Genomic DNA, 53951 nt, shown 5'->3' with positions numbered 1-53951 from the left:
CCTGGCTTATCCACATCCTGGCAAATGTCATGGGGGGGGCGGCTTGAAGACGATAGTCGCGGGGGGGGGGGCGGGTTTTCTCCAGCGCCAGCCGCAGCAACTCACGGTCATAGGTGACTCTGGAATCGTGCTCGCTCTCCGGACTCATGTAGGTGAACACTGTCGGGGCAGCTGCCAGCACGGGCAAGCTGAGAAACAGGGCAAGCAGCGGAATCCAGTGCACATGACCTCCTGTCGGAGAAAGAGACTCCCCTGAGTGTAGTGGCTGTGCCCTTTGCTAGGGGCCAGGGTTCACCTTATCCTGCTGCCCACGGATGCCGGTTTCTCCCGACCCGAAGGTGTGGCTGAGGGGGTCGTAGAGATAGGGCTGATAGTCAAAATCCATTTGCCTGAGCAAGGGGTTATCCAGCCGGAACAGCAGGCGCTGGTCCAGTCTGGCAAAATCCAGCGCCGGTTTGAATGTCTTGAGCCAGAGCGCCTGCAGCGAGCCATCTTGCCAAGCCAGTTGCAGGCCAGCCTGAATGCGACGCAGAGCGTGCTGGTTATCCTTGTGACTGTAGAAGAGGTGGATGAAGGGATAGTAGAGGGCCAGGTGCTGATCGACCGTCAGCTCAGGCAGGTCCCGGTGGGTTTCCAGTTCAGTAAACAGCTCATTGGCTCCCCGGCAGAACAGATCTATCCGGCCGCGAGCCACCAGCTTGAACAGTCGCTCGTATCCCTCCACCTCCTGCACCTTGAAGCCGGCACTGCGCAGTATGACTGCATCCTGCCAGCCACGGCCCTGACCATGGGTGAACTGCTGCAGATCGGCCAGGGTGCGAACCTGTGTCACTGCCTGCTGCCGCGTCGGACTGACGAAACAGATGCGATACCCCAGAATGCCGAGATCCACCGGGAAGCGAACATAGTCCAGATCATGAGGGCCTCCGGGGGGCGGGAAGCTGTCGATGGCAATCAGGTTGGGGTAGAGGTTGTATTGCAGCACCTGGCGCAGTCGTGTTCGGCTCATGGATGGGGCCGGGCGCAGCTCGTAATCGCCGAAGCTGTCGCGGGTCTTTTCCAGTGCCAGCTGCAGCAGCTGTTGACCGTAGAGCGTGCGCGGATCCCGATCGCTTTCCGGACTGGCGTGGGTCACTATGTCCACGGCTTGCAAGCAGGGGGAGAAGAGCAGGCTGCCAATCAGCAGCCCGAGGGTGATCACTCTGTGGTCCATCGTACGGCTCGCTACCATCACATTGAGTTCAGTGTAGCGGCTGATAGTGCTGATTTGTCGTCCTTGGCAGGAGGAAATTGAGAGCCATGGCGGCGAGCGGCGAGATTACCAGAACATCTGGCCGAGCAGGGGGGCGAGCAGCACAGTCACCATGCCGGCGATCATCATCACCATGCTGGAAACGACGCCCTCCTCGTTACCCATCTGGTACGCCTTGGCGGTGCCGGCACCATGGGCCGAGGCGCCGAAACCGGCCCCCTTGCCGAGACGGCTGCGGATGGCGAGCAGAGTGAGCACGCTCTCGCCCACCGCCATGCCGATCACCCCGGTCAGCACCACAAACAGGGCGGTGAGGTCGGTCTGGCCGCCGATGGCGCGGGTCGCCTCCACTGCAAACGGCGTGGTGATGGAGCGCATTGCCAGGCTGCGCTGCAGCAGGTCGGAGAGGTGTAGCCAGCGCGCCAGCAGCACTGTGCTGCCCACCGCCATGATGACGGAAGCGGTGACCCCGACCGAGAGGGAGAGCCAGTGGCGGCGGATCAGCTGGCGGTTCTCATAGACGGGCACGGCGAAGGCGACGGTGGCCGGGCCCAGCAACCAGAGCAGCCAGTGAGATTCGGCCATGTAATCCTGATAGGGGATGTGGAACAGCAGCACCACGGCTACCAGCAGGGTGGGTGCCAGCAGCAGCGGCATCAGGGGCAGTATGCGCTTGCGGCCATAGAGCCACTTGCTGGCGTAGTAGAACAGCAGGGTCAGGGCGAAGCAGAGCAGGCCGAGCAGGGTATCAGGCATGGCGGCGGCTCCGGCGAGCCAGCTTCAGCTCGAGGCGATAGACCCTGTCCACCACCAGCGCCGTGGTACCCAGCACCAGAGTCGTGCTGATCAGCAAGACCAGCATGATGCGCCACCCCTCCTGCAACAGCAGATCCTGATAGTTGACCACTGCTACGACGGCCGGCACAAAGAACAGCAGCATCTCGGCCAGCAGCCAGCGGGCGCCGGCGCTGAACCACTGGGTCTTGACCACGCCGAGCAGGATCAAAACCAGCAGTGCCAGCATGCCGGTCAGATTGGCAGGCAGCGGCAGATGGAAGGTGCGTACCGCCGCATCGGCCAGCAGCCAGATGGCGGCCAGCAGGGCGATTTGGAAGGGGGTCTGGAACCAGCGAATGCAGAGGGCTTTCATGATGAGTGTCTTTCTGTGAACTGGCTCACAGTATAGAGACAAGCAAAACCTGCAAAAAATGAATTTAAATTATCAAATTCATGCCAAAGAGGCATGATTAAGGCTTGCCGCCCGTGAGAGAGCACCATGGATATCCGAGCCCTGCGTTACTTTGTCGAACTGGTGCGGGAGCAGAGCTTCACCCGCGCCTCCGAGAAGCTGTTCGTCACCCAGCCCACCATCAGCAAGATGATCCGCAACATGGAGGAGGAGCTGGGTCAGCCGCTGCTCAACCGGGAGGGGCGCCGCTTCACCCTGACCGACAGCGGCCAGGTGCTGTTCAACCGGGCCCAGACCATATTGGCCGAGATGCAGCAGCTGGAGGCGGAACTCGCCGATCTGCAGAGCCTGCAATTTGGCCGGTTGGCCCTCGGCATCCCGCCCATGGTGGGCCACGTCTATGCGGATCTCATCCGCACCTATCGCAGCCGCTATCCCAGGGTGGAGCTCTCCATCGTCGAGTACGGCGGCCGGCGCATCGAGCAGGCGGTATTGGAAGGGGAGCTGGATCTCGCCATCACCATGCTGCCGACCAAAGAGGGGGGCGCCCTGAGCGCGCTGGAGCTGGATCAGTATCCCATCCAGGTGGTGTTGCCGGACTTGCCGCGCTGGCGCGCGCGTCGCGAGATCCGGCTGGAGGATCTGCGCGATGAGCCCTTCCTGCTCTACACCCAGGCCTTCACCCTGAGCGAGCGGCTGGAACAGGCGTGCCAGCAGGCGGGCTTCGTGCCCCAGGTGGCGGCCCGCAGCAGCCAGTGGGATTTTCTCACCGCCATGGTGCGCAGCGGCATGGGCGTCGCCTTTCTGCCCGAGCCCATCTGCCGCCGGCTGACCCCGGACGGGCTGGTGTTGCGGCCACTCCTGCCCGAGCTCAGTTGGCGACTCGGGGTGATCTGGCCGAGCGAACGCTATCTCTCCCGCACCGCCGAGGCCTGGCTGGCGCTTTGCCGTGAGCAGGGGAAAATGGGCGCTACCGGCTGACTGCCGGAGCCAGTGTTCAGCGGGTGGACATCAGGCTGCCCAGCTGGCGACAGAGCCGGCGCAGGGTCTGGTTGTCGAGGGCGCCAAAGCCGAGCAGCCAGCCCTCCAGACCCGGCTCGCCTAGATGGAACTGGCCGAGCGGGCGCAGGCCAATACCCATGTCATTGGCACTCTTGGTCCAGCGCGCCTCGCCGCCGGCGGGCAGCAGCACGGCGCACTGCAAACCGGCGCCGCTGTGAACCGGAGTGAGCCGCGGACAGTGATTGGCGAGCTCGCTCAGCAGCAGGTCGCGCCGGCTCTGGTAGATGAGCCGGCTCTGGCGCAGGTGGGTGGCGAAGTGACCGGCGCGGATGAAATCTGCGGTGACCGCCTGCTGCAGCTGGTTGCTGTGGCCATCGAAGGCTGCCCTGGCCCGGCAGAAGGCATCCATCAGCGGTCTCGGCAGCACCAGATAGGCGAGTCGAAGCGAGCCGAACAGCACCTTGCTGAAGGTACCCACATAGATGACCCGCCCCTGGCCATCCGCAGGGCGGGGAGCGGCCGCTGATCGTACTGATACTCACCGTCGTAATCGTCCTCCAGGATCCAGGCGCCGTGACGCTCGGCCTCGCTCAGCAGCGCCATCCGGCGAGGCAAGCTCATGGGCACGCCCAGGGGATACTGGTGGGCCGGCGTGGTGTAGATGAGGCGCGGCGCCGGATGTTGCCCCAGTGGATTGAGCCCTTCCTCATCCACGGGCACGGGGTGGACCCTGGCGCCGGCGCTCTCCATGGCGGTGCGGGCCCCAGGATAGCCGGGATCTTCCACCCAGACGGTGTCGCCGGCATCGATGAGCAGTTGGGTCGCCAGCAGTATCCCCTGCTGGGAGCTGGTGAGGATCAGGATCTGCTCCGGCTCGCACACCACGCCGCGGGACTGCACCAGATAGCTGCTGATGGCGCTGCGCAGCTCGGGCAACCCCTGCGGGTCGCCGTAGTTCATCCAGCGTTCCCCCTGCTGGCGCCACTGTTGCTGCATCAGCCGGCCCCAGAGCCCGTGGGGGAAGAGGCGGGGATCCGGCTGGCTGGAGGCAAAGGAGGCGCCGACGTGCGGCGTGTCGTGACAGGCGCCCCCCGCCGCCATCTCCTGGCCACGGCGGGAGAGTCCGGCCGCCGACTGGGGCGGACGTAGCGCCGGGCACACGGCCGCCAGCGCCACGAAGCTGCCGGCCCCCACCTTGCGCACCAGATAGTCCTCCGCCTCCAGCCGGCCATAGGCCAGCTCCACAGTGCTGCGGGAGATGCCGAGATCGCTGGCCAGCATGCGACTGGCGGGCAGCCGGCTGTGCTGGGGCAGATGGCCGGCCAGAATGGCGCCTCGCAACATGCGCACCAGTTGCTCGTGCAGCGGCAGCTCGCTGGGTTGCTGAGTGGCGAACAGGGTTGGCAGGGCGGGCATGGCTATTTCCAGGCAGGACAATTGGTCTGCCCATATTGGCAAAATTGGTCGGCGTGGCAAGGCCATTATGTCGCTACATTGAGGCTCAAGGTTCGGGTTCAACAGATATTGGCAATGAAAGGAGTCTGCATGTCGGAATACGGCGCCACCATCAGCTGGCAGTGCGGGGCCGGCGAGCCCTTCGTCGATCAGCGCTACAGTCGGGCCCACTGGTGGGAGTTTGATGGTGGCGTCAGGGTGCCCGCCTCCTCCTCCCCGCACGTGGTGCCCTTGCCTTGGTCGGTGGCCGAGCACGTCGATCCGGAGGAGGCCTTCGTCGCGGCCCTCTCCAGTTGCCACATGCTCACCTTCCTCTGGCTGGTGGCCAGGGCGGGTTATCGGGTGGAGAGCTACCGGGACGAGGCGGTGGGCATCATGGAGGCGGATGAAAGGGGTCGCCAGTCCATCACCCGGGTCACATTGCAGCCGCTGGTGCAGTTTGCCGGCGAGCGGCAACCCACCCTGGCCGAGTTGGAGCAACTGCACCATCAGGCCCATGAGGAGTGCTTCATCGCCAACTCGGTCAGGACCATAGTGATCACCAAGATAGTGCAGTGGTCACGGGAGGCTTAGCAATGAGCCATGTATTGGGTACCGGCTTGGTCAGTCCGGTCAACACAGTCGTCACCACCCGGACTCGGGTCTGGTCACAAGGAGGTTTATCATGAGTCAGGTATTGAGCAGCGGGCTGGCCAGTGCGGCAGAGGCCAGCGCCTTCTTCGAGGCCCAGCTGGCCTATCGCACCGACCCGGCCGATCTGGCTGCGGATCTGCTGGCGGGCGAGGCGCGCATCGTCGTCATCGACACCCGCTCCGCCGACCACTATGCCGAGGGACACATTCCCGGTGCCATCAGCTTCCCCCACGCCACCATGAACCCGGCGACCACGGCCGCATTGGCACGGGACAAGGTCTATGTCTGCTATTGCGATGGCATCGGCTGCAACGGCTCGACCCGCGGCGCTTACAAGCTGGCGGCGCTGGGGTTTCAGGTCAAGGAGCTGATCGGCGGCCTGCACTGGTGGCGCCAGGACGGCTTTGCCGTCGCCACCGGCAACGAGGCGGGCGTGCTGCAAACGGGAGGGATCGCCTGTGGCTGCTGATATCCATCTGAACGAGTTCGGCCAGCCGGTCGGTGCGCCGCTGCCCGATTGGCGGGGCGCCGAGTTTCCGCCCCGTCGCCCTCTCAGCGGCTGGGGCTGCCGGCTGGAACCGCTGGATCCCGAGCGTCACGGCTCGGGTCTCTGGCAGGCTTTCAGCGCCGACAGCGGGGCCATGTGGACCTACCTCACCAGCGGGCCCTTTGCCGATGAGGCGGCCATGGGGAGCTGGTTGCGAGCGTGCGCCGCCAAGGCGGATCCCCAGTTTTACATCATCATGGATGCCAAGAGCGGTCAGGCGCTGGGGCTCGCCAGCTACCTGCGCATCGATCCCCTGGCGGGCAGCATTGAGGTGGGCTGGCTGCACTTCTCGCCGGCCCTGCAACAATCGCGGCTGGCGACGGCGGCCATGGTGCTGATGATGGCCAATGCCTTTGCCCTCGGCTACCGACGCTACGAGTGGAAGTGCAATGCGCTCAACCAGTCCTCCTGGCGGGCGGCACTGCGGCTCGGTTTCAGTTACGAGGGAACCTTTCGCCAGAACCGGGTGGACAAGGGGCGGGCACGGGATACCGCCTGGTTCTCGGTGATCGACGGCGAGTGGCCAGCGTTGAAGGACTGCTTTGAGCGCTGGCTGGCCGAGGAGAACTTCGATGAGGCTGGCAGGCAGCGGTTGCGGTTATCCGAACTCACTACCTCCGTACGCGGCCAGTAAAAACCACAAGGGTGGCCTGATGCCGCCCTTGTGGTTTCTGCGCAGCTTGTTTTACTGCATCTGTGGTAACCCTGAAGTTCCCTGCCCCGTACAGATGACCAACAGAGTCGTGCCCCGTCTCATCGGCTTCACATCATTCGACTTGCGTTAACTTTCTTTTAATATATTTTACATGTGAAGTTGTTTTTATTTTCGAATGAAAGTGAGGGGCATGCATAATGACAACTACTTTTTCCTGCGACACTCTGCCGGCTGACCACAAAGCGGCGATCTGTCAGATGAAGCGTGTATTGCGTGCGCAACTCGGTGATGTGCATGCGATGTTTAACCGTTTGAGTCAGCACATGGAGGCTCGTCTTGCCGAAATAGAGCGGCTGAAAGCACAGGGGGACCCGGTGTGGCCCGTGCTTGACTATCGCGAAGTGGCGGCTGGCGGTGTGGCGGATGCGGTGCGCGATCAGATCAAGCGCCGAGGCTGTGTAGTCATGAAAGGTCATTTTGCACGTGAGCAGGCGCTGGCGTGGGATCAATCGATGCTGGAATACCTGGATCTCAACCGCTTTGACGAGATGTATCGAGGCCCTGGTGACACCTTCTTCGGATCCCTGGATGCCTCGCGTCCGGAAATCTATCCCATCTACTGGTCACAGGCCCAGATGCAGGCGCGCCAGAGCGACGAGATGGCGACGGTACAGTCATTCCTCAATCGCTTGTGGAGATCCGAACAGGATGGCAAACAGTGGTTCAATCCTGACATTAGCGTGATTTATCCCGATCGCATTCGCCGCCGTATTCCTGGCACAACATCGAAAGGTTTGGGAGCCCACACGGATTCGGGGGCTTTGGAACGCTGGCTGTTGCCGGCCTACCAGCAGGTGTTCGCCAATATCTTCAATGGCCAGTTCGAGCGCTACGATCCCTGGAATGCTGCTCACCGGACCGAGGTGGAAGAGTATACGGTCGACAACACGACCAAGTGCTCGGTCTTTCGCACCTTCCAGGGCTGGACCGCCCTCTCTGACATGCTCCCCGATCAAGGTTTGCTCCACGTTGTCCCCATTCCGGAAGCGATGGCGTACATCCTGCTGCGCCCGCTGCTGGATGATGTGCCGGAAGATGAGTTGTGCGGAGTGGCACCCGGCAAGGTCCTGCCCATTTCCGAAAGGTGGCATCCTTTGCTTATCAGGGCCTTGACGTCGATCCCTGCGCTGGAGGCGGGGGATTCCGTGTGGTGGCATTGTGATCTTGTCCACTCGGTTGCTCCCGTCGAAAACCAGCAGGGTTGGGGGAACGTGATGTATATACCGGCGGCACCGATGTGCGATAAAAACCGGGCCTATGCGCACAAGGTAAGGACGGCGCTGAAGCAGGGGATATCGCCGGGAGATTTCCCGCGTGAAGACTATGAAGCCAATTGGCAGCAACGTTTCACGCTCGCCGATCTGAATCTGCATGGTCGGCGTGCGTTGGCGATGGAAGAGTCATGATCAGACGCTGCCATTGGCGTATCCGTTTGCCTACTCGCCAATGGCAGCGATAAGCCAACCCATCTTTTCTTGCATCTCGCGGGGCGACACCCCGACCGAGAGGCCGCGCTTGCCGCCGCTCACCAGTATCTCGTCAAACTGCATGGCCGAGTCGTCGAGGACGGTAGGCAAGAGCTTCTTCTGGGCCAGCGGGCTGATGCCGCCCACCTTGTAGCCGGTCAGCTTCTCGGCCTCTGCCGGTTTCATCATCTCCACCTTCTTCAAACCGGCAGCCTTGGCCAGATGTTTGAGGCTGCACATCCCCGATGAGGGCACTATGGCGACCACCGCCTGCTTGTCGTGATGGGCGACCAGGGTTTTGAATACCTGTGCCTCTGGCAGACCGAGCTGGGTCGCGGCATGCTTGCCGAAATCGTCGTGAGCTTCGCACTCGTAGGGGTAGAGCTTGTAGGGGATCTTCAGCTTTTTCAGGAGATTGATGGCAGGAGTCATGATAGGTGCCTTGAATTGAATCAAACAAAAAACAAGGCAAAACAGTCTGCACCTGCAAGGCAGGGGATGCAAGCCGGTTGCAGCAGCAGGAAGGTAGGCGGGTCTGAAATGACACATAGGCGCCGACTCGGGAGCCTTGTTGACCGCCATGTGCATCGTCACTTCCCGGCTTTCAGGCGGAGAGGGATATAAAAAAGCCCGGGTCAGTGACCCGGGCTGTTTGCTGCTGTGCGTATCAGGAGAAACAGGCTTGCAGCACGTAGAAGATGGCGATGGCCAGAATGGCACCTGCGGGCAAGGTGATGATCCAGGAGACCACGATATTGCGCAGTACGCCCAGATTCAGGGCGGCAATGCCACGGGCCAGACCGACGCCCATCACGGCACCCACCAGAGTCTGGGTGGTGGAGATGGGCAGACCGGTACCGGAGGCAATCACCACGGTCGCGGCCGTGGCCAGCTGGGCGGCGAAGCCACGGCTCGGGGTCAGGTGAGTGATGCCGGTACCGACGGTAGCCATCACCTTCTCGCCCATGGTCGCGAGGCCGATGACGATGCCGATGCCGCCGAGCGGCAGGATCCACCAGGCAATATGGGAACTGCCGCCGATCTCGCCGCCAGCCGCGACGATGGACGCCACGGCAGAGAGCGGGCCTATGGCGTTGGCCACGTCATTGGAGCCGTGGGCGAAGGCCATGGCGCAGGCGGTGATGATCATCAGGATGCCGAACACCTTCTCCACGTTGGCGAAGTGCATCTTGCTGTCATCCTGCGGGTTGTATTGCTGTCCACGGATATAGAGCCAGCCAGCGAATGCCACTGCGATGGAGATGGCGATGGAGAGCATGATCCCTTCGCCGTCGGTCAGGTGCAGGCCGACGTGGGTCAGCCCCTTCTTGATGGTCACCAGACAGATCACCAGCGCGGTCAGGAACATATAGAAGGGCACGTAGCGCTTGGCGTTGTTGAGGGGATCATCGGTGTTGAAGATGAGCTTCTGCACGCTGATGAACATGAAGTAGGCGATCACGCCAGAGATGGCCGGAGTGATGATCCAGGATCCGACGATGCCGCCGAACTTGCTCCACTGCACCGCTTCCGGGCCAATGCTCACCACGGCGAAGCCGACGATGGCGCCGATAATGGAATGGGTAGTGGAGACGGGCCAGCCGAAGTAGGAGGCCAGGATCAACCAGGCGCCGGCGGCCAGCAGGGAGGCTATCATGCCGAGCACCAGCAGATCCGGCTTGTCGGCAAAGGCGTTGCTGTCGATGATGCCGTTGCGGATGGTGGCGGTGACTTCACCGCCGGCCAGATAGGCACCGGCAAATTCGAAGATCATGGCGATGATGATCGCCTGACGGATGGTCAGGGATTTGGTGCCGACCGATGTGCCCATGGCGTTTGCCACGTCATTCGCGCCAATGCCCCAGGCCATCAAAAAGCCGAACAAGGCCGCCACGAGCACCAGAGTAGTGCCGTAATTCGCGATAATGTCCATTGTATAGTGTTTACCCAGTCAGTCGATTACGAACGAGCCAGCATCAGTTCCAGACGGGCGCCAACGCGCTCGGCCTGATCTGCCAGGTCACCTACCCATTCGAGGATCTTGTAGAGGAACATAACGTCGATCGGGTTGTACTTCTGCTCAACCGCTTGCAGCTGTTGGCGCAGCCCGATCTGCATGGTGTCAGTATCGTCCTCGATAAGATCCAGCTGATGGATCATCTCGGCAACCATTTCAACTTCACGTCCTTTGAAGCCGGTTTCGAGCAGCTCATCGAGTTCTCCGATGGCTTTTTCGGCTTGGGCGGTCGCATCGATACAACGTTTGAGATAGGCCATGAAGTCGGCCCGCATCTCGGCAGGGAATTCCATTCGACGACCAAGCATGCGGCCGGAAATATCCTTGGCACGGTTGGCTATCTTGTCTTGCTGGGTCAACAGCTCTAGCAGGTCGGTACGGGCAACCGGCAGGAACAGGCCGCGAGGCAGTTTCAGACGAATTTCACGCTTGAGGATGTCCGCCTCTTTTTCCAGTTGGGCGATCTGCAGCCGGATCTTCTCGGCATCTTCCCAACGGTCTTCGGCAACGGCATCAAAGAAGGGAATGAGCTGCTCGCAGCACACGTGAACCTTGACGATATGCTTCTGCAGCGGCTTGATGGGGGACTTGGCAAAAAGCCCCAAAATAGTATTTACTGGCATGGACAAACCTGTGTCGGTGAAAAAACACTCGATACGATTTTATGAGGGGCGCATGGTAACCGAACTGCGCCATCAATAAAACCGTGAATTAATCTTGATGTATCGCAGGCATTATATCCTCGCGCTTCGCATCATGTCCCCCAAAGTTGCCTGCCAGCCCGGAATGACTATGCAAACTGAGATCGAGATAAAGTTTTTTGTCTCACAAGATATTCAACAACCGTTATCCAAACTTCTGAATTCGCTAGAAATTATATCAAATTCCCAGGTCGAGCTCGGCAATGTCTATTTTGATACGCCAACCTTGGCGTTACGTCAGCTGGAAATGGGATTGCGTATTCGTCGCAGCGATGATTTCGCCGAGCAGACGATTAAATGCCGGGGTCAGGTGGTGGGGGGATTGCACGCCCGTCCTGAATACAATACCCCCGTAGAGGGCGACTTTCCCCGGCTTGCCGCTTTTCCAGTCGAGCTTTGGCCAAGTCTGACGGCGCGTGACGAGATCCAGGGCAAGCTGGTTGCCCAGTTCAGGACCGACTTTTTGCGGCGCCACTGGTTGGTCGCTTTCGAAGGTGCCGAGATCGAGCTGGCTTGGGATCAGGGCGAGATCGTCGGTTCACTGGGCAAAACCTGCATCGATGAGCTGGAGCTGGAGCTCAAGTCCGGCGATGCACGGGCCCTGTTCGGGTTGGCAGGACAGCTGGCCGGGCTCGGCGGGATCAGGCTGGGGGCACAATCCAAGGCGCAGCGCGGCTATCGGCTGGCGGGACTCGGCAAGCCGTTGACGCTGCAATCTTTGCCTGTGGCCATTGGGGCCGATGCCGCGATGCGCATCACGTCGGGTCTGCAACACTGGCAACATCACGAGCAGTATTGGTTGGAGCAGGCGGACCCCGAGCAGCGACGCTTGGCGTTGTGCGAGATCCGGCAAGGTGTTGGGCTCATCATCGACGCAGCCGGTGCGTGCGCGCCAGCCTGGCTGGCGGCGCTGACCGACTTGTCGGCTTCTCTGGCGTTGTTGGCTCAGGATCCGGGCGACGTCGGGTTGCAAGCTGCCTTGTCGACGCAGTTCCATCACGCCGACTATGTGCGGCTGCAATTGGCCATCGCTGCCTGGTTGCACGCGGGGACATGATGTCCTGCGACGGCGGTGACGCAAAATTGCCAACATGAAAAAGGTGAGCCTTGGCTCACCTTTTTCATGTTGGCTGTACCAGCCTGGCTGGGCAGTGCTCAGACCTGGGTGTAGACCAGCCCCGTGCTGCGGACCATGTCCTCCCCCTGGCAGATCTGCGTCAGCTCGCGGGTATCGCAGGGTTGGTCGTTATGCTCGATACAGAATTCGAACCGGGTCTGGGACTTGACGGGGAGATGGCGTGGATTGGCTGCGGTTGCCTGCCATTGCCACTGCTGCAGCGTCTCTATGGCTGCCTCGCTGAATGCCTCGTCACTGCTGGCCAGAACGCGGATCTGCTCGGCCAGGCCCGCTTTATTGATCACGTATTCGAGCGAGGTGCACCCCATTTTCTCGGCCAGTATGGCCTCCTTGGGGTAACGGGATGCGTTCCTGCTGATAGGGCTCCACTGGGCATTCACATCCGTGATACCGCTCAGGGGGAGAGAGGTGAGGTGCACGCTCTGGGTCTGGTGACTGCAACCTGTCAATGTGCACAAGGCGCCCAGTAAAAGAGTGGCTTTCATGTTCGCTTCCCTTCGTTCGTTTTATTGTCTCTGGCGAGAGCTGGCCCGCCGCTCGGCAGGGTCATTAATAAAATATTCAGCCACGAATGAAAACCCTTTACGGACAGCTGGCCAGAAAAAACCGCCTCGCGGCGGTTTTTTCATCCCTTTATGACTCAGTAGTAACCTGCATCATCTGGATTGGGCCGGGTCTTGAAGCGGCGATGCAGCCACATGTATTGCTCGGGGGCCTTGCGAACCGCCGCCTCTATCTCCTTGTTGGCGCGGGTGGCGTCGGCCACGTCGTCACCACTGGGGTAGTCGGCGAGCGGTGGCCCTATATGCAAGACGTAGCCCTCCTGGGTGCGGATGTTGTAGCAGGGCAGGGTGACGGTATTTTTTACCCGGGCCAGGGTCGCGGTGCCAGAGATGGTGGCTGCCTGCTCCACTGCAAAGTAGGGCACGAACACGCTGGCATGAGCGCCGTAGTCGTGATCCGGCGCGTACCAGAGTGCATCGCCGTTACGCAGCGCCTTGATCATCCCCTTCACATCCATGCGATCCACCAGATACTTGTTGGAGGCGCAGCGGCCGTGGTATTGGGCATATTCCAATACCGGGTTGGTATTGGGACGATAGACGCCGACTCCGGGCCGTACCAGGCCGAAGCAGCGGGCATTGAGCTCCAGCGTCAGGAAGTGACAGGAGAGCAGCAGCATGCCTTGGCCCTTCTCCATGGCGGCGATAACGTGCTCCTCCCCTTCCACCTTCATCAGGTTACGCATCCGCCAATCCGGCCAGAACCAGGCCATGCCCACCTCGAAGATGGCACAACCCACGCTCTCGAAGTTGGCCTTGAGCAGCTTCTCCCGCTCATCCTTGGTCAGCTCGGGCATCGTCAATTCCAGATTGCGGCGAGCAATTTTGACGCGGGATTTCAGCAGGTTGCGGGCGAGGTTGCCCAATCTGCGTCCCAGCCACATCTGGCTGCGCCAGGGCAGCAATACCAGCAGCCACAGCAGGCTGAGGCCGAGCCAGCTGCCCCAGTAACGGGGGTGGAACAGATGGGGTTCGAGTCGGGGTGCATTATCGTGGGCCATGAAAAGTCTCTTGTTCGCAATCGCCATGATCCGCAGGCGTCCAGCCGAAAAGGGAGGCGATAAAGGCACGTGGATATCCTGATCGGACAGTTTTACTCGTATCTGGGGGATTCTAGCCGAAAAGCGGGCTCGGGTGCGAATGGCCTCTTCCCTGATCCGAGCTGCCATGAACTGTCACCAGAGTGGGAAGGGGGGCGCGCTTTTTTCACACCCTGTAAAAGAGTGTGATAAAATCGGCGACTGATTTTTCAGGTTTTGAGAGTCGATACAGATGAAGATCACCCTGCCCGAGTTTGAAAAAGCCCGCGTTCTGGTCGTTGGCGATGTCATGTTGGACCGTTATTGGCATGGCCCCACCGGCCGGATATCACCCGAAGCGCCGGTGCCCGTGGTCAAGGTTGAACACATTGAAGAGCGCCCGGGTGGCGCCGCCAACGTGGCACTCAACTCCGCCGCACTGGGTGCCCACGCCGTGTTGCTGGGCCTGACCGGTCAGGATGAGGCCGCCGATGCTCTGGCTGGCCAGATGGCTGGCGTCAAGGTCGCCTGTGATTTCGTTCGTCTGGCCGACTATCCGACCATCACCAAGCTGCGGGTGTTGTCCCGCAACCAGCAACTGCTGCGTCTCGACTTCGAAGAGGCGTTCCACGATGTCGATTCCACCCTGCTGATGGGCAAGGTCGAGCAGGCCCTGCCAAACAGTGACGTGATGATCCTCTCCGACTACGGCAAGGGTGCCCTCAACGATGTACCCGGCATGATCCGGCGTGCCCGTGCTGCCGGCATTCCTGTGCTGGTCGACCCGAAAGGGACCGAGTTTGAGAAGTATCGCGGTGCCACCCTGCTGACCCCCAACATGTCCGAGTTCGAGGCCGTGGTGGGCAAGGTGAAGAGTGAAGAGGATCTGGTTGCCAAGGGACTGGAACTGGTCAAGCGTTTCGAGCTGGAGGCCCTGTTGGTCACCCGTTCCGAAAATGGCATGACCCTGATCCGTGAAGGTCAACCAGAGCTGCACCTGCCGGCCCAGGCCCACGAGGTCTACGACGTGACCGGTGCCGGTGATACCGTCATCTCTACCCTGGCCACCTCGCTGGCCGCCGGTATGAGCCTGGGCGAGGCGTGTGCCCTGGCCAACACGGCCGCCGGCATCGTGGTCGGCAAGCTGGGTACCTCTACCGTCAGCCCGGTCGAGCTCGCCAACGCCATCTACAGCGAGCAGGAGACAGGTTTTGGCGTCATGTCCGAAACTCAGCTCAAGATTGCCGTTCAGGCTGCCCGCCTGCGTGGTGAGAAAGTGGTGATGACCAACGGTTGCTTCGACATACTGCACGCCGGTCACGTCTCCTACCTCGCCAATGCTGGCAAGCTGGGGGATCGCCTGATAGTGGCGGTCAATACCGATGACTCCGTTCGTCGCCTGAAAGGGCCGGGTCGCCCGGTCAACCCGACCGACCGTCGTATGGCTGTATTGGCCGCACTGGGCGCGGTGGATTGGGTCGTCCCCTTTGCCGAAGACACGCCACAGCGTTTAATCGCCGAAGTCCTGCCTGATCTGCTGGTCAAGGGCGGTGACTACCAGCCAGAAGAGATTGCCGGCTACGCGGAAGTGACCGCCAATGGCGGCGAGGTGCGCGTACTCAATTTCGAAGATGGCTGCTCCACCTCCGACATCATCAAGACCATTCGCGAGCGTGGCTGACGATTGAGGCAGTTCACAACCTTGGGGGCAGTACGCTCAACGAGTGAAGAACGGATAACAAAAAGGCGACCTTGAGGTCGCCTTTTTCATGCCGGGTATTATCGGTTATCAGGATTTGGCTTTTGCCGTGGCGGGCATCAGTCCCTGGTTCACGTCTTCCAGGTCCTTCTGTTCCAGAATGCCGGCGGCCTGTTTGAGTGAGAGGATGCTGAGGATGTAGTTGTAGCGAGCTTCGGAGAGCTTCTGCTTGGCCTGATACAGCTTGCGGGTAGAGTCCAGCACGTCGACTATGGTACGGGTGCCGACTTCGTAACCTGCCTCGGTCGCCTTCAGGGCGCTGTCGGCGGAGATAACGGACTGGCCATAGGCACGCACCGAGCCGATGTTGGCGTTCACGTTGTTGTAGGAAGAGCGAACCGTACTTTGTACCGTGCGGAAGCTGCGCTCCAGCTGCTCGCTGGCGGCCACGTAGTTGAACTGTGACTGCTTGACCTGAGAAGTGGTCGCACCACCGGTGTAGAGCGGCAGCTTGAAGTTCAGGCCTATGTTGCCCTGATTGCCGTTGCTCTCGGGGTTGCGGATCTCGTCCTTGTAGTCGTTGTAGTTGGCGGAGAGACCGGCGCCCAGATCTACGGTCGGTTCGTGACCTGTCTTGGCCAGATCGATCTGTTCCTTGGCGATGTCCTTGCCGATGCGGGCACTGTGCAGTTGCAGGTTTTTGTCCAGCGCCAGTTCCAGCCACTTGTCGGAGTTGAACGGGGTTTTTTGCGTGGTGAAGCGCTCGGTGTTGAGGATGTCCAGCTGACGGTGATCGATACCGGTCAGCTCGCGCAGGCTCTCGTAACTGTTGTCCAGGGTGTTCTCGGCGTTGATCTCGTCTGCCAGCGCCTGGTCGCGCTCGGCCTCGGCTTCATGCACGTCAGTGATGGCGGTCAGGCCCACTTCAAAGCGCTGTTGGGTCTGTTCCAGCTGGCGTTCTACTGCGGCCTTGTTGGCACGAACAAACTCCAGGGTGTCCATCGCCTTGAGCACGTCGAAATAGGCCTGGGCGGTACGCAGCATCAGGTTCTGGATTTCGAGGTTGTAGGCCACGTCGGACTGGGTAGCGCTCTTCTCGGTCAGATCTAGGTTGACCCAGTTGCTGCGACGGTAGATGGATTGATCCAGCGACAGGGAGCCGGTGGCGTTGCTGTTGGTCTGGGTGTCACCCTTGTTCTGCAGGTAGTTCAGACCGGCGCCCAGATTGATCTGTGGCAAGAGGGCTGCGCGGGATTCGTTGATCTTCTCGAAGGCCTGATCACGCTTGGCTTTGGATTCCAGCAGCTGGGTGTCCTTGATCTGGGCCTGTTGGTAGATATCGAGCAGGTTTTCGGCATGGGCGCCGGCGCTGACGCCCAGCAACACCATGGCTGACAAGAGTGTTCTTTTCATAGATCGTTTTAACCTTATGTATTAACCCAAAGCTGTCGCTGGATGAAGGAGGGGTATTGTCACTGAGCAAGCTTGATTTCAGCTTAATCACTCTACTATAAGCAAAATTTTATGCTAACTGTCTCTTTTCCAGCGACAGGAACGTCAAGCACGAGGGTGAGTTTTCTCCCCCTCGTGCCTAGCCAAATGCCCTGTGGCTGCTAAAATCCATCCCTCATCTCCGGCGGGAGCGAGTGAATGAATGTTCATTCATGTTCCCGGATTTTATGGTCTAACCAAGCCAAGTCAAGCTGGCGGGAGTCTCGTATGTCGCAGCAAGCCTTGCCCCAAGCCCGTCACTATTCTGCTGATGATGTAAAAATTATCGATAAATCAGCTGGATATAGCGGTTTCTTCAAAGTGAATATCTATCGCCTGCAGCACAGGTTATTTGCAGGAGGCTGGAACGAGCCCATCGTCCGCGAGCTGTTCGAGCGCGGTCATGCCGCCGCCCTGCTGCCCTATGATCCGGTGCGCGATCAGATAGTGCTGGTGGAGCAGTTTCGTATCGGCGCCATCGAGACCAGCACTACCCCCTGGCTGCTGGAGCTGGTGGCCGGCATCATAGATGAAGGGGAGACCGCCGAAGCCGTAGTGCGGCGCGAAGCGGTGGAAGAGGCGGGCATCGAGGTGGGTCGCTGCGAGCACGCCATCAGCTATCTGGTGAGTCCGGGCGGCAGTACAGAACGCATCGAGGTCTTTGTCGGCGAGGTGGATGCCAGCAAGGCCGAGGGGATCCACGGTCTGGCGGAGGAAGGGGAAGATATCCGGGTGCACGTGGTGAGCCGCGAGCAGGCCTATGCCTGGCTCAAAGAGGGGCGCATCGACAACGCGGCCTCCGTCATCGCCTTGCAGTGGCTGGCCCTCAATCACGGTGAGCTGCGGGCTCGCTGGCTGGCGGGACGCTAAGATGGCGCTCGCCCAGTTGCAGGCCAAACGCTATGTGCCTGATTTGATGTCCTTGCAGCGGACCTGCGAGGTGAATTATATGGCCTTGATGAAACTGTTGCCGCCGGGCGGCACAGTCGGGGCCGAGCGCCGCTATCAGGTCGGCAACGGCCTGCAGTTCCAGCTTACCGTCAGCGAGGAGAGCCGCTTTACCAGCCAGGTGATCCTGGCTCAGCACAACCCGGAATTGCCGAGCTACTTGCAGGCTCGCATCGAGATTCGTTTGTATCATGATGTGCGGATGGCGGAAGTGTGTGCGGCACAACAGATTTCGAGGTTGCAACCACGTTATGATTATCCCAATAAAAAAATGCACCAGCGGGATGAAAAGGAGCAGGTAAATCTGTTCCTGGCCGATTGGCTAAGATTTTGTCTCAGACATGGCACCAGCCTGATCAACATCCTCTAGTTGAACTTATAAATAAAGAAGCGTGATTTTGGAAACAGAGCTACCCCAGGCGCAGGACGGCAGTGTGCGCCTGTTACAAATTACCGACACCCACCTCTTCGCGAGTGCCGAGGGGCGTCTATTGGCTGTGCGCACCGCAGAGAGCCTGGCTGCCGTGCTGGAGCGGGTGCAGGCCAATGATCATCCGTTTGATCTCATCCTGGCGACCGGCGATCTGTCGCAGGATCACAGTCCGGAATCCTACCAGCGCTTTGCCAGCATGATGGCCCCGCTGGCCCGTCCTATCTACTGGCTGCCCGGCAACCATGATGACGGCCCTCTGATGACCGAATACCTGCATGCGGCCGGGATCAGCGAGGCCAAGCAGCTGGTGGGCGAACACTGGCAGGTGATACTGCTGGATACCCAGGTACGCGGCAAGCCTCACGGCGTGCTTGGTGACCATCAGCTGGCAGCGCTGGATCTGGCCCTGCGTCAGCACCCCGAGCGTCATGCCCTGATCGCCCTGCATCATCAGGCCGTGCCTGTGGGGTGCGCCTGGCTCGATCAGCACAATCTCAAAAATGCCGATGACCTGTTCGCCGTGCTGGCCCGTCATCCCCAGCAGAAAACCATCTTGTTCGGCCATGTGCATCAGGAGTTTGACGAGATGCATCGCGGGGTGCGGCTGATCGCCAGTCCCTCCACCTGCATCCAGTTCAAGCCGCTCAGCGACGGTTTCGCGCTGGACGAGTCAGGTCCGGGCTGGCGCTATCTCACCTTGCATCCGGATGGCCGTGTCGCGAGTCAGGTGTGGCGTTTGCCGGTGGGGCAGTTTGTGCCCGACCCCGATGCCACCGGTTATTGAGGAGGCCGATAGCATGAAGTCGGTTCTCCTTTATCTGCACGGTTTCAACTCCTCTCCCGGCTCTGCCAAGGCGCAGCAGATGGCGGCCTGGGTCGCGGCGCACAGACCCGACATCGAGGTGATCATCCCGGCTCAGCCCAATACACCGGCGGCGGCCTGGACGGCCATAGCGCAGACCATTGCAGAGGCTGTCGCCCGTCATGGGGACAACCTTAAACTTGGTGCCGTAGGCAGCTCCCTCGGCGGATTTATGGCAACCCGGGTGAGTGAGCAGTACGGCTGCCGCGCAGCCCTGATCAACCCGGCGGTGCGACCTCACGAGCTGCTCTGCGACTACCTGGGCCCCCAGGTCAATCCCTATACCGACGAGCAGTACGAGCTGCTGCCGGCGCACATGGACGAGCTGCGGGCGCTGGCGGTGCCGGTAACGGCCCCCGAACGGCTCTGGATCCTGCAACAGCAGGAGGATGAGGTGCTCGACTATCGCAAGGCGCTGACGGAATACCGCTTTGCCCGCCTCTCGCTGGAGTGCGGTGGCAATCACGCCTTCACCGGGTTCGAGCGCTACCCCGCCCAGATCATTCGTTTCCTCGGGCTCTAGCCATGCAACCGCCGTTGGCCGCCTTTCTGGAACAGGTGCTGGCCACGGCGCAGGCCGGTCTCACCTATTCCAAGGATCCCTTTGATATCGAGCGTTTCGAGGCACTCAGAGCGGCCACGGTCACCCTTATTGCCAGTCAGAGCGAGCTGGATCCCGCCGCAATCTCAGCGTGGATCGCCCTCGATCGCGGCTATCCCACCCCCAAGCTGGATGTGCGGGCCCTGATCCTGAATGACGCGGGTCGCATCCTGCTGGTACAGGAGCGCAGCGACGGCTGCTGGACCCTGCCGGGCGGCTGGTGCGACATAGGCGACTCGCCGGCCGGTGCCGTGGTGCGCGAGGTGAGTGAAGAGACTGGTCTCGCCTGCCGGGCCGTGCAACTGCTGGCGCTGTTCGACAAGCTCAAGCACCCCCATCCGCCGCAACTGCCCCATGCCCACAAGGCCTTCTTCCTGTGCGAGGTGACGGGGGGCCAGCTGCTCACCGAGACCGACGAGACCCTGGGCGCTGCCTATTTCTCCCTCAATGCCCTGCCTGCGCTCTCCCTGCACAGGGTGGTGGCATCCCAACTGCGCACCCTGCATGCTCATCTGCAACAGGGGCGGCGCGAGACGCTGTTCGATTGATTCAGTCAGGGCGAAGAGCCCGGTAGCAAGGAGGCTGCATGATAAAACAGATCGGCAATACCCCCATTGACGAGAAGCACAAGGCCAGCTGCCACTGCGGGGCAGTGGTGCTGGAACTCACCTTGCCGGATGGCGTGGTGGATCCGCGGCGCTGCGACTGTTCTCTCTGCCGGCGACGCGGTGCCATCGTCGCCTCGGTGCCGCTCTCGGGCATCCGCATCCTGCAAGGGAAGGATGCGCTGCGCTGCTATCAGTTCAACACCCGCACCGCGAAACATTACTTCTGCAGTATTTGTGGCATCTACACCCATCACCAGCGTCGCTCCAACCCGGCCGAGTATGGCTACAACCTCGCCTGTCTCGAGGGGATCAACCCCTTCGAGCTGGGCGAGGTACCGACTCGAGACGGGGTGCATCACCCGGCTGACCGAGTGGTCTGACCACAAGGGCGCCATCTGTTCCTGTAGCGCTGGAAATGGCTGTGTTAACCTTGGCAGGTCTGCCCTGGAGCAGACTCTGGCCGATTTCCTCTGCCTTTCTCTGCCAATAGGGAGCCTGCTTGTGACGACCTCTTCAGCGCTGCCGGACCTGATACTGGGCGCCTCTCTCTACTTTCCTCCCCTGTTCAAGGCCGTGCTGTTCGGCCTGCTGGGCTGGCTGCCTGTGCATCATCTGCTGCGTGACTGGCTCTATGGCGGGGATGTCTGGCATCCCCTGCTGATGGATCTCTCCCTGTTTATTCTCGCCGTCAGCGGTGCTTTATGGATCTTGTTACATGGCTAAATCACCTCTCGCAACCCTCAAATACTTCTCCACCCTGCTGGTGTGTGCCCTGGCGCTGGCGGCGGGCTGGTGGCTGTGGAATTACTACATGCAGGGGCCCTGGACCCGGGATGGCAAGGTGCGGGCCGAGCTGGTCAGCATCACTCCCGAGGTGTCGGGCAAGATCATCAAGATCTGGACCAGAGACAACCAACTGGTGAAGGTGGGGGACGTCCTGTTCACTCTGGATCCCGCTCCCTATCGCATTGCCCTCGACAACGCCCAGGCAGCGCTCGCCAAGGCTAAATCGGATCTCGACAAGGCCGAACACGAGGCGAGTCGGCGTCAGAGTCTCTCCCGCACCGTCATCTCGGCCGAGGCGGTGGATGAGGCTCGGCTCAATGCCCAGGCGATGCTGGCGGCCTATCAGGTGGCGCAGGCCAATCTGGCGCAGGCGAAGTGGTCGCTCGCCAAGACCGAGGTACACGCCTCCAGCGATGGTTACATCACCAACCTGCAGACCCGGGTTGGCAATTATGCCAGCGCAGGGGTGCCTCTGGTGGCACTGGTGGATATCCACTCCTTCTATGTGCAGGGCTATTTCGAAGAGACCAAACTCAGGCACATAGCGCCGGGCAAGCCAGCGGAGGTGGTGCTCTATAGCGGAGAGCAGCGGCTGCGCGGCGAGGTGGAGAGCATAGGGCGTGCCATTCACGATCAGAGCCTGGAGGGGAGTGACGGTCTGCTGCTCGACGTCAAGCCAAACGTGCCCTGGGTGCGGCTGGCACAGCGGGTGCCGGTGCGGATCCGCCTGCTGGATGTGCCGCCCGGGCTAGCCCTGATTGCAGGCACCACCTGCACCATCACCATAGGGGAGTAGGGTGAGCGACTCGCTCTGGCGCCAGACCCCCTGGGGCAAGGCCAACGGCGGTCAGTGGCGTTATGCCCTGCGCAACAGTCTGGCCATGTGCCTGTCCCTCTGGCTGGCGTTCGTGTTGCAACTCGACTCCCCCTATTGGGCCATGACGTCGGCCGCGGTGGTGAGTTTTCCCACCGTCGGCGGGGTCATCAGCAAGAGTCTGGGGCGGGTGGTGGGCAGCTTGGTCGGTGCCATGGCGGCCGTGGTGATCACCGGCCTTGGCATCAGCGACCCCTGGCTGTTCAGTTTCCTTATCGCGCTCTGGCTGGGCTTGTGCACCTACATCTCCAACCACTATCAGAACAACGTCTCTTACGCCTTTGCCCTGGCGGGCTACACGGCCGCCATCATCGCCTTCTCCTGCGTCAACGTGGACGATCCGCAACGCATCTTCGACATCGCCCAGGCGCGGGTGAGCGAGGTGATCATCGGCATTCTCTGCGGTGGTCTGATGATGATGATCCTGCCCAGCACCTCTGACAGCGAGACCCTGCTCCAGTCCCTGCGCAAGACCCAGACCCGCTTGCTGGAGCATGCCCAGCTGCTCTGGCTGGGGGATGCCAATCCCGATGTGCGCAGCGCCCACGAGGGGTTGATCGGCCAGATCCTCACCATGAACGTGCTGCGCATTCAGGCGGTCTGGAGTCACCACCGCCTGCGCCGCCAGAACAAGCTGCTCAACTTCCTGCTGCACCGCCAGTTGCGGCTCATCAGCCTGATCTCCAGCCAGCGGCGGATGCTGCACAGCTTTCGAGAACAGGCCGCCGGGCAGCAGGAACTGCTGGCCAGCCTGCTGACCGAGCTGGGCAAGCCGGCGTGCGACAAGCTCAGTATCGCCCGCCTGCTGGCCCCGTTTGTGCCGACCGAGGGGTGCGATTATCGCTATCGCACCTTCTGGCTGCGGTTGCGCCACTTCTGCTGGAGCTATCTGGAGTGCCAGCGCTGGCTGCACCGGCTGGATCAGTACGACGATCAGGAGTGGCCGGCCCCACCGCGCCACAGCGTCCTCACCAGCCATATCGACAGCCTTGAGGCGGCTTACAACGGTGGACGCACCTTCCTCTGCGTGCTGCTGGGTTGCGCCTTCTGGATCAACAGCCAGTGGGATGACGGGGGCTCGGCGCTGACCCTGCTCTCCATCTGCTGCGTGCTCTACTCTGCAACACCGACCCCGACGAAGGGGGTCAACACCATGCTGCAGGCTGTTTTGTTGCTGAGTCTTGTCTGTTTCGCGGTCAAGTTCGGCCTGATGATCCGCATCGACGACTTCTGGCTATTCTGCGCCCTGCTGTTTCCTGCGCTCATCACCATGCAACTGATCAAGTTGCAGCGTCCCTCGTCGGCGGCGCTCTGGGGACAGCTCATCGTGCTGCTGGGCTCCTTCCTCGCGATCACCAATCCGCCGAGCTACGACTATCAAGCCTTCGTCAACGACAGTATCGGCAAGGTGCTGGGGGTGGTGGTGGCCGGGCTGGCATTCCAGATCCTGCGGCCGAGTTCGGATCGGCGCAAGAGTCACCGCATCATGCGTACCCTGCGCCACGACTTCATGGATCAGTTGGCGCTGACTCCCCACCAGAGCGAGAGCCAGTTCGAATCACGCATCTATTACGGCATCAGCCAGCTCAGCCAGAGCCAGGATCAGGCTGCCCGGCTCTGGGTGCTGCGCTGGGGTGTGGTGCTGCTCAACTGCAGCCACATCGTCTGGCAGTTGCGCCAGTGGCAGGGGCGGGATCAGCCGCTTTATCTGGTGCGAGACGCCTGCATCCGCTGTCTGCGAGGGATCCTCACCGAGCGGGGGGTGCAGCATGACTCCCTCGAACGGACGCTGACCGAGCTGCGACGCATCAGCCAGGGGCTGGCTCGTCATCGGGATCCGGCGGCGCTGGATCTGGCGGGCATGGTGTGGCGGCTGCACAGCGCCCTCTCCCAGCTGCAGCAGGCGCTGCCGGTGGCGTCAGTCGCGACCTGAGTCCGGACTGGGGACTGGTTGGCCCCTGTCTGGATCACCCTTTCCCTCAGTCGGGTTTGTCCAAGACCCTCCCAACGAGTAAGATTCTCCCCAAACGTCAATTCGCAAGGCCCTCCATGTCCACTCAATACAATGCGGATGCCATTGAGGTCCTCAATGGCCTCGAACCGGTGCGTCGTCGCCCCGGCATGTACACAGACACCACCCGGCCCAATCACCTCGGCCAGGAGGTCATCGACAACAGCGTCGACGAGGCGCTGGCGGGCCACGCCCGTACCTTGGAGGTGACCCTGTATGAAGACCAGTCCCTCGAGGTGATCGATGACGGCCGTGGCATGCCGGTCGACATTCACCCGGAGGAGGGGGTATCCGGCGTGGAGCTGATCCTTTGCAAGCTGCACGCGGGGGGAAAGTTTTCCAACAAGAACTACCAGTTCTCCGGCGGTCTGCACGGGGTGGGCATTTCGGTGGTGAACGCCCTCTCCGATCGGGTCGAGGTGACGGTGCGCCGCGATGGCCAGGTCTATGACATCGCCTTCGAGCGCGGCGACAAGGTGCAGGAGCTGACTATCACGGGCACCTGCGGGCGCCGCAACACCGGCACCCGGGTGCGCTTCTGGCCGCAGGCGAGCTATTTCGACTCGCCCCGCTTCTCGGTCACCAAGCTGGAGCACCTGCTCAAGGCCAAGGCCGTGCTCTGCCCCGGCCTCACCATCAGGTTCCTCGACAAGAACACCGGCATCAAGCTGGAGTGGTGCTACGAAGATGGCCTCAAGGATTACCTGATCGATGCAGTCAAGCAGTTCACCTGCCTGCCGGAGCAGCCCTTCGTCGGCGCCTTCAGCACCGAGCAGTCCGCCGTGGACTGGGCGCTCTGCTGGTTGCCGGAGGGGGGCGAGTGCCTCGCCGAATCCTATGTGAACCTGATCCCGACGCCGCAGGGCGGTACTCACGTCAACGGCCTGCGCCAGGGGCTGCTCGATGCCATGCGCGAGTTCTGCGAGTTCCGCAACCTGTTGCCGCGCGGGGTCAAGCTGACCCCGGAAGACATCTGGGATCGCTGCGCCTACATCCTCTCCATCAAGATGCAGGATCCCCAGTTCGCCGGCCAGACCAAGGAACGGCTGTCGTCGCGCCAGAGCTCGGCCTTCGTGTCGGGGGTGGTGAAGGATGCCTTCAGCCTGTTCCTCAACAGCAACACCGAGCTGGCGGAGCAGATCGCCGAGATCTGCATCTCCAGCGCCCAGCGCCGGCTGCGCGCCGCCAAGACGGTGGTGCGCAAGAAAATCACCCAGGGCCCAGCCCTGCCCGGCAAGCTGACCGACTGCAACTGCGCCGATCCCATGCAAGGCGAATTGTTCCTGGTGGAGGGTGACTCCGCAGGCGGCAGCGCCAAGCAGGCGCGGGATCGCGAATTTCAGGCCATCATGCCCCTGCGCGGCAAGATCCTGAACACCTGGGAAGTGGAGGCCGGTCAAGTGCTTGCCTCGCAAGAAGTGCACGACATCTCGGTGGCCATCGGCCTGGATCCGGACTCGGAGGATCTCTCCGGCCTGCGCTACGGCAAGGTATGCATCCTCGCGGATGCGGACTCGGACGGTCTGCACATCGCCACCCTGCTCTGCGCGCTCTTCGTGAAGCATTTCCGCACTCTGGTCAACAAGGGCCACGTCTATGTGGCCATGCCGCCGCTCTACCGGATCGACATCGGCAAGGAGGTCTACTACGCCCTCGACGAGGACGAGAAGAACGGCGTGCTGCAGCGGGTCGAGGCCGAGAAGAAGAAGGGCAAGGTGATGGTGACCCGATTCAAGGGTCTGGGTGAAATGAACCCGAAGCAGCTGCGGGAAACCACCATGGATCCCAATACCCGCCGCCTGGTGCAGCTCACCATGGGCGAGATGGAAGAGGGGGACGAAACCCTGCAACTGATGGACATGCTGCTGGCCAAGAAGCGTGCCCCGGATCGTCGCGAGTGGCTGGAAGAGAAGGGCAACCTTGCGATCATCTAAGCCAGTGGCGTCTGTCGCCAGTCGACCCGAATTTCAGGCGCACCACCCGGTGGCGCGCCCCAGCAAGAGAACAACCTTATGAGTGATGCTATCGAGCTCAGTCTGGACGGGGTAGAGCGCCAGCCAATGCGCACCTTTACCGAACAGGCTTACTTGAACTACTCCATGTACGTCATCATGGACCGGGCCCTGCCGCATATCGGTGATGGCCTCAAACCCGTACAGCGGCGCATCATCTACGCCATGAGCGAGCTGGGTCTGTCGGCCCTCTCCAAGCACAAGAAATCCGCCCGTACCGTGGGTGACGTGCTGGGTAAGTACCATCCCCACGGCGACAGCGCCTGTTATGAAGCCATGGTGTTGATGGCCCAGCCCTTCTCCTACCGCTACCCGCTGGTGGACGGTCAGGGCAACTGGGGTGCGCCGGACGATCCCAAATCCTTCGCCGCCATGCGTTATACCGAGGCGCGCCTGTCACGCTTCTCCGAACTGCTGCTCTCCGAGCTTGGTCAGGGGACTGTGGAGTGGACGCCGAACTTCGACGGCACCATGAAAGAGCCGGTGGTACTGCCCGCCCGCCTGCCGCACATACTGCTCAACGGCATCACCGGCATAGCCGTGGGCATGGCGACCGACATTCCGCCCCACAACGCGCGGGAAGTGGCCTACGCCTGCGCCGAGCTGCTCGACAACCCCGATGCGGGGCTGGACGTGCTGATGTCGCACATTCAGGGGCCGGACTACCCGACCAGCGCCGAGATCATCACGCCGCGCGATGACATCCGCAAAATCTACGAGACCGGCAAGGGTTCCATCAAGCAGCGGGCGGTGTGGAGCGAGGAAGATGGCGACATCGTCATCACCGCGCTGCCCCATCAGGCCTCCGGCGCCAAGATCATGGAGCAGATTGCCGCCCAGATGGTGGCCAAGAAGCTGCCCATGGTCACCGACCTGCGGGACGAATCGGACCACGAAAACCCGACCCGTCTGGTGATCATCCCCCGCTCCAACCGGGTGGACATGGAGGCGCTGATGGCCCACCTGTTCGCCACCACGGATCTGGAGAAGAACTACCGGGTCAACCTCAACATCCTGGGTCTGGACAACCGTCCCCAGGTGAAGACCCTCAAGATGATCCTCTCCGAGTGGATCATTTTCCGCCGCGAGACGGTGCGCCGTCGCCTGCAGTATCGCCTCGACAAGGTGCTGGCTCGCCTGCACATCCTCGAAGGCTTGCTGGTGGCTTATCTCAACATCGACGAGGTGATCGAGATCATCCGCACCGAGGATGAGCCGGGCAAGGTGATGGTGGAGCGTTTCAACATCAGTGAGACCCAGGCCGAGGCTATCCTCGAGCTCAAACTGCGCCATCTGGCCAAGCTGGAAGAGTTCAAGCTGCGCGCCGAGCAGGATGAACTGGCCATAGAGCGCGACAAGCTCGAACTGCTGCTGGGCTCGGAGCGCCGCCTCAACACCCTGCTCAAGAAAGAGCTGCTGGCGGATGCCGAGAAGTACGGCGACGATCGCCGCACCCCGCTGGTGGAGCGCGCCAGCGCGGTCGCTCTGACCGAGAAAGAGCTGACCCCGAGCGAGCCGGTCACTGTCATCCTCTCTGACAAGGGTTGGGTGCGGGCCGCCAAGGGCCACGATGTGGACGTGGAAGGCCTCTCATACAAGGCGGGGGATGGCTATCTCGCCCACGCCTGCGGTCGCAGCAACCAGCAGGCGGTGTTCCTCTCGACCCTGGGACGCACCTATGCGCTGGAGGCCCACACGCTGCCATCGGCCCGCAGTCAGGGCGAGCCGCTCACCGGCCGCTTTGCGCTGGGTCCAGGCGAAGAGGTGCGCCATCTGGTGATGGGTAACGAAGGCGAGCCGTATCTCATCTGCTCTGACGCCGGTTACGGCTTCGTCTGCACCTATGACGACCTCATCGGCAAGAACAAGAATGGCAAGGCGCTGCTCACCGTGCCGGAAGGTGGCCAGGTGATGGCACCCCAGAAGATTGGCTCGCCGGAAACGGATCTCTGCATGGCCATCTCCAACGAAGGGCGCATGTTGCTATTCCCGCTTAACACCCTGCCGGTACTCGGCAAGGGCAAGGGCAACAAGCTGATCAGCATACCGTCGGCTCGCGTGAAAGCGCGGGAAGAGTTTATGGTGATGGCCGCCATTATCCCGCAGGGGCAATATGTCACCCTGTTTGCCGGCAAGCGCAAGCTGACCCTCAAACCCTCTGATCTCGACTACTACCGCGGCGAACGCGGCCGCCGTGGCGCCAAGCTGCCCCGTGGTTTACAGCGAGTCGATCGCATCGAGATAGAACCCGCCGCCGGTGTCGAGCCGGTAGCGGAGGAAAATCAGGAAGGGTAGTCAACGGATCTATACAAAATGGGAGCGAATTATTCGCTCCCATTTTTTTGTTAAAAATGACTCCTCATGGCGATAGTGGTAGCGTGTCGTCCCAATGTCGATTGGATCAGAAAGGATATCTGATGAGGCTTTTTTTCCGTTATTTTTTACTTTGTGCAATATGTACGTGCAGTGCCTTGTCATCCTTCGTCGTATCGGCTGAATATACAGGGTTTAAGCGTCTCATAGTGACAGATCCTGTAGGCGGAAAGCCGATGGATGCCGTATATTTCTACCCCGGTGTGGCTGCAGAAAACACACCAACTACGATAGGCCCTTATCAAATAGCGGCAAAAAAGGCGCTGGATATAGTACCAGGCCGCTATCCAGTCATAGTTATCTCACATGGCAACGCCGGTAGTTTGTGGAGTCATCATGACCTTGCCACAACTCTGGCTCGGCAGGGCAATATTGTTGTTACCCTCACTCACCCTGGTGACAACTACAAGGATCAGACTGGGGCGGGGGCCATTAGTTCATGGTATGGCCGCCCATTACAAATTTCTGCCGCCATTACAGCAGTAACTAATAATGCAGAGCTAGCTGCATATGTTGATGTAGATAAAATAGCATTTATTGGTTTCTCTGCCGGTGGTGCAACAGGATTGTTGTTAAGAGGAGGGGAAATTGATTCAGGACGCTATGAAAATTATTGTCGTAAGTATGAAATGAAAGCCATATGCTCGACCAAAGGGAAAATCATCAATGATCAGCCTGGTTTAGTTGCCCTCCCAGACTCGAGAATAAAAGCATGGATTTTCATGGCTCCGGTGAGCATAGCATTTTCTCCCGGTTCACTAAGAAGAGTGATTGAACCTACCCTTATTTTTACTGGTGATCAGGATGAAGAGCTTTCTTGGGAGGGAAACTCGAGGGAGCTGGCCAAAATGTTGGCTGCAGAAAATGAATTTCAGGTCATACACAATGCCGGTCATTTTGTTTTTCTCTCACCGTGCTCTGCTCAATTAAATAAAATGGCCCCGGCTATTTGTAATGATGCACCAGGAATGAACAGAGAGCATATACATGCGGTAATTAACGGTAAAATTTCTGAATTTCTCAGCCGAGTGTGGCTTAAATTTAAATGACAACATGTCTGATGGCGAAGCATAATCAGCGTTCGAAAACGAGAGCAGCCGGATTTTGGTATCTTGAGAAGTCAACTCATCTGTTGAGGCTTTATCGGATTTAGTTACTGATAATTCATAATGTTTTGCCGTATAAAATCAATAAATACGCGCGTTTTAGCCGGTAGATATTGACGGTTTGCATAAACAGCAAACAACTGCAATGGGGCGGCGGGTAACTCAAGTTCAATCTCAACCAGGCTGCCATCATCAATAAACTCCTGGCAAGACACCTTGGCAAGAATGGCAAACCCGACTCCGGCGAGAGCGGCTTTTAGCGCCAGTTCACCACTATTGACCCGGTAATGTTCATTGACCTGAACGGTGGAAAATTCAGCGCTGGGTAGGGTGAACTGCCAAGGCATTCCTTTCAGGGCGCTAACCGTAGTAATGCAGGGTAGATCTTTTAGTTGTGCCGTGTGGTTGGGAAGCCCACATCGCCGAATAAGAGAAGGGGAGCCAACAACAGTGCAGGGAATGGTGGTCAGATGGCTGGCAATATAATCGCTATCGTCCAGCTTGCCTCTGTGAATGATGATTGCCATGTCCAGATCCTCTCTTAATGATTCAAGTCCGGACAGGTTGGTAATGCAGCTGATCTTTATTTCTGGATGTTGACAGGCAAAGTCAGCGATGGTTGTACCGAGCAGTTTTGGCCCGGCTTCATTGGGGATACAGATGCGCAGTGGCCCTTTCAGCTGAATCTGTTGTGATGTCAATTCAGCCTCGGTTTGCTCCAGTGACTCCAGCAATGGTTTCACCTTGGTATAGAGCAGTTGCCCCGCCTGTGTGAGCTTCATATGGCGGGTAGTGCGCTCAATCAGTTGAAGGTTCAAGGCTTCTTCCAATTGAGAGATACTGCGGCTCACATTTGACGTGGGTATTTGAAGGGTTTTAGATGCGCCGACAAAACTGCCTTGTTCAACCACGGCAATAAAGATTCTTGATGAATTAAAGTCCAAACCTGTGCGCATCGATTATCCCTAATATGATAACAGTCTGTGCCATTCTAAAGGATAAAAATAAATGATGGTAGTGGGTATGCTGTCTGCCTCTAAAGATTGAGCGTAAACACTATGATGTCAGATCAAAACAAGGTAGATAAGAAACCTCATTTTAATGGTGCGGTGATGGATGTGGGTAGCGTCTGGCTGGCGGCCTTTATCCAATTGGTGAGTACACTGGACTTTATGATGATTATGCCGCTTGGGCCTGATTTATCTCGTGCGCTCGATATCAGCCCAACCTATATAGGATATTTGGGGGGAGGATATGCACTGGCCGCCGCCTTATCATCTTTATTATGTGCCAGATATATTGATCAATTTGATAGAAAACACGTGGCATTGCTCTCATTGCTGGGCGTCACGCTATCCACCTGGGCCTGCACTTTGGCGTGGAATATGGAAAGCCTGTTCTTTACCCGTTTGTTGGCAGGCATATTTGCCGGTCCGGCAACGTCGATAGCAATGGCGATCGTCGTGGATGCCACGCCAGTACCACAACGTGGTCGAGCGATGGCGATAGTGATGGGGGCTTTCTCGTTGTCAGCCATTGCCGGTGTGCCCTTGGGATTGGAGCTGGCCATGTTGAAAGGGTGGAGTGCACCTTTTTATGTCGTCGGGGGATTGGGCTTGTGCGTCAGCGTGATGGTATCTATGAGGCTGCCAAATATGACTTCCCACTTGGGGCAACACCAAAAGGTTTTTTCAATCACGGGTATGTTGAAACGCGCTGTGGTGTGGCATGCATTTATGGCAATCGGGTTGGCTATTTTCAGTACCTTCCTTATTGTTCCGAACATGGCAGCCTATTTTCAGTTTAATCTCGGTGTGCCTCGCAGCGATATGAGTCAGTACTATGTCATGGGCGGTGTTCTCAGCGTGATCACGATGCAGTTGGGTGGCTATTTGATGGACCGTGTTGGCGCAATGAGCATCACGTTGTGGGCAGGGGGATTGATTATCGCCATTGTCTTGGATGGTTTTTTGGGTTCCCCCTTGTTGCCAAGCATGATCATTTTTACCTTGTTCATGGTGGTGACATCGACACGGACTATCACTGCTGCTGCTGTTAATAGCCAGGTCGCAGAGCCCGGGGAACGAGCAGGGTTTATGTCATTGCAGAATGTGTTCCAGCATATATTCAGCGGTTCGGCCGCCGTCGTCTCTTCGATGCTGTTGACGGATGTCGATGGTCATCTGGGCAATATGGCTACCGTGGCCTGGCTGGCCATAGCGCTGACGCTTATTCAACCCATCTTTCTCTATCAGTTACTTAAACGTTTATGTGTGGTGACCGATTAACGTAATGCTCTATTAATGATGAGGCAGCAGGGCCGCAGGTTTGATTGGTGAGGCCTGAGCAGATGAGCGCGAAGGCCGGTTGCCGTAATGTGGTTGGTGATTCCCTTTTTCCCCTATCCCCAACCCTTCTCCAGCAAGGGGAGAAGGGAGCTCAGGTTGTAGCTCTTCAGGATGACGGCGGCTTGTGGGCTGATGGTAACTATCGAGGATGATGGCGAGCGGCTATTTGGAATAATCGCCGAGGTATGGAGTGGCTGTCATGGCTTGAGGCTGGCGGGCTAAAGTCCCCTCTCCCTTTGGGAGAGGGCTAGGGTGAGGGGAGCTGGTTTATCGGATGCACTCAACAAGCTGTATTGCACCGTTGAACCCTCAGTTATTGAAATTCCAAGCGATGGGCAGCTCAAGGTCGAAGACAAGCTCATCCCCTTCCAGGCGAAAGGGCACGCTGGTTTGGTGCTGGTCGTATTCGTTGATGATGAGGCAACTCTCGGCGAAATTGGACTCGTAGTTGAGGTGGGCCTGGCCCTGGGAGCCATCGTTATCGAGCTCGATTCTGAGCACTTGCAGCGGGTTCTCCTGGCTGAGGTTGACCCGGGTGTCCCCTACATCCACCAGCCGCTCCAGCAGGGGGAAGAAGTCCCGTTTGTGAGCCTCGATGCTCCGGGCGATGGCCTGCTTCAACTCGGCCTGAGTGGCAAAGGGGCCGCCGAGGGGGTAGCGGGTCTGGATCCTTTCCTGAGTCATGACGTTTTCTCCTGAAATAAGATGTGAGAACGGTTTGGCCCCTCCAGAGGGCCTCTCATCATAGACCCGAGACCAGCCTATTTTATTGCAAACCATAGTCTGCACATTATCCAGTCAGGGAATTCCTCGTCCTGGCAGATGAAAAGATCTGAAAAATGTTAGTCATGCAGTTTTTTATCGAGGCATCAGGCGGGGATCCGGCCATTCTTCACCAGCGCCCGGCGGATGTTCTTGCACATCTTGCCGAAGCGGTTGAGCTCGTCGAAGGTGGGCGGGAAGCCGCGATCGATCTGATATTGCCAGTAGCAGAGATCCGTATCCACCAGCTCCATCAGCTTCTTGGGGCAGCCGATGCAGGTGTTGTCTGGCCCGCATTTGAAGGTATCTGGTTGATAGAGCGGGAATTCCTGCTTCACGGCATCGATGATCTGCTGCATCGCTGTGATGCGGTCGGGTTTTCTGCTCACGGCTCGTTCCCCTGTGGCTGATATGGGAGAATCATTATATCCCTGCCCAAAACGGGGCCAATGACGCTTACGGGGTAGTCCGGCCAGGATGGCCGCTGGGCAGATAGCACAACGCCCGGCAGGCCGGGCGTTGTGGGGATGGGCGGCGGATGCCGTCCTGCAAGGGGGCATGACCCCCTAGAAGTCGTGGTAGAGCGGCCAGCCGAGCAGGGGGTGCTTGAGACCGGCGCGCATCTCGAAATTGTCGAGCTTCTCCGGCTCGGCGTTCTCTTGTTGCAGCAGCTGGTACTGGCGCACAAAACCCAGGGTATGCAGCAGGTTGGCGACAAACCCCTTGCTGAGATCCTGACGCAGACCGGCGATCAGCTCGCCCGGCAGCTCTGCCAGCAGCAACTCAAGCTGGGCGGCCAGATAGTCGGTGTCGTACCACGCCTCGTTGAGCTCAATCTCCCGCGCAAGTTTGCGCTTGAGATCCTGCTTCACTTTCAGTTTGGCGGCGCCGCTGCCATTGCCGCAGAGAATGCGGTAAAGCAGGGCCTCGGCCAGCTTGTCTTCCATGGTGGGGTGGTCGTTCTCGCAGGCGAAGAAGTGCTGATCGATCAGGCTCATCAGGCGGGCCTTGTTGTGCTCCACCAGCGCCTTCTCGTACTCCTGCCAGCCTTGCCACTCCTCCACATCCGGCGGGCTGGAGATCTTGTCCAAGAGCCGCGCATCCACATCGCCATAGAGGCTGTTGCCACCGGGCTGCTTGGCGCTGACCGAGATCAGCATGGACCAGCCCTTCTGGAACGGCTTGATGGGCCCCTCCGGCGCCTGCAGCAGGGCGAGCGCCTTGGCGGTATCCCGTTGCGACAGCTCCAGCAAGCCAAGGCTGACCACGCCGATGACGTCGTGGGCCGCCTGTTCCAGCAGATGCATCTTGTACTTGTTGTAGTACTTGTCGGCGAACTTCAGGCTCATCAGCACCGCCTTGCCCTTGATCTGGCCAAGCTGCTGATCGCTCAAGTGTTCGCTCTCGCGGCCAAAGCGCAGCACCTGGGTGAGAAAGGGGCCCTGATTGGCATCGCGTATGGCTAGTTGCATGACGGGGCTCCTCAATCCAGGAAGCTGAACATGTCGTCGACTTCGGCGTACTCGTCGGAGGCGTCGTTCTTCTCTTTGGCCTGCATCACCAGCTCGCTGGCGAACTTGCTGATGATCCCCTCCCAGCTGGAGTGCTCATTGCGCAGCAGTGCCTTGATGGCTTTCTCCACCTCGGGGGTCAGCTCGCGGATCAGCATCAAGAGGCTGCGCGGGTCATCCAGCGGGTAGTCGTGGGCATTTTCACTCTGCTGGCGGTCGCTGTAGGAGAGTGCCTCTTCCAGATCTTCCTCTTCGGCGTGCAGCGTGTCGTGGAAGCCCTCGTCATCGTCGAAGCGCTCACCGCGATAGAACTCGATGAAGGGGATGGCGAGGTAGAAGAGACCGGCCGGATCCTCGGCGATGCACTCCAGGATCTCCGCCTGCTTGGCGTCGCTGTCCTGAGTGCGGATCAGGTAGTTGAGGAAGTCGAAGGTGTGCTGCTGCAGCTCTTCGGCGTTGTTCTTGATCGCCTCTTCCCAGTAAAGGGGCTGCTGGCAGACGATGTCGCGGATCCGCTCCGGGGTCATCAGCTCGGAGATGATGGACGGGAACGACATGTCGTGCTGGCCGTTGATCTGGGTCAGGGTGACGATATCAATCTGTTCAATGACTTCGGCCAACTGGTCGTCAGACATTGTCTTGGCGATCAGCTCGAACTTTTCGCTGGCCTGTTTCGGCTCGATCACGGCCAGCTCTTTGATCTCGATGGCGGTAATTTCTATCAGACTGTGCATGCTTTGCCCCAAGTTAGAAACGTACTTCGTCGTACATGTCTTGATCGCCGTCGTCGTCACCATCACCGTTGTAGTCGGCGTCAGCGTTTTCCCCGTCTTCCTCGTCGTCGTCGCGAAGCTCGTAGTCATCGTCGGCACGGCGACCACCGCGCGGCAGCGGGTTGTCCAGCTGGAACAGCACGGCGCAGGCTTCGATCAGCTGATCTTCGCTCTGGGCCCGCACCGCTTTCACCAGCGGCAGATCGGCATTGTTGAACGCCACCGACACCTTGAATTCGTCCCATGAGGGTTGTACGCCGCTGCCGAGCCATTTGTTCCACTCGGGCTTGGCTTTGGGCGGGAATTGCACCCGGCCGTAGAGGGCCAGCGGCAGGTATTCGGGCATGAATTCCAGCATGCTCATGTCAGCCAGCAGCAGTGTCTTCATCTTGCCGGTGAACTGCTCCAGCGCCTTGGGGTCGTCCTGATCCCGGTAGGATTCGATGTTCTCACTGGCATCACTCATCAGCGCTTTGATCCGCGCCTGGTCCCATTTTTTCTGCATAGCGCCTCAGGGGTAAAATTGGTCCCACATCTCCTGCATGGCAGAAGCGGGATCGGTCACGATGACGTTGTTGAAATCCTTGATGAAAGCGGCCCGCTGTTTCGGGTCTGACAACACTTCATAGGCCTGCTTTACCTGATGCAGCTTGATGGCTGCCAGCTCTCGTTCTTCTTCGCTCGCCCCTAACAGCTTATCGGGATGGTACTGGTTCGACAGCCGTCGATAGGCTTTTTTGATGTCATTTTCGTTGGCGTTGGACTTGACGCCCAGCACCCGAAAGTAGTTGTTCATGGCAGATCCTGCATCACTGGCATCTTGGAATTCACAATGCGGGCGCCTGATGGTGGAGCTTGAGAAACCAGGCACGGCAAAAACCCGTCATTTTAACGGAAACAGACCAGCTCCGCCATGAATAGGAGGCGATATGGCAAGCAAGTTGCCAATGCGAGAAAGGCTCCTATTGCGCCACTTTGGCAAGAAGAGGGTGGGCATGTGTGATGGCGGTTGAAAAAACGCCCGGCAGGCCGGGCGTTGTCACTGAGGTTATTGGAAGCTGGCCCAGGCCAGGCGCAGCTTGAGCCCAAGACCCGAGCTCCAGCCTGTGGTGGTACTCACCACCTTGCCATCCTTGACGATGAGAAAACTGGGGGTAACGCTCACCTGCCAGCGGGCGGCGAGATCTCCTCGCTCATCGTTATGGGTCGGGAAGGTCAGCCCTTTCTTGCTCATCCCCTTGCTCAGCTGCTGCGCGTTGCCGGAGCGCAGTGCCACCGTCAGCACGTTTTCACCGTCCTGCCAGAGCTGCTCCACTGTCGGTGTGGTGAAGCGGCAGACAGCGCACCAGCTGGCCCAGTAGTAGACCAGCAGCGGCTTGTCCCGGCTCATGGCCTGCAAGTCGGCGGTGGTGCCGTCTTGCAGGGTGAGCGCTGGCAGCGGGCTGCCTTCTGGCAGTGCCGGGCTGCGCCAGAGGTCCAGCGCCGTCGAGATGATCACGCCAAACAGCAGCAGCCAGAGTGCTTCCTTGCCCCAACGCCGCAGACGAGGTGTGAGGGATGATTTGGCTTCCATGGTTACCCCTTCCTGGCCAGCTCGGCTTTGACGATTTGCTCAAGCTCCTCATAGGGGATGGCGCCCGACACCAGCTGATTGCCGATAAGGGTCGCCGGTGTGCCCTGCACGCCAAGCAAGGTGCCGATGCGAAGGCTGTTGCGCAGCTCCTCGGTGGCTTTGGCTTCGGGTTTGAGCGCCGTGTTGCCGGTGGCTGCCAGCGCCTTGTTGATGTCCGCCTCGGTCAGCATGCCCTGTTTGCTCATCAGCTTGTCGTGCAGGGCGAGGAAGCGGGCCGGATCCTGCTGCCACAGGGTCAGGCTGTACTGAGCTGCCTTGGCGGAGGTCTGCCCCTTGAACGGCAACAGCTTGATCACCAGCCCGACATCATTTGGATAGGCTTTCAGCAGCTTGGCCAGATGAGGATCGAACTGCTTGCAGTAGGGGCAGTTGTAGTCGGTGAATGACACCAGGGTCAGCTTGGGGTTTTTGGCACCCAGGCGCGGGCTGGTAGGGCTGTTGAACAGCACATCCTGGTTGCCCTTGATGAAGTCGCCGAGCTGTGCCTGCTGGGCCGCCGCATTCTGCTTCTCCCAGGATTCGGCTGCCTCGTCGAGGATCTTGGGGTTGGCCACCAGGGTTTCGCGGATCAGCTCCTTGATGCGTGCTTCCTGCTCCGGGGTAAAGGGGGCCGCGTGCAGGGCCGGGGCCAGCAGGGCGGCAGAGAGGGAGGCCAGCAGGGTCAGGGTGCGCAGGGTCGGTTTCATTTGGTGTCTCCTTGAGAAGTGGCAATGCCTGCTTGCGCCAGGGTGGCAAGCAGGGTCGAGCGGTCCAGCAGGGGGGAGAGGATCTCGCCATCCTGCAGGCCGGGCCCGTAGATCTGGTTGAAGGGAATGGCCACGCTGCCGCGCTGGCGCAAGAAGTCAGCGATGCTGGTAGAGGGACGGCTCCAGTCCCCGCGCAGGGCCACCACATCGGGGGCGCTCAGCGCTTTTTGCACATCATCTCGCAGCAGCACGTTGAATTTGTTGGCTTTACAGGTAATGCACCAGTCGGCGGTGACATCGACAAAGACCCGTTTGTTCTGTGCCAGCGCGTCTTGGATGGCTTGCTCCGAGAGCGGCTGCCAGTTGACGCTATCTTGTTGAGGTTTGCCTTCCAGCGTGAAGGCGCCGCCCAGCAACAGGGCCCCGCCCAGCAAGCAGCCCAGCGCCAGCGCCAGAGTCACGCCCCGAATGCCATGACGCCACACGACGGCCAACAGCAAGGCGGCCAGCATCAGCGCCATCAGGATCAGCATCCAGAATTGACCAATATGGTTGGTGAGCAGGCTGAGCAGCCAGAGGCTGGATCCCAGCATCATCAGACCGAGCAGTATGCGCAGGCGTCCCATCCAGCGGCCCGGTTTCGGCAGCCAGAGCGCAAGGCGGGGGAAGGCGGCGATCAGCAGCCAGGGCAGGCTCATGCCGATGCCCAGTGCGGTGAAGATGAGCCAGAGCTGACCCAGCGGTGCCCCGAGTGCAAAGGCGACCGCTGTGCCGAGGAAGGGCGCCGAGCAGGGGGTTGCCAGCAGGGTGGCAAAGCAGCCTTGCAGGAAGTGACCGCCCAGGCCGTTGCCACCTGTGGTGGCGAGACGGGTAGTGAGGTTGCTCGGCAGCCTGATCTCGAACAGCCCCAGCAGGTTGGCACAGAACAGCGCCGTCACCACCACCATGAAGCCGATAAACCAGACACTCTGGAACTGAATGCCCCAGCCAACCGCGCCCTGAGTGGCACGCAGCAACGTGCTCATGAGTGCCAGTGCCCAGAAGGAGACCAAAATGCCGGTACTGGCTGCCAGAAATTGCAGGCGAACCGGGCGGCGCTCACGGGTTTCCATTTGCAGTACCGACCCCAGCTTGAGCGCCAGCACCGGCAGCACGCAGGGCATCAGGTTGAGGATAAGGCCGCCAAGGAGGGCGGCGCCCAGCAGCCAGATCAGCGAGTGGCCCTGACTCGGCAGGGCCAGCGGGTCACCAATGCTGACCTCGCTCTGCCAGGCCTGTTCACCGTTGGCCAGCACGAACCCGAGTTGCTGGGTTCGGATGTCGGGCGCGTCTCCCTGCCAGCCATCACTGACGGGAATGCGGGCGATCAGGGTATTGTCTTGCACCTCCAGGCTGGGTTTGCCAAATTCAGCGCCCTCCAGCCGCTGGAGGAAAATCTGTGGATCCTGCCAGCCCTGCGGGTTGTCGGCGGTCAGCTGCAGCTGGTTTTGCCGGTAGCCGGCCTTGAGGGTGATTGTACCCGGCATGGCTTGTGGCAGCTTGCTCATCGCCTGGGCGTAGGCAAAGTCGAACCCTTCCGGCGCAGTGCCATCCAGCACCAGGGTAAAGGGATAGTCGGTCAGTATGCAGACGTTGCTGCAGGTTGAAAGACGCAGCGTACCGGTCAGCGCTTCGCGGCGGCTGTGGGTCAGGCTGATGGGGAGGCTGACGGCTTTTTGATAGCCCTGGGTCGAGATGCCGCTGACGTCAAACCGCTCCGGTACGGGCCAGTGCCACTGCTGCGCAGCTTGAGGGTCATCCCAGAATATTTCAGGGGCAATGCCGCCTTCGCCCGGGTTCTGCCAATAGGTCTTCCAGCCGGACTCGAGCTCCAGGCTCAGCAGCACGCGAGTTTGGGCGGGATCACGGGCGTCGGCTTGCAGCCGCACTTTTGCGTGATCGTTCTGGGGACTGGCAAGCCAGCCGGTATCGCTGGCCAACCCGATGGATTGCCACAGCAGGCCGCCCATCAACAGGGCAGTCTTGATGATTTTTGACATTTTTCTATCTCTTGAAAATGAAAGTTAGGGTGGTGTGGACCGCGGCTAACTCATTCTCGCCAGACACATAAAGTGAGGTGCAGTCGCCGTTTGGGCGAAGAGATGTTTCTGGACGGGGGGGGCACGGGCGAGCGACGCGACAGCGGCGCCAGCAGGGCAATCACGAAGGCAATGGCAAAGAAGATCTGTTCAACGCAGAGCAGGGTAGTAGCACTCAACCATTTGCCATTGAGCTGGCAGCTGCTTGGCTGAGGCGTCGTTGGCTGCACATCGTCGGCATCGACACTGGACGAGGGGAGAGGCAGAACCTGGCAACTGAGAGCCTGATCGAGCTGAGCCAGTCGTGCCAGCGGCTGGGCCGCACAGTTGAGCACCAGAATGCAGACCAGCAGCAGGAGTCTTGTCGCTACGCGTTGTCGCAAAATCGTGCTCACCCTATCTTGTGGAATGGTGCATATCCTATCGATCAATAATGACAGGAGCAAGTCAGCCGGATTCGATACGACCATGTGTGCAGATGGGGAGGACGGTTCTGTTTGGCGAACGCTTGTTCGCTAAAAGGGGGACCAGTATACTGCGCCGAGTCAAAATCCGAGGTGTTCGATGCTCAAACTTGCCCGTGTGCTGCTGCTTACTCTGCTGCTCGTTTTCTGGTTCGTGTTTGGTCTGTTGCTCTGTCTGGTACGTCCGCGTCATCCCAACAACGTCTTTGTCTTCGCTCGCATGTACCATGCGATCTGTCCGTTGCTCGGCCTCAAGGTCAAGGTCATCATACCGGACGAGATAAAGTCGGTCGGCCCGGCAGTTTACGTCTGCAACCATCAGAGCAATTTCGACATCTTCACCGTAACAGGCGCCGTCATGCCCGGTGTGGTGGCGGTCGGCAAGAAGAGCCTGCTGTGGCTGCCCTTCTTCGGCCTTCTCTTCTGGCTTTCCGGCAACGTGCTGATCGACCGCTCCAATCGCTCCCGCGCCATCGGCACCATAGGCCAGGTGGTGGATCGCATCAAGAATCACGGCACCTCTATCTGGATGTTCCCGGAAGGCACCCGCTCCAAGGGACGTGGCTTGCTGCCATTCAAGGCTGGTGCCTTTCACACTGCCGTGCAGGCCGAGGTGCCGGTAGTGCCCATTGTCTGCTCCAGTTATTTCGGTCAGATCGACCTGAACCGCTGGGATAACGGTGAAGTGCTGCTGGAAGTGTTGCCGCCCGTATGCAGCAAGGAGCACGGTGCCGCCGGTATTCGCGAGCTGTCTGACAACTGTCGCGCCCGGATGGAAGCCAAGCTGGTCGAACTGGACAGCAAGCTTGGCCACAACCGCGCCGCCTGACAGGGCCGACGCTTGTGTTGACGAGGGAGCCAGTGGCTCCCTTTTTTGTTGGTTAAAATCACCAATAATATGGTGATTTTAACCAGCAAGTTCTGGTTGTATCTTGCCGCATAATCCCCATCTATATGTAAAACAACAATAAACTATCTTGGCACGGCTCTTGTAACGCTATGGGAAGAGATAGCCATCCCTATGAGCAAAGGAGCCAGACCATGAGCGTATTTAGCCGCCTGACCGATGTGATCAATGCCAACCTGCACAGCCTGCTCGACAAGAGCGAAGAGCCGGAGAAGATGCTGCGGCTGATGATCGAAGAGATGGAGCAGGTACAAGTCGAGATGAGAACCCAGGCCGCCCGGGTTATTGCCGAGCAGAAGCAGCTGGAACGCCACCAGCAGGCGCTGCAACACCAGATTCTGGAGTGGTCGGCAAAGGCCGAGCTTGCCATCCAGAAGGGGCGTGAGGACCTGGCTCGTGCCGCTCTCACCGAGAAGCTGGCCGAGACCAAAAAATGTGACCAGCTGGAGCAGGACAAGGCCCGGGTAGCCGAAGTGCTGGCTCAGCTCACCGCCGACAGCGAGCGACTGGCTGCCAAGCTGACCGAGGCCCGCGAGAAGCAAAATATGCTGACTCTGCGCGAGCAGACCGCCCACAGCCGCATCCGTGCCCGCGCCCAGGTCGACAACCAGCGCATGCATGAGCTGATGGCCCGTTTCGATGGTTTTCAGGGCCGGGTCGATCAGCTGGAAGCCCAGCTGGAGGCGGCTACCCTGGGACAGAACCCCTCGCTGGAGGCCCAGTTCCGCGAGCTGGAGCTGAACGATGAGATTGAGCGTGAACTGGCCCGGCTGAAGGGTCAGAAGGTGGAGGCATAAGCATGACGCCCTGGCCGAAGGATCTTGCCCATCGCAAGTTGACCGGGGTCTGCGCCGGCATTGCCAGCAGGCTGGGGCTCTCCAGAGTGACGGTACGGATAGTGGCGCTGCTCGCCCTGATCCTGATGCCGCCACTTGCCCTGGTTGCCTATCTGCTGGCGGTGCTGATCATGCCGCCCCGTCGTGAATTGAAGCGCTGGCTGGATTGACTCCTGGGTCAATCAGCCGGCAAGAGAAGCCTGTGAGGAGCAAAATATGCTGGAATTCATCATCTTGATGCTGGTGTTGGTGGCCATGGCGCTGGCGGGGTTTACTGTGCTGGCCATGTTGCTGGTGAGTGGCCTCTTCGTGCTGTTTGGTGCCCTGGCCGGCATGTTTGCTCTGATCATCAAGCTGGCGCCCTGGTTGCTGGTGCTGCTGGTGGTGTGCTGGCTTATCAGCAACCGGCGCAAGCAATCCAACACCTACCGTTAAGCCTCCCTGCTATCGGATCCTTCCTTGGCCACTGCTCGCAGCGGCCTTTTTTGTGTCCGGATGGCAGTCAGCCATGACTGGCTGCAGGCAAGCCAGCGCCCCGGCTGCTCAATCAACTGCTCCTTGAGGCTCTTGCTCTGTTGTTTGAGGCGGTATTCGAGTCGCAGCGCCGTTCCTTTTTCACCGACCTCCTGCTGCCACGCCAGGGTCAACGGTCCCTTGCCACGCAGGGCTCGGGCACCCTTGCCACTCTGGTGCTGGTGGAGTCGTCTGACAGGATCCGTGCTGATCCCGGTGTAGAGCAGGCCGCTGGCGGTGCGCACCATGTAGATGAACCACTGGCTGTTTCTGTTTTGCGGCCGGGCTGCCGGTTCGGTGCCCGTGGCAGATTTTCTCATTCGATCTCTCTGTGCCACACTCAAAAGCAGCGCAAGGAGATGCGATGCGAGTGTGGTGGTGGTTGTGGTTTTTGCTGTCAATACCGGCTCATAGCGAGACGCTGCGTCTCTATGATTATCACCAGCACCCCCCCTTCATGACTGGTGCGCAGACGGGCATGAGCCGGGATCTGGTCAAGTATCTCAATGAAAAGCTTGGTGGAGAACCCAGGCTGGAGCTCTGGCTGGTGAATCGGGCCAGACTGGCGCTGGAGATGTCGGATCCTGGCTTCGACGGTCTGGTGGCCTGGGTCAATCCCGCCTGGGTGGGCGATTCCCAGCGCGAGTTGTACCTGTGGACCTTTCCCATCATGCGCGATACCAACGAGCTTATCTCCAGCGCCACCAACCCCGTGACCTATCGCGGCCCGGATTCACTCAAGGGACTGACCTTCGGTGGTATAGAAGGCTATCGCTATCAGGGGATCGACGAGGCGGCGGCCAGAGGCGATTTGGTGAGGCTGGATGCCAAGAAGGTCAAAACCAACTTCAGCCTGCTGGTGCGCGGTCGCATCGATGTGACTCTGGTGCCGGGCTCTGCCTTGCCCTTCTTCAACCATGATCCTGCCTTCGAGGGCAAGCTATTCGTCTCGCCCTTTGCCCAGTCCAGCTATACCCGCCATATCCTGTTGCCCAAATCCCGCAGCGACCTGCATGCCAGATTGAATGATATTGCCGAGCAGATGGATCGGGATCCCAAATGGCATGCGATTCTGGAGTCCTATCGCGGCAGATCCTGAGCATCGGCATCGCGGAACAGGTTGCGCCTGAGCCGGTGCAGTGGCAACAGGCTCACCAGCAGACCCGCCCAGACGAAGGCGAATCCCACCGATTTCACCGGATCCGTCGTCTCGCCAAACCAGAAAATGGCGAGCAGGAAGGCGAGGCTCGGCTCGATATATTGCAGCAGCCCCACTGTGCTCATGCGGGTGCGCGCCACGGCGTAGCAGAACAACCCCACCGGCAGCAGGGTGGCGGGGGCGCTGCCCATCAGCAGTAGCCGATCTGTCCAGTTACCGACCATAAACTGGCTGGTGCCGTGGAGGGCCAGAGCGCCGATGATCAGCAGGGCGATGGGCAGCTGGACCAGGGCCTCGAGATAGAGGCTGACGCCGGCATCGTAGTGCACCTTCTTCTTGAGCAGGCCATAGAGGGCGAAGTTGGCACCCATGACGAGGGAGAACCATGGCAGTTGACCGTAGGAGAACAGCATGTAGGCGAGCCCCGCCAGTGCCAGGGCGACCGCCAGGTGTTTTTGCGGGGTGAGCCGCTCTTTGAGGAAGAGGACAGCTAACACGATATTGAACAGCGGTGTCATGAAGAAGGCGAGGCTGGTGGCCAGGACCTGGCCCGTGGTCAGGCACCAGGTGAACATGCACCAGCTGATGGACATGACGGGGCCGGCCAGCAGGATGAGGCCAAGCTGGCGGGGTTCACTGCGCAGCCGCGCCCAGGGAACCAGATAGCCGAGCAGGGCGAAAAGGCCACCCAACAATACCGCCGACCAGAGGACTCGGTGGGAAAGCAGCTCCCACATGTTGACCTCTGGCATGAACTGGTAATAGAGCGGCAGCATGCCCCACAGCACGAATGAGAGGGCCGCACTGCCGGTGCCCATCCAGTTCTTCATCTTTATCCGTTTATTAAATTAAACATTTGTGGCCGCATGATAAGTATCCGCAGGTTCTTTCACAAGCAGAGTAGAGGGAAAAACTCTGGTACTATCGGGCCCATGAACCGACTCGATACGCTGTTTGAACAGATCCGGGCCTGCCGGTTATGCGAGGCTCATTTGCCGCTGGGGCCACGCCCTGTGATCCGTGGCGCCGAGAGCGCCCGCTTGCTGATCATCGGCCAGGCGCCAGGTACCCGCGTTCATGCCAGCGGCATCCCTTGGGATGACCCGTCCGGCGATCGCTTGCGCCAGTGGCTCGGTGTGGATAAACCCACCTTCTATGACGAGTCCCGCATCGCCATCATGCCGATGGGGCTCTGCTACCCCGGCAAGGGCAAGTCGGGAGATCTGCCTCCTCGCCCTGAATGTGCCCCCACCTGGCACGACAAGGTGTTGATGCTGCTGCCCAATATCGAGCTGACCCTGCTCATCGGCCAGTATTCCCAACAGTACTATCTGGGCAAGGCCGGCAAAGGCTCGCTCACCGAGACGGTGCGCAGCTGGGCCGACTATGGTCCTGCCTGGCTGCCGTTGCCGCACCCATCCCCGCGCAACACCTTCTGGCTCAAGAAGAACCCCTGGTTCGAGCAGGACATGCTTCCCCACCTGCAGCAAAGGGTCGCCCCCTTGCTGCTTTGATTCAAACCGCCGGTTCTGCCAGCGGTTTTGGCTTGCTGCGCGCCATGGCAAGCAGCGGGATTATGATGCACAGGCACCCCAGCAGCAGCGGCAGGCCCGGCTGCTCGTCAAACAGCCAGACCCCGATGGCGACCGCCATCAAGAGCCCCGTGTATTCCGCCGAGGCAATCTTGCTCGCTTCGGCCTTGCGATAGGCCACCACGCACAACCCGGCATACACCATGATCAGCGCCGATGAGCCGAAGGCGGGCCACCACATCTGCCACTGCCAGTTTCCCCCTTCCCACCAGGCCAGCGCCAGTATGAAGGGCATGCTCAGCACATTGGTGAAGAACAGGGTCTGGGCGATGGGTTGCTTGAGCGGGATCCGCTTGATCAGCAAGTTGTTGAGCGCCATGGAGAGCGCCACCCCGAGCGCCGCCAGCGCGGCCCAGTTCACCTCCGTCGGTCGCAGCACGATCAGTACCCCGATAAAACCGATGAGCGCGGTCAGCACTTTCTGGCGGGAGATGGCTTCTCCCGCCATCCACACCGCCAGCGGTACCATCATCAGCGGGGCCGCATAAAAAAGGGCGTTGGCGGTGGCCAGCGGCAAGCGGGTGAGGGCAATGACCATCAGACAGACGCCGACCGCCCAGATGTGGGCCCGCAGCAGATGCCACTTGAGCGCCACCGGCGGATTGCGACGCCACGACCAGAGCAGCCAGGGCGTCAGCAAGAGGGCGGCGGAGAGCTGGCGAAAAAAGACAAACTGGAAGATGGGCTGGCTCGGCTCCAGCACCTTGACCAGTGCATCGGAAAAGACCGCCACCATGTTGCCCAGCACCAGATAAAGGATGCCGATCCCGACTGCGTTCATACCACCTCCCACTTCAGATGAGGGGAGGGTAGCGCGGTGGCCGTTATCCAGTAAAATGATAAAAAATGACCACTCATGAGATATTTAGATAATGAAGCTGCCTCCCCTGCGTGCCGTGCAATATTTTGAAGTGGTCGCCCGCCTGCTCAGCTTTTCCCGCGCCGCCCTTGAATTGAACGTCAGCCAGAGTGCGGTCAGCCACCAGATCCGCCTGCTGGAGGATTTTCTGGGTGAGCGCTTGCTGCTGCGCCAGGGGCGGCTGCTGTCACTGACCACCCAGGGGGAGAGCTACTTTGAGGGGATTGCGGCCGGGCTCGGCCAGATTGCCCAGAGCAGCGAGCAGCTGCGCGGGGGCGGCGAGATGCGGCTGCGGCTCGCGGTCTACAGCTCGTTCGCGGTGAAGTGGCTGATCCCGCGTCTGGCGGGGCTGCGTCAGCTCTATCCCGAGCTGGATTTGAGTCTGGAAATGGTGGCGGAAGATCCCGAGCTCTCCGATCGGGTGGCGGACTGTTTCATCACTGTCTCACCCCACGGCCGCGGTTATTGCCACGATCTTATCTATCAGGAGCGGCTGTTCCCGGTCTGCAGCCGACGCCTGTTGCAACAGCTGGAGGGGGAGTGGCCCGAGGCCATCTGGCAACTGCCGCTGCTGTCGGTGCAGTCCATCTACAAGGCGCGGGGGGAGGATTGGCAGCGCTGGGCCAAGGCGGGCGGGTTGGTTATCCCGGATGAGGCGCGGATGCACCACTTCAGTCATGTGCTGCTGGCGATGGAGGCGGCGGCCTGGGATCAGGGGGTGGCGTTCGTGAACGACTACATGCTGCGGCCGGATGATCCCCAACTGGTGGCCTTGCCGGTACACCAGCTGGAGACGGGGGATGCCTTCTACTTTACCTGCAAGCGATCCCGGGCCCATGAGCCCGCCATCAGCCGGTTGCGGCAGTGGCTGATGATGGAGACGCGCCAGAGCATGCCGCTATAACTGCTTGGGCTATCAGGCTTTCTTGAACTGGCTCAGAATAAACAGGCTGGTGGTACAGACGACCACCGAAGGGCCGAGATGTGGAGTGGCCTGATAGCTGGGATCAGGCCACCCGAGACTCAAGCTTTCTTGAACTGGCTCAGGATAAACAGGCTGGTGGCACAGACCACGACCGATGGGCCAGCCGGCGTGTCTTGATACCACGAGAGTGTCAGCCCGCCGAGTACGGCGAGACAGCCGATCAGCGCAGCAAAACCGGCCATCTGCTCCGGCGTCTGGCTGAAGCGGCGGGCAGTGGCGGCGGGAATGATCAGCAAGGAGGTGATGATCAGCGCCCCGACAAACTTCATCGCCACGGCGATCACCAGCCCGATCAGCAGCATCAGCACGCAGCGCAGCACATCAACCCGGATCCCCTCCACCCGCGCCAGCTCTTCCGAGATGGTCATGGAGAGCAGGGGATCCCACAGCCGCCACAGGGTGAGCAGCACCAGAGCGCCGCCGCCGTAGATCCAGAGCAGATCCACCGGCTGTACCGAGAGCAAGTCACCGAACAGGTAGGCCATCAGATCCACCCGCACATTATCCATAAAACTCAAGGTGACCAGGCCAAGCGACAGGGCGCTGTGGGCCAAGATGCCGAGCAGGGTATCGGTCGCCACCTGCTGGTTGCGGCTCATGATCACCAACAGCATGGCCATGGCGAGGCAGCAGACCACCACCGCCAGGGTGAGATCCACCTGCAGCAGTATGCCGAGCGCGATGCCGAACAGGCAGGCGTGGGAGAGGGTGTCGCCAAAATAGGCCATCTTGCGCCACACCACGAAGCTGCCGAGGGGCCCGGCCAGCAGGGCGATGCCGAGGCCGGCCGCGAGGGCATATAACAGAAAGCTGTCCACTTGAATGTCCTTAGCTGCGCTTATTGATTGCGAGACGGCAGGCGGATGACGGGGGCCTGCTCATCGTGATGATGGTGTTCGCCGTCGCAGTGATGATGGTGGGTATAGACCGCCAGCACCTCCTGTTCAGGACGCCCGAACAGGCGGGCAAATTCGGGATGGCGTGCCACGCTTTCCGGCTCGCCGTGACAGCAGACGTGACGATTGAGGCAGATCACCTCGTGGGTGCTGGCCATCACCAGGTGCAGATCGTGGGAGACCATCAGCACGGCGCAGTTGAACTCGGCCGCCAGTTTGCCGATGAGGGCATAGAGCTCGATCTGGCCGTTGATGTCCACCCCCTGTACCGGCTCGTCCAGTACCAGCAGCTCGGGCTTGACCAGCAGGGCGCGGGCCAGCAGCACTCGCTGCATCTCGCCACCAGAGAGCTTCTGCATCCGGTTGTCCAGCAGTCCCTGGGCGCCGACCCGGTTGAGCGCCTCCTCGATGGATAGACGGCCATTCTTGCCAAGCTGCAGGAAGCGGCGCACCGTCAGCGGCAGGGTGGGATCCAGATAGAGGCGTTGCGGCACATAGCCGACCAGCAGGTCGCGGCTGCGAGTGATTTGGCCCGAATCCGGCGTGAGCAGGCCCAGTACCAGCTTGCTCAGGGTACTCTTGCCTGCCCCGTTGGGACCGACCAGGGTAGTGATTTTGCCTTTGTTCAGGGTAAAGGAGACCTTGTCGAGCACGGATCGTCCATCAAATGAAAGACAGACCTCTTTCAGCTCCACCAGTTGGGTCATGACAGCTCCGGGGTTTACAGCCTGTGAGAGTTATAATATAACAACAGCGTTGGTTTGTTATATTATCACACACTCACTTCCTGACGAGATCTCTATGCGAATTCTTACTCTGATCACTGCGCTGCTGGCGGTGAGTCTGCCTGTCCGCGCCCTTGAGGTGCTGACTACCATCAAGCCCCTCGGCCTTATTGCAGCTGCGATTACCGATGGCGTGAGTGAGCCCGGCGTGCTGCTGCCGACCGGCGCCTCTCCCCACGACTTCTCCTTGCGCCCCTCCGATATTCGCAGTATCCAGGATGCCGATCTGGTGGTGTGGGTCGGCCCCGAGCTGGAGGGCTTCATGGCCAAGCCGCTGGCCAAGCATCCCCATGTGCTGACGCTTACCCGGGTTGAGGGGATGCCGCTGTTCGACTATGCCAAGCAGGAAGGGCACGAAGAGCATGCCGATGAGGATCATGAGGGCCATGACCACGATGGGCACGAGGGTCATCATCACGAGGGTGTGGATCCCCACATCTGGTTGGGGCCGACCCAGGCACTGGTCATCGCCAATGCCCTGAGCGAGACGCTGAGTGCCCAGGATCCCGCCAATGCCGAACGTTATCGCGCCAACCTGTTGACCTTCAAGGCCAAGGTGGATGCCAAGGACAAGCTCATCGCCGAACAGATGAAGGCGGTGAACCAGAAGGGCTACTTTGTATTCCACGAGGCTTATGGCTACTGGGAACGCCACTACGGGATGAGCTCCAAGGGGCATTTTACCGTGAGCCCGGAACGCCGTCCCGGCGCCAAGACGTTGGTGGAGATCCGCAAGACGCTGCAGGAGAAACAGGCGAGCTGCATCTATGCCGAGCCGCAATTTTCCCCGGCCGTGATTGAGTCGGTGGCCCGCAATACCGGCGCCAAGGTATTGCTGCTGGACGAGGTGGGTGAGCAAGTGCCGCTCGGGCCGGATGGCTATCCCCAGTTCATGCAACAGCTGGCCGACGCCTTCGCCCAGTGCCGCTGAGCCACCCCTGGCTCATTCGATGGGGTTGCCGCAGCCAACTATACTGACCTCCAATATCTGACATGGAGTGTCTAGTATGAAATGGCTGTTCATCCCTACCTGCACGCTGGCACTGCTCTGTGCCAGCGTGCAGGCATCCCGCCTCTCCGAGTACATCGCCAGCCCCGAGTTGAGAGCAAAATTGCAGGAAGTGTATGGCGGTAGGGCGATTCAACGGGCCGAGGCGTTTTCACGCCTGCTCACGCCAAGAGCCGGTACCACGGATCAGCAGAAGATTGAGCTGGTCAACAACTACTTCAACAATCTGACCTATAGCGATGACCCCAGATTGTGGGGAGAAGCGGATTACTGGGCCAATCCGCTGGAGTTTATCGGCGCTCGCGGCGGGGATTGCGAGGATTACAGCATCTCCAAGTACTACACCCTGATGGAACTGGGGGTAGACGAGAAGAAGCTGCGTCTGGCTTATGTCAAGGCGGTGCGTTACAACCAGTTTCATATGGTAACGCTCTATTTCGCGACCCCCAAGTCAGATCCGCTGGTGCTCGACAACATCAACAGCCGGATCCTGCCCGGCAGCCAGCGAACCGATCTCATTCCCGTCTACAGCTTCGATGCCAAGAGCATCTGGATCATGAAGTCCCGCCGTGAAGGCACATTGGCAGGCAGTGCCGACAGGCTGGCGCAGTGGACCTCGATGAAGACCCGCTTCTCCAGCGAGCAACTACGCTCACCCCGTCATCAGCTATAGCTTGCCTGCCGCTTTCAGCTCCTCGAAATATTTTGCCGCGCCCGGATGCTGTTCAATGCTCAGCACCGGGCCTGTTTTGTTGCGTGCCTTGTGAAACAGGTTGGCGTAACCGTAGGTTTGTTCGTTGAAGCTGGTTTGCTGAGTCAACATGGCCTTGGTCAGGCGATAGACGTCTGCCTCCGGCGTGGCGGCATTGGTCACCAGGGTGGCTGCGATGGCGAAGGTGGGAGTCGCCTTCAGGTTGCCGGGATAGATGCGGGCGGGCACCTGGCTGCGCTGGTAATAGTTGACCCCTTTGAGCAGCTGATCCCGAATATCTCCCTCGATCGGCAGAAAGCGGATGGCACAGCGTTTGGTGGTATCCAGCACGATCCGGTTCGGATGTCCCATCACCAGACCGTAGGCGTCTATCTGCTTGCTGCAGAGCGCCTCCGCCAGATTGCCTGCGCTCTTCAGATCGAGATCCTGCTCTTTTGCTCCCAACAGGTTGAACAGGGCAAGGGCCGTCTGGCGAGTGCCCGAGCTCTTCAGCCCCATGTCGATGGGCGCCGACTTGAGCTGCGCCAGCGTGGTGATGTCGCCATCTGCCCGCACCACTATGGTGAAAGGCTCGGCGTGGGTGGCGAACATGGCCCTCAGTTCGGGTTGTGGCTGGTTGGCATAAAGTCCCAGGCCGTGGCTGGCCTGATAAAGCCAGTCTGATTGCACCAGGGCATAGGGAATCTGTCCTGCCTGCAGCTGGCGCAGATTTTCGATGGAACCTGAGGTGGCCTGCAGCTTGCACTGCAGTTCGGGGTCACTCTTGTTGGCCAGCCGGCAGAACTCTTTGGCGACCTGATGATAGATCCCCTGCTCACCACCGGTGGCGATGATCATGGGGCTGGCCAGCAGTGGCAGCGGCCACAGCAGGGCGAGCAACAACCCGAGTCTGTTCATGAGATCTCCTTGCTGGCGTAACCGTCTATGCCCCAGCTGCGCAGGGTGTCGATATCCTGGATCTCGCTGGCTTCTGCCAGCAGGGTGTAGCCCGCACTGTGCAGGCATTGGGCCACCAGATTCCAGTAAAGAGGAGCCTGGGTTGGCTGGCAGCTGATGAAGACGGGATTGATGGGGTCGAGCTGATTGAAGGTGTCGTTGGTCATGGGAACGGCGCTGAACGCCATCTCGACGCCCTGCTCCTGCAAGGTGGCGAGCCGTTCTGCCCCGAGGGGCGGGAAGCTTGCCAGATCCCAGCGCCAGTCGAGGGTCTTGCCTCTGCCCTTGGCCAGCAACGAGGCGAATTGCGCCCAGTCAGCATGATTGAGCAGGCTGAGGGGCAGTTGCAGTCCCTCCACCGGATGGTGCAGCCAGAGGTCGAGCAGGTGCTGGATCTCGTCCGGCGAGCTCTCCTGCGAGGGAGATAGGGTGGGGATGAGGCGGCTGTAGAGGCGGATGCTGCCCTGGGTGGAGAAGAAATGCTGTTGTTGCAGGCCGTCTCCCCCCTCGGTCAAGCCCAGCAGGGGTTGAGGGGCTGTCGCCGCCTGCTGCTTGCCGAGCTGGGTGATCTTGAGCCGCTGTTGCAGCAGATCCCGCTTGCGCTCCGAGACCAGCTGGTTGACCGAGATGACCAGCTCCTTGAGATCCTGCAGCCAGGGAGAATCCAGATTGCCGCTGAACTGGCGTTTGCGGATCCTGACCAGTTGCTGGTTGATGAGTTCGAGGGGGCGCAGCAGGCGGCCACACACCCAGGAGATCACCAGGGTGAACACCAGCAGGCCGGCGAGCAGGGCCAGGCCGGTGCGGCTGATGGCATTCCACAGGTGCTGATAGGCGTAGCCTTTGTGTCCCTCGAGCGTGAGGGTGCCCAGCATGCGCCAGCCATCGGTCAACTCCTGCTCAATTTTGACCGGCGGCATGTCGATAACAGAAGGGAGCCAGCTCGGCACATTCTGCTGCGCCGTGTGAAAGACCTTTTGGAACAGCAGTTGGCCGTCAGGGTCCAGCAGGGTGACCGAACTGACGAAGCCGCCGTCGAACATGGCGTTGACTATGGTTTCGGCCAGCACCTTGTCATCGTTGAGCAGGGTGCCTTGCAGCACCAGACCGAGTGCCGTGATGGCCGTCTCCAGGTTGGCCGACATCTGGTCGAGGATAGACTGGCGTACTGTGGTGACTTCCAGCATGAACAGCAGGGCGGCACCGATAACGAACAGGATCAGGATGATTCGGTTTAACAGTTTTGCTAACGACATATCCACTCCATGGAAAAGTTATCGCAACATCATGAAACCTTGGGCCAAACACAATCGGACCCGGTTCTTAAAAATAGGAAAAAAATGGTTAAAAAAGACGATCATTTCTGCCCATAGCGGAATGTTATGCATAAAATGTGAGGTTCATGCAGATTGCTATGAACTAATTGTGAGTATTTAGGTCAAACAATCAGTTTTATACGGTTCTATAGCAAACAGACTGACCACTAACACCCTTGGATCTAATGACAGGATAGCGGATGAAACGTCTCCGTCCCTTGGTAGCACAGGCTGCCAATTGGGAACCCCCGGTTCCCCGCAAGCATTTTTACGCCATGTTATTGCTCACGGCCATGACGCTGTCAGCGGTAGCCATATTGCCGGCACCAGGTGACATCCTGGAGCGGCCATTGCGTCTGGAGTTGCCTATTGCCACCAACGGCACGGCAACCAACGAAGACAATACGGATTTTAACGACATCCCGGATCATGAGTTGGTGGAAGCCGCGACCCCGGAAGATGACATCCCGACCGATACCACTCCCCAGTGGCAGGACTACAGGGTGCGCAACGGTGAAAACCTGACCACCATCTTCAACAACCTGGGGCTCTCGACCACCACTCTCTACAAGGTGCTGGATGCGGATGGCAAAAATAATCTGGCCCGCCTCAAACCCGGTCAGACCATAGAGCTGCTGATCGATCAGGACAACATACTGCAACAGATGAAGATTCGTCTGAACATCAAGCAGACCCTGATCCTGGAGCGCACCGATGACACCTACAGCGCCAGCATGCTCAATGAAGAGGTGCAGTGGCAGCAGAAGAGTTATGACGGTGTCATCAACGGCAGTTTCTATGTCAGTGCCCGCAATGCGGGGATCCCGGCCAGCCACATCCAGAAGATTGCCAACCTGTTCCAGTGGCGGCTCAATTTCGCCAAGGATCTGAAAAAGGGCGACAAGTTCAAGGTGCTGGTCCGTCAGGAGACGGTCGAGGGCAAGAGCACGGGCAACACTCAGCTGCTGGGGGTCGAAGTGTTCAATCAGGGGCAAGGCGTCTCGGCCTGGTTGTCGGAGGATGGTAACTATTATGACGGCCAGGGCAACAGCCTGGAGCGCGGCTTCCGCCGCTATCCGACCCACAGCCGTTATCGGGTCAGCTCCAGCTTCAACCCGAATCGCCGCCACCCGATCACCGGCCAGGTTCGTCCTCACGAGGGTACCGACTTTGCCCTGCCGGTGGGGACGCCCGTGATGGCGACCGGTGACGGTGTCGTGCTCAAGGCCACCAGCCACCCGCTGGCCGGTACCTATGTGGTGATCAAGCACGGCCGTACCCTGATGACTCGTTATCTGCACCTGAGCAAACTGCTGGTGAAAACCGGCCAGAAGGTGAAGATGGGTGACAAGATTGCGCTCTCCGGCAACACGGGTCGTTCCACCGGTGCCCACTTGCACTACGAGGTGCGGATCAACAACCGTCCGGTGGATGCCATGAAGGTCAAGTTGCCGATGGCAGAGCCGCTCTCCGGCAAGGAGAAGCGCCAGTTCCTCGCCAAGGTAAAAAGTTATCGCAAGGAGATGGAGGCAAGCTGAAACATGTCTTCACATTGATGAATAGAAAAAGGCCCCACCAAACTGGCGGGGCCTTTTTCATGGCTCTGTCCCAATTACGTGTTGAAAGGCTAATCTTGAAGTAGGCCATCTCCTTGAGGTCTACCATCATGGATACCCCTGCCTTTCAACGC

57 protein-coding genes and 2 pseudogenes are annotated in these 53951 nt (G+C 59.8%); 30 read left to right on the top strand and 29 right to left on the bottom strand.

Features of this window, described 5'->3' with window-relative positions; all coding sequences use genetic code 11:
• The 4 genes and pseudogenes from ACW5XD_RS21190 to ACW5XD_RS21175 all read right to left on the bottom strand — a co-directional run.
• Positions 1-223 (bottom strand): annotated as a pseudogene (locus ACW5XD_RS21190) (hypothetical protein); the annotation flags it as partial.
• Between the two features lie 54 nt (positions 224-277).
• Positions 278-1213 carry a hypothetical protein gene (locus tag ACW5XD_RS21185; protein WP_456496588.1) on the bottom strand — a complete coding sequence of 312 codons (936 nt, stop codon included), beginning with the start codon at positions 1211-1213 and terminating at the stop codon, positions 278-280.
• Between the two features lie 105 nt (positions 1214-1318).
• Positions 1319-2008, bottom strand: a complete 690-nt coding sequence (locus ACW5XD_RS21180) for an LrgB family protein (RefSeq protein ID WP_456496587.1) — start codon at positions 2006-2008, stop codon at positions 1319-1321.
• Entirely contained in the window at positions 2001-2402 is a 402-nt protein-coding gene (locus ACW5XD_RS21175; protein WP_456496586.1) for a CidA/LrgA family protein, read from the bottom strand. The genes ACW5XD_RS21180 and ACW5XD_RS21175 overlap by 8 nt, the downstream gene beginning before the upstream one ends.
• Before the next feature lie 126 nt (positions 2403-2528).
• Here ACW5XD_RS21175 and ACW5XD_RS21170 point away from each other — a divergent pair, with 126 nt between their 5' ends.
• Positions 2529-3422, top strand: coding sequence for a LysR substrate-binding domain-containing protein (locus tag ACW5XD_RS21170; RefSeq protein ID WP_456496585.1), 894 nt, complete (start codon positions 2529-2531; stop codon positions 3420-3422).
• 16 nt (positions 3423-3438) lie between these two features.
• Here the strand turns inward: ACW5XD_RS21170 and pdxR are convergent.
• A pseudogene (gene pdxR, locus ACW5XD_RS21165) lies at positions 3439-4859 on the bottom strand (MocR-like pyridoxine biosynthesis transcription factor PdxR).
• Between the two features lie 129 nt (positions 4860-4988).
• On the opposite strand from pdxR, the gene ACW5XD_RS21160 reads away from it, so the two are divergent.
• The 4 genes from ACW5XD_RS21160 (at position 4989) to ACW5XD_RS21145 (ending at position 8199) form a co-directional block, all read left to right on the top strand.
• Entirely contained in the window at positions 4989-5471 is a 483-nt protein-coding gene (locus tag ACW5XD_RS21160) for an OsmC family protein (protein ID WP_456496584.1), read from the top strand.
• 91 nt (positions 5472-5562) lie between these two features.
• Complete coding sequence (locus tag ACW5XD_RS21155; protein WP_348686666.1) at positions 5563-6000, top strand: rhodanese-like domain-containing protein; 438 nt, start codon at positions 5563-5565, stop codon at positions 5998-6000.
• Positions 5990-6712 (top strand): GNAT family N-acetyltransferase, encoded by a 723-nt coding sequence (locus tag ACW5XD_RS21150; protein WP_456496583.1) that lies wholly within the window; start codon positions 5990-5992, stop codon positions 6710-6712. Before ACW5XD_RS21155 ends, ACW5XD_RS21150 begins: the two co-directional genes overlap by 11 nt.
• Positions 6713-6930: 218 nt before the next feature.
• Positions 6931-8199 carry a DUF1479 domain-containing protein gene (locus ACW5XD_RS21145; RefSeq protein ID WP_456496582.1) on the top strand — a complete coding sequence of 423 codons (1269 nt, stop codon included), beginning with the start codon at positions 6931-6933 and terminating at the stop codon, positions 8197-8199.
• A gap of 30 nt (positions 8200-8229) precedes the next feature.
• Here the strand turns inward: ACW5XD_RS21145 and ybaK are convergent, their stop codons facing one another.
• From ybaK to ACW5XD_RS21130, 3 genes are all read right to left on the bottom strand, one after another.
• The gene (gene ybaK, locus ACW5XD_RS21140; RefSeq protein WP_456496581.1) at positions 8230-8691 is read right to left on the bottom strand and encodes a Cys-tRNA(Pro) deacylase; all 462 of its coding nucleotides are present in this window, start codon (positions 8689-8691) and stop codon (positions 8230-8232) included.
• 235 nt (positions 8692-8926) lie between these two features.
• Positions 8927-10192 carry an inorganic phosphate transporter gene (locus ACW5XD_RS21135; protein WP_456496580.1) on the bottom strand — a complete coding sequence of 422 codons (1266 nt, stop codon included), beginning with the start codon at positions 10190-10192 and terminating at the stop codon, positions 8927-8929.
• Between the two features lie 26 nt (positions 10193-10218).
• Positions 10219-10899: a TIGR00153 family protein gene (locus ACW5XD_RS21130; protein WP_456496579.1), complete on the bottom strand. Its 681-nt coding sequence runs from the start codon at positions 10897-10899 to the stop codon at positions 10219-10221.
• 169 nt (positions 10900-11068) lie between these two features.
• On the opposite strand from ACW5XD_RS21130, the gene ACW5XD_RS21125 reads away from it, so the two are divergent.
• Positions 11069-12034 (top strand): CYTH domain-containing protein, encoded by a 966-nt coding sequence (locus ACW5XD_RS21125; protein WP_456496578.1) that lies wholly within the window; start codon positions 11069-11071, stop codon positions 12032-12034.
• A 98-nt stretch (positions 12035-12132) separates the two neighbouring features.
• Here the strand turns inward: ACW5XD_RS21125 and ACW5XD_RS21120 are convergent, their stop codons facing one another.
• Positions 12133-12600 carry an energy transducer TonB gene (locus ACW5XD_RS21120; RefSeq protein ID WP_456496577.1) on the bottom strand — a complete coding sequence of 156 codons (468 nt, stop codon included), beginning with the start codon at positions 12598-12600 and terminating at the stop codon, positions 12133-12135.
• Between the two features lie 155 nt (positions 12601-12755).
• Positions 12756-13679, bottom strand: coding sequence for an LpxL/LpxP family Kdo(2)-lipid IV(A) lauroyl/palmitoleoyl acyltransferase (lpxL, locus tag ACW5XD_RS21115; protein WP_456496576.1), 924 nt, complete (start codon positions 13677-13679; stop codon positions 12756-12758).
• A 271-nt stretch (positions 13680-13950) separates the two neighbouring features.
• Here lpxL and hldE point away from each other — a divergent pair, with 271 nt between their 5' ends.
• Positions 13951-15378 carry a bifunctional D-glycero-beta-D-manno-heptose-7-phosphate kinase/D-glycero-beta-D-manno-heptose 1-phosphate adenylyltransferase HldE gene (hldE, locus tag ACW5XD_RS21110; RefSeq protein WP_456496575.1) on the top strand — a complete coding sequence of 476 codons (1428 nt, stop codon included), beginning with the start codon at positions 13951-13953 and terminating at the stop codon, positions 15376-15378.
• A 108-nt stretch (positions 15379-15486) separates the two neighbouring features.
• Here the strand turns inward: hldE and tolC are convergent, their stop codons facing one another.
• Entirely contained in the window at positions 15487-16809 is a 1323-nt protein-coding gene (gene tolC, locus ACW5XD_RS21105) for an outer membrane channel protein TolC (RefSeq protein ID WP_456496574.1), read from the bottom strand.
• Between the two features lie 306 nt (positions 16810-17115).
• On the opposite strand from tolC, the gene nudF reads away from it, so the two are divergent.
• The 12 genes from nudF (at position 17116) to ACW5XD_RS21045 (ending at position 29444) form a co-directional block, all read left to right on the top strand.
• Entirely contained in the window at positions 17116-17757 is a 642-nt protein-coding gene (gene nudF / locus ACW5XD_RS21100) for an ADP-ribose diphosphatase (RefSeq protein ID WP_456496573.1), read from the top strand.
• A 1-nt stretch (position 17758) separates the two neighbouring features.
• Entirely contained in the window at positions 17759-18205 is a 447-nt protein-coding gene (locus ACW5XD_RS21095) for a DUF1249 domain-containing protein (RefSeq protein WP_456496572.1), read from the top strand.
• A gap of 28 nt (positions 18206-18233) precedes the next feature.
• Entirely contained in the window at positions 18234-19052 is an 819-nt protein-coding gene (gene cpdA, locus ACW5XD_RS21090; protein WP_456496571.1) for a 3',5'-cyclic-AMP phosphodiesterase, read from the top strand.
• A gap of 13 nt (positions 19053-19065) precedes the next feature.
• Positions 19066-19653, top strand: a complete 588-nt coding sequence (locus ACW5XD_RS21085) for a YqiA/YcfP family alpha/beta fold hydrolase (RefSeq protein WP_456496570.1) — start codon at positions 19066-19068, stop codon at positions 19651-19653.
• Between the two features lie 2 nt (positions 19654-19655).
• Positions 19656-20279 (top strand): NUDIX hydrolase, encoded by a 624-nt coding sequence (locus tag ACW5XD_RS21080; RefSeq protein ID WP_456496569.1) that lies wholly within the window; start codon positions 19656-19658, stop codon positions 20277-20279.
• A 38-nt stretch (positions 20280-20317) separates the two neighbouring features.
• Entirely contained in the window at positions 20318-20719 is a 402-nt protein-coding gene (locus ACW5XD_RS21075; RefSeq protein ID WP_456496568.1) for a GFA family protein, read from the top strand.
• A gap of 100 nt (positions 20720-20819) precedes the next feature.
• Positions 20820-21062, top strand: coding sequence for a DUF1656 domain-containing protein (locus ACW5XD_RS21070; RefSeq protein WP_456496591.1), 243 nt, complete (start codon positions 20820-20822; stop codon positions 21060-21062).
• Positions 21055-21921 carry an efflux RND transporter periplasmic adaptor subunit gene (locus ACW5XD_RS21065; RefSeq protein WP_456496567.1) on the top strand — a complete coding sequence of 289 codons (867 nt, stop codon included), beginning with the start codon at positions 21055-21057 and terminating at the stop codon, positions 21919-21921. Before ACW5XD_RS21070 ends, ACW5XD_RS21065 begins: the two co-directional genes overlap by 8 nt.
• A 1-nt stretch (position 21922) precedes the next feature.
• On the top strand, positions 21923-23932 hold the full coding sequence (locus ACW5XD_RS21060; RefSeq protein ID WP_456496566.1) for an FUSC family protein: 2010 nt from the start codon (positions 21923-21925) through the stop codon (positions 23930-23932).
• 116 nt (positions 23933-24048) lie between these two features.
• On the top strand, positions 24049-25944 hold the full coding sequence (parE, locus tag ACW5XD_RS21055) for a DNA topoisomerase IV subunit B (protein ID WP_456496565.1): 1896 nt from the start codon (positions 24049-24051) through the stop codon (positions 25942-25944).
• Positions 25945-26022: 78 nt separating this feature from the next.
• The gene (gene parC / locus ACW5XD_RS21050) at positions 26023-28317 is read left to right on the top strand and encodes a DNA topoisomerase IV subunit A (protein ID WP_456496564.1); all 2295 of its coding nucleotides are present in this window, start codon (positions 26023-26025) and stop codon (positions 28315-28317) included.
• A 122-nt stretch (positions 28318-28439) separates the two neighbouring features.
• Positions 28440-29444, top strand: coding sequence for an alpha/beta hydrolase family protein (locus ACW5XD_RS21045; RefSeq protein ID WP_456496563.1), 1005 nt, complete (start codon positions 28440-28442; stop codon positions 29442-29444).
• 104 nt (positions 29445-29548) lie between these two features.
• Here the strand turns inward: ACW5XD_RS21045 and ACW5XD_RS21040 are convergent, their stop codons facing one another.
• Positions 29549-30457: a LysR family transcriptional regulator gene (locus tag ACW5XD_RS21040; RefSeq protein WP_456496562.1), complete on the bottom strand. Its 909-nt coding sequence runs from the start codon at positions 30455-30457 to the stop codon at positions 29549-29551.
• An 87-nt stretch (positions 30458-30544) separates the two neighbouring features.
• Between ACW5XD_RS21040 and ACW5XD_RS21035 the strand changes: the two genes are divergently transcribed.
• Positions 30545-31789: an MFS transporter gene (locus tag ACW5XD_RS21035; protein ID WP_456496561.1), complete on the top strand. Its 1245-nt coding sequence runs from the start codon at positions 30545-30547 to the stop codon at positions 31787-31789.
• A 369-nt stretch (positions 31790-32158) separates the two neighbouring features.
• On the opposite strand, the gene ACW5XD_RS21030 is transcribed toward ACW5XD_RS21035, so the two are convergent.
• The 10 genes from ACW5XD_RS21030 to ACW5XD_RS20985 all read right to left on the bottom strand — a co-directional run bounded on the left by ACW5XD_RS21030 (position 32159) and on the right by ACW5XD_RS20985 (position 39678).
• Positions 32159-32533 carry a hypothetical protein gene (locus tag ACW5XD_RS21030; protein ID WP_456496560.1) on the bottom strand — a complete coding sequence of 125 codons (375 nt, stop codon included), beginning with the start codon at positions 32531-32533 and terminating at the stop codon, positions 32159-32161.
• A 185-nt stretch (positions 32534-32718) separates the two neighbouring features.
• Positions 32719-32970 carry a hypothetical protein gene (locus ACW5XD_RS21025; RefSeq protein ID WP_456496590.1) on the bottom strand — a complete coding sequence of 84 codons (252 nt, stop codon included), beginning with the start codon at positions 32968-32970 and terminating at the stop codon, positions 32719-32721.
• A gap of 207 nt (positions 32971-33177) precedes the next feature.
• The gene (atcC, locus tag ACW5XD_RS21020; protein WP_456496559.1) at positions 33178-34083 is read right to left on the bottom strand and encodes a cold adaptation protein AtcC; all 906 of its coding nucleotides are present in this window, start codon (positions 34081-34083) and stop codon (positions 33178-33180) included.
• 11 nt (positions 34084-34094) lie between these two features.
• Positions 34095-34856, bottom strand: coding sequence for a cold adaptation protein AtcB (gene atcB / locus ACW5XD_RS21015; RefSeq protein ID WP_270686604.1), 762 nt, complete (start codon positions 34854-34856; stop codon positions 34095-34097).
• Between the two features lie 13 nt (positions 34857-34869).
• Complete coding sequence (gene atcA / locus ACW5XD_RS21010; protein WP_456496558.1) at positions 34870-35400, bottom strand: cold adaptation protein AtcA; 531 nt, start codon at positions 35398-35400, stop codon at positions 34870-34872.
• A gap of 6 nt (positions 35401-35406) precedes the next feature.
• Positions 35407-35691, bottom strand: a complete 285-nt coding sequence (gene atcJ / locus ACW5XD_RS21005) for a cold adaptation protein ActJcold adaptation protein ActJ (protein WP_096119877.1) — start codon at positions 35689-35691, stop codon at positions 35407-35409.
• Positions 35692-35943: 252 nt separating this feature from the next.
• Positions 35944-36468, bottom strand: a complete 525-nt coding sequence (locus ACW5XD_RS21000) for a protein disulfide oxidoreductase (protein WP_456496557.1) — start codon at positions 36466-36468, stop codon at positions 35944-35946.
• A gap of 2 nt (positions 36469-36470) precedes the next feature.
• A complete protein-coding gene (locus tag ACW5XD_RS20995; protein WP_456496556.1) occupies positions 36471-37214 on the bottom strand; it encodes a DsbA family protein in 744 nt (247 codons plus the stop codon).
• On the bottom strand, positions 37211-39253 hold the full coding sequence (locus ACW5XD_RS20990; RefSeq protein ID WP_456496555.1) for a protein-disulfide reductase DsbD family protein: 2043 nt from the start codon (positions 39251-39253) through the stop codon (positions 37211-37213). The genes ACW5XD_RS20995 and ACW5XD_RS20990 overlap by 4 nt, the downstream gene beginning before the upstream one ends.
• A gap of 50 nt (positions 39254-39303) precedes the next feature.
• Complete coding sequence (locus ACW5XD_RS20985; RefSeq protein ID WP_456496589.1) at positions 39304-39678, bottom strand: hypothetical protein; 375 nt, start codon at positions 39676-39678, stop codon at positions 39304-39306.
• Positions 39679-39856: 178 nt separating this feature from the next.
• On the opposite strand from ACW5XD_RS20985, the gene ACW5XD_RS20980 reads away from it, so the two are divergent.
• The 4 genes from ACW5XD_RS20980 to pspG all read left to right on the top strand — a co-directional run bounded on the left by ACW5XD_RS20980 (position 39857) and on the right by pspG (position 41934).
• Positions 39857-40585 carry a 1-acylglycerol-3-phosphate O-acyltransferase gene (locus tag ACW5XD_RS20980; RefSeq protein ID WP_456496554.1) on the top strand — a complete coding sequence of 243 codons (729 nt, stop codon included), beginning with the start codon at positions 39857-39859 and terminating at the stop codon, positions 40583-40585.
• A 212-nt stretch (positions 40586-40797) separates the two neighbouring features.
• Entirely contained in the window at positions 40798-41460 is a 663-nt protein-coding gene (gene pspA, locus ACW5XD_RS20975; protein WP_456496553.1) for a phage shock protein PspA, read from the top strand.
• Positions 41461-41462: 2 nt separating this feature from the next.
• Complete coding sequence (locus ACW5XD_RS20970) at positions 41463-41669, top strand: PspC domain-containing protein (protein WP_456496552.1); 207 nt, start codon at positions 41463-41465, stop codon at positions 41667-41669.
• A gap of 46 nt (positions 41670-41715) precedes the next feature.
• Complete coding sequence (pspG, locus tag ACW5XD_RS20965; protein WP_456496551.1) at positions 41716-41934, top strand: envelope stress response protein PspG; 219 nt, start codon at positions 41716-41718, stop codon at positions 41932-41934.
• Here pspG and ACW5XD_RS20960 read toward each other — a convergent pair.
• Positions 41931-42332: a GIY-YIG nuclease family protein gene (locus ACW5XD_RS20960; RefSeq protein WP_456496550.1), complete on the bottom strand. Its 402-nt coding sequence runs from the start codon at positions 42330-42332 to the stop codon at positions 41931-41933. The genes pspG and ACW5XD_RS20960 overlap by 4 nt on opposite strands.
• A gap of 44 nt (positions 42333-42376) precedes the next feature.
• Here ACW5XD_RS20960 and ACW5XD_RS20955 point away from each other — a divergent pair, with 44 nt between their 5' ends.
• Positions 42377-43111, top strand: coding sequence for a substrate-binding periplasmic protein (locus tag ACW5XD_RS20955; RefSeq protein ID WP_456496549.1), 735 nt, complete (start codon positions 42377-42379; stop codon positions 43109-43111).
• Here ACW5XD_RS20955 and rarD read toward each other — a convergent pair.
• On the bottom strand, positions 43093-44001 hold the full coding sequence (gene rarD / locus ACW5XD_RS20950) for an EamA family transporter RarD (RefSeq protein ID WP_456496548.1): 909 nt from the start codon (positions 43999-44001) through the stop codon (positions 43093-43095). The two genes, ACW5XD_RS20955 and rarD, sit on opposite strands and share 19 nt — an antisense overlap.
• A 102-nt stretch (positions 44002-44103) precedes the next feature.
• Between rarD and ACW5XD_RS20945 the strand changes: the two genes are divergently transcribed.
• On the top strand, positions 44104-44685 hold the full coding sequence (locus ACW5XD_RS20945) for a uracil-DNA glycosylase family protein (RefSeq protein ID WP_456496547.1): 582 nt from the start codon (positions 44104-44106) through the stop codon (positions 44683-44685).
• 1 nt (position 44686) lies between these two features.
• Here ACW5XD_RS20945 and ACW5XD_RS20940 read toward each other — a convergent pair whose 3' ends face one another.
• Complete coding sequence (locus ACW5XD_RS20940; RefSeq protein ID WP_456496546.1) at positions 44687-45544, bottom strand: DMT family transporter; 858 nt, start codon at positions 45542-45544, stop codon at positions 44687-44689.
• A gap of 91 nt (positions 45545-45635) precedes the next feature.
• Between ACW5XD_RS20940 and ACW5XD_RS20935 the strand changes: the two genes are divergently transcribed.
• Positions 45636-46526, top strand: coding sequence for a LysR substrate-binding domain-containing protein (locus ACW5XD_RS20935; RefSeq protein WP_456496545.1), 891 nt, complete (start codon positions 45636-45638; stop codon positions 46524-46526).
• 119 nt (positions 46527-46645) lie between these two features.
• On the opposite strand, the gene znuB is transcribed toward ACW5XD_RS20935, so the two are convergent.
• Positions 46646-47425 (bottom strand): zinc ABC transporter permease subunit ZnuB, encoded by a 780-nt coding sequence (gene znuB / locus ACW5XD_RS20930; RefSeq protein ID WP_042868261.1) that lies wholly within the window; start codon positions 47423-47425, stop codon positions 46646-46648.
• A gap of 20 nt (positions 47426-47445) precedes the next feature.
• Positions 47446-48210 carry a zinc ABC transporter ATP-binding protein ZnuC gene (znuC, locus tag ACW5XD_RS20925; RefSeq protein WP_456496544.1) on the bottom strand — a complete coding sequence of 255 codons (765 nt, stop codon included), beginning with the start codon at positions 48208-48210 and terminating at the stop codon, positions 47446-47448.
• Positions 48211-48304: 94 nt separating this feature from the next.
• Here znuC and znuA point away from each other — a divergent pair, with 94 nt between their 5' ends.
• A complete protein-coding gene (znuA, locus tag ACW5XD_RS20920) occupies positions 48305-49219 on the top strand; it encodes a zinc ABC transporter substrate-binding protein ZnuA (protein WP_456496543.1) in 915 nt (304 codons plus the stop codon).
• Between the two features lie 76 nt (positions 49220-49295).
• A complete protein-coding gene (locus tag ACW5XD_RS20915) occupies positions 49296-49970 on the top strand; it encodes a transglutaminase-like cysteine peptidase (protein WP_456496542.1) in 675 nt (224 codons plus the stop codon).
• Here the strand turns inward: ACW5XD_RS20915 and ACW5XD_RS20910 are convergent.
• Both ACW5XD_RS20910 and ACW5XD_RS20905 read right to left on the bottom strand, forming a co-directional pair.
• Positions 49965-50906 carry a TAXI family TRAP transporter solute-binding subunit gene (locus ACW5XD_RS20910; RefSeq protein ID WP_456496541.1) on the bottom strand — a complete coding sequence of 314 codons (942 nt, stop codon included), beginning with the start codon at positions 50904-50906 and terminating at the stop codon, positions 49965-49967. The two genes, ACW5XD_RS20915 and ACW5XD_RS20910, sit on opposite strands and share 6 nt — an antisense overlap.
• The gene (locus ACW5XD_RS20905; RefSeq protein WP_456496540.1) at positions 50903-52201 is read right to left on the bottom strand and encodes a LapD/MoxY N-terminal periplasmic domain-containing protein; all 1299 of its coding nucleotides are present in this window, start codon (positions 52199-52201) and stop codon (positions 50903-50905) included. The genes ACW5XD_RS20910 and ACW5XD_RS20905 overlap by 4 nt, the downstream gene beginning before the upstream one ends.
• A 260-nt stretch (positions 52202-52461) precedes the next feature.
• Here ACW5XD_RS20905 and mepM point away from each other — a divergent pair, with 260 nt between their 5' ends.
• Complete coding sequence (gene mepM, locus ACW5XD_RS20900; RefSeq protein ID WP_456496539.1) at positions 52462-53799, top strand: murein DD-endopeptidase MepM; 1338 nt, start codon at positions 52462-52464, stop codon at positions 53797-53799.
• Positions 53800-53951: the final 152 nt, after the last annotated feature.

Source organism: Aeromonas enterica, assembly GCF_054052465.1.
This window is presented reverse-complemented; position numbering and strand designations above follow the sequence as displayed.

Excerpts from the sequence above, each read along its gene's own strand:
- ACW5XD_RS21185 (WP_456496588.1), bottom strand. The coding sequence starts at position 1,213 with ATGGACCACAGAGTGATCACCCTCGGGCTGCTGATTGGCAGCCTGCTC.
- ACW5XD_RS21180 (WP_456496587.1), bottom strand. The coding sequence starts at position 2,008 with ATGCCTGATACCCTGCTCGGCCTGCTCTGCTTCGCCCTGACCCTGCTG.
- ACW5XD_RS21175 (WP_456496586.1), bottom strand. The coding sequence starts at position 2,402 with ATGAAAGCCCTCTGCATTCGCTGGTTCCAGACCCCCTTCCAAATCGCC.
- ACW5XD_RS21170 (WP_456496585.1), top strand. The coding sequence starts at position 2,529 with ATGGATATCCGAGCCCTGCGTTACTTTGTCGAACTGGTGCGGGAGCAG.
- ACW5XD_RS21160 (WP_456496584.1), top strand. The coding sequence starts at position 4,989 with ATGTCGGAATACGGCGCCACCATCAGCTGGCAGTGCGGGGCCGGCGAG.
- ACW5XD_RS21155 (WP_348686666.1), top strand. The coding sequence starts at position 5,563 with ATGAGTCAGGTATTGAGCAGCGGGCTGGCCAGTGCGGCAGAGGCCAGC.
- ACW5XD_RS21145 (WP_456496582.1), top strand. The coding sequence starts at position 6,931 with ATGACAACTACTTTTTCCTGCGACACTCTGCCGGCTGACCACAAAGCG.
- ybaK (WP_456496581.1), bottom strand. The coding sequence starts at position 8,691 with ATGACTCCTGCCATCAATCTCCTGAAAAAGCTGAAGATCCCCTACAAG.
- ACW5XD_RS21135 (WP_456496580.1), bottom strand. The coding sequence starts at position 10,192 with ATGGACATTATCGCGAATTACGGCACTACTCTGGTGCTCGTGGCGGCC.
- ACW5XD_RS21130 (WP_456496579.1), bottom strand. The coding sequence starts at position 10,899 with ATGCCAGTAAATACTATTTTGGGGCTTTTTGCCAAGTCCCCCATCAAG.
- ACW5XD_RS21125 (WP_456496578.1), top strand. The coding sequence starts at position 11,069 with ATGCAAACTGAGATCGAGATAAAGTTTTTTGTCTCACAAGATATTCAA.
- ACW5XD_RS21120 (WP_456496577.1), bottom strand. The coding sequence starts at position 12,600 with ATGAAAGCCACTCTTTTACTGGGCGCCTTGTGCACATTGACAGGTTGC.
- lpxL (WP_456496576.1), bottom strand. The coding sequence starts at position 13,679 with ATGGCCCACGATAATGCACCCCGACTCGAACCCCATCTGTTCCACCCC.
- hldE (WP_456496575.1), top strand. The coding sequence starts at position 13,951 with ATGAAGATCACCCTGCCCGAGTTTGAAAAAGCCCGCGTTCTGGTCGTT.
- tolC (WP_456496574.1), bottom strand. The coding sequence starts at position 16,809 with ATGAAAAGAACACTCTTGTCAGCCATGGTGTTGCTGGGCGTCAGCGCC.
- nudF (WP_456496573.1), top strand. The coding sequence starts at position 17,116 with ATGTCGCAGCAAGCCTTGCCCCAAGCCCGTCACTATTCTGCTGATGAT.
- ACW5XD_RS21095 (WP_456496572.1), top strand. The coding sequence starts at position 17,759 with ATGGCGCTCGCCCAGTTGCAGGCCAAACGCTATGTGCCTGATTTGATG.
- ACW5XD_RS21085 (WP_456496570.1), top strand. The coding sequence starts at position 19,066 with ATGAAGTCGGTTCTCCTTTATCTGCACGGTTTCAACTCCTCTCCCGGC.
- ACW5XD_RS21080 (WP_456496569.1), top strand. The coding sequence starts at position 19,656 with ATGCAACCGCCGTTGGCCGCCTTTCTGGAACAGGTGCTGGCCACGGCG.
- ACW5XD_RS21075 (WP_456496568.1), top strand. The coding sequence starts at position 20,318 with ATGATAAAACAGATCGGCAATACCCCCATTGACGAGAAGCACAAGGCC.
- ACW5XD_RS21065 (WP_456496567.1), top strand. The coding sequence starts at position 21,055 with ATGGCTAAATCACCTCTCGCAACCCTCAAATACTTCTCCACCCTGCTG.
- parE (WP_456496565.1), top strand. The coding sequence starts at position 24,049 with ATGTCCACTCAATACAATGCGGATGCCATTGAGGTCCTCAATGGCCTC.
- parC (WP_456496564.1), top strand. The coding sequence starts at position 26,023 with ATGAGTGATGCTATCGAGCTCAGTCTGGACGGGGTAGAGCGCCAGCCA.
- ACW5XD_RS21045 (WP_456496563.1), top strand. The coding sequence starts at position 28,440 with ATGAGGCTTTTTTTCCGTTATTTTTTACTTTGTGCAATATGTACGTGC.
- ACW5XD_RS21040 (WP_456496562.1), bottom strand. The coding sequence starts at position 30,457 with ATGCGCACAGGTTTGGACTTTAATTCATCAAGAATCTTTATTGCCGTG.
- ACW5XD_RS21030 (WP_456496560.1), bottom strand. The coding sequence starts at position 32,533 with ATGACTCAGGAAAGGATCCAGACCCGCTACCCCCTCGGCGGCCCCTTT.
- ACW5XD_RS21025 (WP_456496590.1), bottom strand. The coding sequence starts at position 32,970 with ATGCAGCAGATCATCGATGCCGTGAAGCAGGAATTCCCGCTCTATCAA.
- atcC (WP_456496559.1), bottom strand. The coding sequence starts at position 34,083 with ATGCAACTAGCCATACGCGATGCCAATCAGGGCCCCTTTCTCACCCAG.
- atcB (WP_270686604.1), bottom strand. The coding sequence starts at position 34,856 with ATGCACAGTCTGATAGAAATTACCGCCATCGAGATCAAAGAGCTGGCC.
- atcA (WP_456496558.1), bottom strand. The coding sequence starts at position 35,400 with ATGCAGAAAAAATGGGACCAGGCGCGGATCAAAGCGCTGATGAGTGAT.
- atcJ (WP_096119877.1), bottom strand. The coding sequence starts at position 35,691 with ATGAACAACTACTTTCGGGTGCTGGGCGTCAAGTCCAACGCCAACGAA.
- ACW5XD_RS21000 (WP_456496557.1), bottom strand. The coding sequence starts at position 36,468 with ATGGAAGCCAAATCATCCCTCACACCTCGTCTGCGGCGTTGGGGCAAG.
- ACW5XD_RS20995 (WP_456496556.1), bottom strand. The coding sequence starts at position 37,214 with ATGAAACCGACCCTGCGCACCCTGACCCTGCTGGCCTCCCTCTCTGCC.
- ACW5XD_RS20990 (WP_456496555.1), bottom strand. The coding sequence starts at position 39,253 with ATGTCAAAAATCATCAAGACTGCCCTGTTGATGGGCGGCCTGCTGTGG.
- ACW5XD_RS20980 (WP_456496554.1), top strand. The coding sequence starts at position 39,857 with ATGCTCAAACTTGCCCGTGTGCTGCTGCTTACTCTGCTGCTCGTTTTC.
- pspA (WP_456496553.1), top strand. The coding sequence starts at position 40,798 with ATGAGCGTATTTAGCCGCCTGACCGATGTGATCAATGCCAACCTGCAC.
- ACW5XD_RS20970 (WP_456496552.1), top strand. The coding sequence starts at position 41,463 with ATGACGCCCTGGCCGAAGGATCTTGCCCATCGCAAGTTGACCGGGGTC.
- pspG (WP_456496551.1), top strand. The coding sequence starts at position 41,716 with ATGCTGGAATTCATCATCTTGATGCTGGTGTTGGTGGCCATGGCGCTG.
- ACW5XD_RS20960 (WP_456496550.1), bottom strand. The coding sequence starts at position 42,332 with ATGAGAAAATCTGCCACGGGCACCGAACCGGCAGCCCGGCCGCAAAAC.
- ACW5XD_RS20955 (WP_456496549.1), top strand. The coding sequence starts at position 42,377 with ATGCGAGTGTGGTGGTGGTTGTGGTTTTTGCTGTCAATACCGGCTCAT.
- rarD (WP_456496548.1), bottom strand. The coding sequence starts at position 44,001 with ATGAAGAACTGGATGGGCACCGGCAGTGCGGCCCTCTCATTCGTGCTG.
- ACW5XD_RS20945 (WP_456496547.1), top strand. The coding sequence starts at position 44,104 with ATGAACCGACTCGATACGCTGTTTGAACAGATCCGGGCCTGCCGGTTA.
- ACW5XD_RS20940 (WP_456496546.1), bottom strand. The coding sequence starts at position 45,544 with ATGAACGCAGTCGGGATCGGCATCCTTTATCTGGTGCTGGGCAACATG.
- ACW5XD_RS20935 (WP_456496545.1), top strand. The coding sequence starts at position 45,636 with ATGAAGCTGCCTCCCCTGCGTGCCGTGCAATATTTTGAAGTGGTCGCC.
- znuC (WP_456496544.1), bottom strand. The coding sequence starts at position 48,210 with ATGACCCAACTGGTGGAGCTGAAAGAGGTCTGTCTTTCATTTGATGGA.
- znuA (WP_456496543.1), top strand. The coding sequence starts at position 48,305 with ATGCGAATTCTTACTCTGATCACTGCGCTGCTGGCGGTGAGTCTGCCT.
- ACW5XD_RS20915 (WP_456496542.1), top strand. The coding sequence starts at position 49,296 with ATGAAATGGCTGTTCATCCCTACCTGCACGCTGGCACTGCTCTGTGCC.
- ACW5XD_RS20910 (WP_456496541.1), bottom strand. The coding sequence starts at position 50,906 with ATGAACAGACTCGGGTTGTTGCTCGCCCTGCTGTGGCCGCTGCCACTG.
- ACW5XD_RS20905 (WP_456496540.1), bottom strand. The coding sequence starts at position 52,201 with ATGTCGTTAGCAAAACTGTTAAACCGAATCATCCTGATCCTGTTCGTT.
- mepM (WP_456496539.1), top strand. The coding sequence starts at position 52,462 with ATGAAACGTCTCCGTCCCTTGGTAGCACAGGCTGCCAATTGGGAACCC.